This window comes from Legionella nigrisilvae (assembly GCF_977063395.2).
Genome location: NZ_CDRUGZ020000020.1, coordinates 288,358 through 346,028, shown reverse-complemented (window position 1 = coordinate 346,028; position 57,671 = coordinate 288,358). Strand labels below are relative to the sequence as shown.

Here is a 57,671-nt window from a genome sequence, read left to right as displayed (position 1 = left end):
TGTTGCCCCTTTTTCTAAAATTTTAATGTGTTTTTTTATAACTTTTACGGCATCGTCAAATGCAGTTTGGATAATTTTGCGGACTGCTGTATCAATATCACATGCGGTTTCTTCACTAAATTCTCGTTCGTGATAGGTCATAGGGGACTCTAGAAAGGGTGAGTTTTCTTTCTGGTAAGTTACAGGTCCAAGTTGTTTGTCCATACCGTAACGCATGACCATATTTCGTGCAATATCTGTTGCCTTGGCAAGATCATCTGCTGCACCTGTTGAAAATCGACCAAATACAACAAACTCTGCAGCCCTTCCTCCGAGCAAGACCATCATTTTACATTTCAATTCTTCTTCGGTCATCAGATAACGATCTTCTGTAGGACGTTGAATGGTATAACCTAAACTTCCTATACCCCGTGGAATAATGGAAACTTTATGGACTGGATCTACATTTGGTAAAGAGAGGGCTATCAATGTGTGTCCCATTTCGTGATATGCGACTGCTTTACGCTCTTCGGGGTTGAGCAAGCGATTCTTTTTCTCCAAACCAGCCACAATTCGTTCAACAGCGTTGGTAAAATCATCCATATTTACAGAGTCTGCATTGTGGCGCGTGGCAAGCAGTGCTGCCTCGTTGACTAGATTTGCTAAATCAGCACCAGAAAATCCTGGGGTTAAGGCTGCAATTTTTTCGGGATCAACATCCGGGGCCCGTATTATTTTTTTCAGATGAACATTCAGAATTTCTATTCGCCCTTTTTTATCGGGTCGGTCGACAAGTACATGGCGATCGAAACGTCCCGCACGTAATAATGCCGGATCCAGAATTTCGGGCCGATTCGTTGCGGCGATTAAAATTAATCCTTCACTCGGATCGAAGCCATCCATTTCTGAAAGTAACTGATTTAAGGTCTGTTCCTTCTCGTCATGTCCTCCGCCGATAGGATATGCACCTCGTGCCCTCCCTAGGGCATCAAGTTCATCAATAAAAATAATCGCAGGGGCCGTTTCACGAGCATGGATAAAAAGATCGCGTACTCGAGCCGCTCCAACCCCAACAAACATTTCTACAAACTCTGAGCCATTAATTGAAAAAAATGGAACTCCTGCTTCACCGGCCACCGCTCGTGCAAGTAAGGTTTTTCCTGTTCCAGGAGGTCCAACTAAAAGAACTCCTTTAGGTATATGAGCACCAATACGCGTATAATGCTCCGGATTCTTAAGAAATTCGACTACTTCCATAAGCTCGGTTTTTGCTTCATCTACTCCGGCAACATCTTGAAATGATACATGGGTTTCTTTTTCCATGTAGATTTTGGCTTTACTTTTTCCAACATCCAAAACTCCTCCAGCTGCTGAACCCATCCGTCTTAATAAAAAACTCCACAAAGCAAAGAAAAGTAATGCGGGAATAGTCCACGAGAGCAGCAGGGTTAGCCATTTGTTCTCAGCCTCTCCCTTAAATTTTACTTTGGCTGCCTCAAGAGTGGATACAAGAGACGGATCATTAATGCGAACTGTAGTAACTTGCGGGTCTTTACCCCCGTATTCTTTTATTTCATTAAGCTTATCTTCTGGAAGTAGATTTGTTAAACCTTCAGGTTTTAGGTTTGCGGTAATGTAGCCTTCGGTAAGTACAACATTGTCTAACTTTTCTGCTTTTAAAAGTTTGATAAAATCACTATAACCTATATCTACAGGATGTGATGCAAAAAAAAAGTTCTGGAATAAGAGGATAATCCAGAAAATTATCAGAACATACCAGAGCGAAAACTGCCATTGTTTATTTTCCACCACTCCCCCTCAATTAAGATGATTATTTTATTAGTAGAAAAAACGAGCTGGTTTTATACAGTATATACCAAAGGGATAAATGATGTGGCTTAAAGTAAATCTATATGTTGAATTTATGTATAGTTGGATTAAAATTAAACTATTAGTGGTCATTAAGTATTTTTTTATGTTTAAAGATTCAGTGGATAAAAATATTAATTCTATTCCTAGAAAAGAGAACTATGTTCTTGATTATCCTAATGAAAATGATTTATCCGACTTCTTACATTATGTTAAGCATGACGATGCCATGGCAGAAATTTATTTTAAGAATAATGAAGTGTTAGAGGATGAAACAATTCAGTTATTTAAGAATCAAGGAAAATTTATACATAAAAGTGATAATAAAATTAACCAGCGATGTGATTTAATGCTGGTTTTACGAGACCATGGGAAAGTCATCGGTTTTATTGAATTAAGGTTAACTAAAAACTCTAAAATGATGCCTCAATTATTTAGTTTATTTATAGATGAGCCTTATCGCCGTAAAGGACTAGCCAATTTAATGATGGTCCATGCCTTGGATTTTTTCGTACATAGCGGCCAGAAAGATATGACCGTAAGTCCTACTGCAGAATCACTTACTGTTTATAATAAATTTGCATTTTATCCGCCAGAATTTGATGATAATGGATTAAAAAATTGGTTCGAAAAGAAGGAGGACGAACGACTGGATATTTTGCAAAATGAGCCTTCAGAGTTTCTTATGATGGATCTAAGGAATCCATCCTGTCGTGAAACTTTTGAATTTCATCGTAAAAAAGCAGTTCAGAATTTTGTAAAATTTGATATCTCTCCACTTTTAAAAGCCGATTTACAAACTGATGTTTTTGAGTGGAGAAAAAAAACAACTACGCCTCCCTCACTAGCAAATAATGACTTAGGCGTTTTACGCATTTTAGACGATAAGAAAAAAAGAAAAGCAGATAAAATTGAGCAAGAATCTTTTCCAGATCAGGACAACAATCCCCTTAATAATTCTTGAACTCCGCAAAACCAAATTATTTATTTTTGTCATTGAGTGCAAGTCCTTTATAAAATCCTTTACACTGATCGCTATACCAAACTCCCTGGGTTATTCCTGATTCACTGCGTTTATATAAAAAATAATCAATTCGATCATGCCAAGATGTTGTTGCTGTTGTTCTCGATGCAATCAAACTACCGTGGAGAAGATAAATACCGTCTACTTTATCGATGTTAAAGGAAATTTGTTTTAGTTTAATGCCTTTATCAGTAACAATAGGATGAACAATTCCATCCTTTATGGTGTGAATGAAGGTACCTGGACAGTGCTCCCGACAGTATTTTTTTGTAATCCCTTTTTGATTCGGGACGGCTTTGTAATAAATTCCTTTCCAAGTAATTAAATCAAGATTGGCCAATGAAACATTGGAAAAAAATAAGGTATATAAAAAAACTAATATATATTTCAACATGATTATCCTTTTCTAGGGATGACGTGGCGCAACTCTTAATTTAAATTCAGGATTTTGGGGTCGACTTGGCCTCGCAGCAACTACTTAAGCTCATAGTAGTGATTGATAAAAAGTGGTTCAAAACCAAGACGTTTATAAAGATTAAGTCCTGAACTCGATGCTTCTAAAAAGCAGGTTTGAACTTTTAAATCCAATGCTTTTTTTAAGGCATAAGTCATCATTGCAGTAGCAAAGCCGCGTTTTTGAAAGTGGGGCATTGTGGCTAAATCATCAATGCGGGCAAAGTGTTCTTTTACTGTTAAGGTCATAGATACGACAACTTCTCCTGCAAAAAAACCAGAAAGGTGATACAGATCTGGACATTTTTGCAACGCTAAATCATGTCTTTGTGTATAAACCTGGTTAATTTCTGGAGTTGATTGAAAGCCATGGATGAGTGGAATACCCCAGGTATTTAGATCGTCATTGAGTACTCTAAATTCAAGTTGATGATTCAAAGGGAGTAACAAACTCGATAACAGATTGAATTCCATGGCAACACCACAGTCAGTTAATTCATAATCGTGTAGAAATTGACTCTTTTGCTGCGTGTCGATGGGGGTATGCTCTGAAATAACAATAGCCCAAGGTAAATTTTTTTGAGCGAAGTGGGATCTGCAGTGTGCAAGATCGTTTAAAAATTCCTTATCTGTTTGGGTTACGAACGCAGGATTAAGTCCTGCTGCGAGAACTCCGGTTTCAAAAGCAGTGATGGTTGGATGATTCAGGCAATTTAAGCTAATCAGTGAGAAAAAATGCCGCTCTAACTCATGATACTCATTATTCGGTCTTTGCATTAAATAAATCCAATAAGTGATCTTGGGCTGCATTATAACAAACGCAAGAGAGGATACTATGCATAATTAAAAATCGGCTATGAATACACGAGGTAGTATCCTCACTTCTTTTGTAGTATTTATCGAGTTATTGGGGTGATTATAAGGTCATTGCCAACGGTGTGGGAATGACCTTAATCGAACGCATTTCTATTCTGGGAATACCAATGAAGAATAACCTTCCGCTAACCAATTAGGATTGCTTGCCTCGGATTAGAAGAATCGGGATGGGAGCATTGCGAATAACACCTTCTGCGACGCTACCAAGCAGTAGATGCTGATAGCCACGACGACCATGCGTACCTATGACAATCAAATCAGCAGACCAATCTTTTGCTGCTTCAATGATTTTTTCTGGAACTTTTTCTTCGGATGGATTCATTTCAATCAGTTGCGCTTCACATTCGGCATGCTTTTTGCGTGCGATGGTTTTCATCTTATCTAAAAATTGTTGACCATATTCTTTGAATGAGGCTTCTAACTTCTCATAATCCACCCCAGTTCCAACATAAGGAGCATAAAATTCATTTGCAATGTGTACAATTCTTAATTTTGCTTGATGCACTTTACTCAGTTTAATTGCTTCCTCGAAGGCTTGCATTGACGTATCACTATCATCAATCGCAACTATTATATTTTTATACATTTCTATATCCTTATAAAAGGTAATGAGATCATCTATGGGGATATCTTACCTATAATCTAGAATGAAACATAGATAGAATGGTTAATAAGCGAAAACAAATAAATGAATTATTTTGATGAATAACTGCACGAGGCAAAAAAATCATGAACCATGAAATTTTATTTAGTCCGTTCAATCTAAGAGGTCTGACTCTTAAAAATCGGATTGTTATGGCTCCATTGACGAGAAATCGTTCGATCCATGGAATCGATACTCCTTCAGAACTTAACGCAGAGTACTATGCGCAACGTGCAGATGCAGGCTTAATCATCGCAGAGGCCACACAAATTTCCCCGACTGGAAAAGGGTATGCATGGACCCCCGGAATCTATTCCTCAGAACAAATTGCGGGATGGAAATTAGTAACGGATGCTGTTCATGCAAAAGGGGGGGCTATTTATTTGCAACTCTGGCATGTCGGACGAATCTCGCATCCTTCTCTGCAGCCAGGTGGTATTGCTCCTGTTGCACCCTCTGCTATTGCGGCAACAGGGCAGCGCACTTTTATTGAAAACGGTACCTTTGTCGAAGTAGGAGCGCCGCGTGCATTAAAGCTTAGTGAAATTCCCCGTATAATTGAAGATTATCGAACTGCTGCGAGGAATGCTATTTTAGCGGGATTTGATGGGGTAGAAATTCATGCAGCTAATGGATATCTAATCCATCAATTTTTGTGTGATGGGACAAATCAGCGAACAGATCAATATGGGGGGTCAATTGCCAATCGATTGCGTTTTGCGCTTGAAGTGACCGATGCTATTGTCGCTGAAATTGGCGCAAATCGAACAGGAATCCGTCTTGCTCCAGTCAGTCATGCTAATGGAGTCAACGATACATCGCCTTCAACGGTATTTTTTCCGCTTGTACAAGAACTGAGCCGACTTGAATTAGCTTATGTGCACATTATTGAAGGAGAAACCCAAGGGGCTCGCGATTATTATGGTTTTGATTTCCAAGCATTACGCAAAGAGTTTAACGGTCCTTGGATGGTAAATAATGGTTATACATTAGAGATGGCCCATGAAGTCCTCACTAGTGGATATGCTGATCTCGTTGCGTTTGGAAGATATTTTATTGCAAATCCCGACCTGGTTATGCGATTTAGGACAAATGCGCCATTGAATGAATTGGATCGTTCAACTTTATACGGAGGTAGTACAAAAGGTTATACAGATTATCCTTTTTTACAATCAACTCAATGAATAGGGATGGAATCCAATAATGCTAAAGCAATGGTTGGTAGGACTGATTCTTTTTATTTTAATTGCTACCGTCGCGTATTTCTGGCAACGTTATTTCATTTATTTCCCATCTTCTGAGAAACCAAATCTTGAAGATTTTCAGGCAGAAGATATGCAAATCATTGAAATCCGAGTTGCGGATGGATTGACTTTAAGTTCTTGGTATAAACCCCCATTGGATAAGAAACCTATTATTCTCTATTTACATGGGAATGCAGGACATATCGGTTATCGGATGCCTCTTGCTCGTCAGTTCCTCTCCCAAGGTTTTGGCGTGTTATTACTTGAGTATCGAGGGTACGGTGGAAATCCGGGTAAACCCACCGAATCAGGATTATATAAAGATGCACGAGCTGCAATGCAATTTTTGCAACATCAAGGATTTAAGAAAAAAAATATCGTTCTCTACGGAGAATCCTTAGGAACTGGGGTGGCGACACAAATGGCGACAGAGTTTCCCGTTTGCGCCTTAATCCTGCAATCCCCATATACCTCTTTAACTGCTCTGGCTCGCTACCATTATTCCTGGTTACCGATGCCTATGATTGATAAGTATGATTCTTTATCACGAATTCAAAACATTCATGTCCCCATTTTAATGTTGCATGGGAAACTGGATAGAGTGGTACCTTACAATCAAGGATTAACTTTGTTTAATCAAGCCAATCAACCCAAGGAGTGGGTTGAGCTTTCTGATAAAGGACATCTGAATTTATGGAATGATCATTTTGCACAGACGGTTATTCATTTTATTTATGCTTATTGTAGCGCAGATTCCAAGCAAGTATTCGAGAGATACCCCGTGTGGCTTGGGTGAGGGCAAAGCCATAATCCGGTATCTTCACTTTGACAACGGATATAAAAACTCAAAACGGATAAAATATTTACAAATATCCACTCATCAAGTACTATAGGTATAGGCTTCATGGGGCGCCTATACCCACAAAAGAGGATCTCACCCTGGTTAGTAATTGATTATTAATTATTCATTAACCTTTTTGTTGCTAGAGTAGTGGGTGTCTGGCCATAGCAAAGGGGATTCACATGAATAAGCCACACCCATCATTTAGCGTTGTAGAATGTAAGATTCAAGCGTCTATTTTATTGAAATCACTACGCGCAACAGATCTCTTAACAGCTCAAAATGCCGCAAAACGCTTTCAAAATTTACCTGAATTTAGAAATTGTTCTCTCGGGGAAATAATTCAAGCTGATATTCAACGTAAACATGCACTAGCGGTTATCGCCATGGGAAAAGGTTTTAATTCTTGGACCGATTTAAAATGCCAATTGCCATTTATTCGTGGTGGTTTTCTTAATTTATGGTTTGCACAGTATACAGAAGCTAAAGCGCATCAGCGCACCCAAGGAGGCTTTTTATTGCCATTTAAAAATCAATTTTTTATTTGTGATGCAGACTATATTCATAATCTTGGCTTTAACCCAGAGGATGAGGATTGGAAATTAATAGGCTATGATTGGGTTAATCCAGAAAGAAAAGATGCTTGGAAAAGACTCTATAAAAAATGGATGGAAATTGAGAAAAAATAATAAATTCATTTATTTACTTAAAGTAGCCTGCTGAGTGGAACAAACCTCGGCAGGTGAGTTGCAAATAAATTTGGTAAATTTTGAACCAATAGTCTTGCAGTAGGAAAAAAAATTAACATAGAATGGTTTATTTCTTTATTAAGGGGTTATGGATGACCTATTTGAAGCGCATTACCGTTCTTTTTAATACTTTATTGTTAACTCAGGGGTTAAGTTTTGCGAAAACAAATACAGAAACGAGGATATGCGATGCGAGTATCCATAATCCCTGTATTGTGCAAGACAGTGAATTTTCATCTTCTTCATTAAAATGGTTACGTGATGCCTCTATGATTGCTAAGGCCTATCAAGGGAATATCTTAGGCGTTAACGAATTGACCATTTCTGGAAGTGAAGAGCCAAGTGAAAAAGGATGGAAAGATATTTCTGATTATATTGTTAGGCATGGACATCCAAGGAGTAAACCTGTATTGGTGTTGGATCTCCGGCAGGAGAGCCATGGTTATCTTAATGGCAAAGCAATTACATTAGTCAGTCAATACGATTGGATCAATCGAGGCAAAACAAATGCTCAAAGCCTCACAGATCAAGAAAATTGGTTGAAGTCGTTACAAACTCAGAAAAAGATACGGGGGATTTTATCCTCACAACAGTTTGCTTCTAAGGATTTTTCCGGTGGTAAAACTATCTCGGTAAAAAAGGTAAAAAATGAAGCGGAATTAGTTTCAAGATTAGGTTTTGAATATCATCACTTATATGTTACGGATCACAGTGCACCATCTGATGAAGAGGTTGATACATTTTTAACGATAATACAAAATGCCCCTAAAGATACATGGTTTCATATCCATTGCAGAGGAGGAAAAGGACGGACAACGAGCTTTTTTGTGATGTTCGATATGTTGAAAAATGCAGATAAAGTGAGTTTTGAAGAAATTATTGCACGACATGCATCAATACCCCCTTATTATAATTTGTTTGAAGTTAATCGAGCAGAGGCGTACCTTACTCCTTTTTATGAGCAAAGAATTTTATTTTTAGCCCATTTTTATCAGTTCGCTCAACAGCGTTTGAAGGGGTACCAAGGAACGTGGCAAGAATGGAATATGAGTAATCCTGCTGTATTTGATAAGGTTTAATTCCTCCCTCGCCTTACGAAAACGGTAAAGGGAATTTTTAGAAATTTTCCACGGGAGGGGAACTATAGATTTTCCCTTCTCGTTTTTGGGTGAAATATGCCCCAAGGACCTTAACGGAGTATTCCTAAGTCTTTTCCACCGGAGATGTATACCATTTCTCTCCGAGAATGATTTGTTCCCACCAAGAGGACATTTTTGACTCATTCATTTCTTGCCATTTTACGGGGTGTAAGACTAAGGCATCAGCCATCCGTTTTGATAAATCATACATCGCAATTCGTTTAGGAAGAGAATCTTTCTCCCATTCAACAATTGCTTGCTGAAGATCCTCACATTTCCTCAGATGCTCACTAAGGCTTAATGCATCTTGAATGGCTAAAGAAGCACCATTCCCAACATGAGGGCGTAATATAATGCTCGCATCACCTAATAACAGTGCTCCCTGGGTGACAAGACGATCAACACAGACATCAACAATTTTTTGCATAAAGGGAGATTGCGTATCAAGAATGATTTGTGCAACAGCCTGAGGTAATTTATCATGTGCTAATTGATAAAGATGTTTTTTGGCTTTACCAGAGAAGTCGATTAAGGAGGTTGAACCCAAGTCGTGTAGATCTTCAAGAGTTATTTTTTCGTAAAAAACCCAGTTTAATTTATTCGTTTGGTGATGATATACAGGATAAGTTAATAAATGTCCCTTACTAAAACAGTAATAAAGTACCTGTTCATTAAAAAGCGTTTTATTTTTAATCTGTTCAAACTCTAGGGTGCCACGCCAAGCTACATAACCGGAATATTCTGGCTTCAAATTGGAAATCATGGGTCTTCCTATCGATTGAATGCCATCTGCAAAAACAATTAAATCAAATTGCAATGTTTCGCCAGATTCTAGAGTAATTTGCCCAAACCCCTTATCCTTTAGTTGCACGTCCACGACTTTAATGCCAGCACGGTATATTGGTTCTGGTATCCTTTTTCGTAAATTGGTAAATAAAGTATCCCAGTGCAGGGTTGCCATAGAAATTCCCTGCTGCCATAAAAATTTACCATAAACTGGTTCGTTATCTGTTTGGCAATAAAAATTGCGAGCAATGAATGTATGAGATAAGGTATCTTGATCAATAAGATTTTTTTCGAACAAAACGTGCAGCAATTCGGTAGAAATCGTAATACCTGCTCCCCGTGAATGTAAATTATCTACTTGCTCAAAAACCGTAACTTGGAATCGATCTTTTAATAATAAGGCCAGGGCGCAGCCTGCTATAGAACCCCCGATAATACCAATTTTCAAGGTAATTTCTTCCTGGAAATCGAATGAATACAACGAATTATATTAAGTAATCCCACAAAATCAATAAATACCACTTAAACCAGAGTTTCAGTTAAACCAGCATTTTAATATTAGGTTGCCCTTTTTGCTGTATTCCCTGGTTCTGTTGGGCTTCACTTAAATGGCATTAGATATGAGCCACAAAACGCAAGATTCCATTGGTTCCTTGGGGACGATTTCTCGCATCTTGTTCAGAATACACATTTAAAAAGATAAAGTGGTTTTTGCTAAGGCTATACACCATCCCTGGACCAATCGCCCAAACACTTTCCTTACGTCCTGGGAATGCGGTCCCATTCACCAAGGTGTCCGTAATTTGGTTAAAAAAGTACCCATTTACGCCTACAGTAAACTTATCTATTATGGCGTATCCTACAGCAATGTCTGCAAAAATTGCCTGTCCAGCTTGAATGGAATTCACATTGGGTCCAAAGGCAACATTAGGACTATGATTGACATCATTCCAAAGATAATGAAACCGAGCTGAAGTAGATAATTTAGGAGTCATCCAAAAGGTAAAAGCCCAGTAGGGATTTATAGACCAAAAGCGGCTACTGGCATTAATTGCATTAATGCTGCTGTATCGTCCAATCGGGGCGACAATATCCAGTTCGAGGCGCGAAACAAATAAAGGTCCTTTGCCATCTTTTCGCATAATGGGATCAAATTGCAGTGCAGGTCCAATCCACAAATCCCCAGGGCCATTTTCTGCTTTTAGTACGGTATTTCCCAATCCATCATCCACACGGTCATAAACTACCCAAGGTAAGAGTGTAGAAAAACCTAAATTAGCTCCGAAAATTTTTTTTGTGGTTACATAAATAAACTGGGTTATATTTGCAACAACATCAAGATCGGTACGGGGCAGGGGAAGTCGGTTGCCTTTGTTGTCGTTAAAGCGATTGGAGGTGTAGTATTGAAAATAATCTTGGAAGTAGAAACCAGGGCCAGAAGGAGGACTTCCATCATAAAAACTTGTATAACCCAAATTTACAACCGGTTCATCGTAGGCCAGGGCTGACGATGCGATTAATAAAATTACTAAACTAAAGAAAAAATGCAGAATCCTCTTCCATTGCATAAAAAATGTCCTTTCTAAATCAGTCTCTTTTTAGAATTGCTAGGTTGCTATGTTCTATTATGTGGGCAGTGTGCTGCAATTGCAGAACCATCAGCTTACTCGCTTTTTGACTTTGGCTAGAGAAGATCCTGATGATTTTTTTTGTATATTTAATTGGCATAATAAATCATTATTCTTTGATAATTCATGAAATTATGTCTGATTTATGCAAGAAGAACAATATGAAAAAAATTGATTTTTTATATGAATCAATGAGTAAATGTCAATATGAGGAATTTAATAAGATGCGCCCATAGTTTTTATGGACAATTCAAGCGAAGAAGGACTCGCCGTCATATACAAGGGTATTTAAAGGAGGTAATACGATGCGTACCGCATTTATAGGTCTGGACTATATTATGGATATTATGCATCCGCAAGGCAAGATTGCACGTTCAGCTGCGCACGCTAAGGAGCGTGATGTAATTAAAAAAGTAAATAAAGCTCTTGAAATTGCAGAATTAAAAAAATGGATATCCATCATGGTGAAAGTGGGTTTTAGTGCACATTATGCGGAACAACCAAAGAATTCACCAATTTTTGGTAAGGTTCACGAATTGGATGCGCTAAAGCTTGGTTCTAAAGGAACAGAATTTCATCCTGAATTACAGATTGGCACTAGTTTAGTACTGATAAAACCTAGGGTGAGCGCATTTTATGGAACGGCCCTCGAAGCAGTGCTACGAGCAAATCAAATTGAACGCGTGATACTAGGGGGGGTAAGTACTTCCTGGGCAGTGCAAAGTACCGCTCGCGATGCCCATGACCGGGATTACAATGTGTGTATCGTAGAAGATATTTGTGCTGCTGCAAATCAGGAGGAACATCTATTTTCCATTCAATTATTGGAAAAAATAGCGCAAATTGTCACAGTAGATGAATTAAAAGGTCTCTAATGCATGTTATTTCTAAGACGATACAGGTGCTCAAAGATGAAATTCAGATTGGAGCTTTGCTGAGAGGGATCCTCGTATTGGTGCCCTTTGCCGTTATTTATCTGCATAACCATAACCCAATTTGGCTTCAAACCTCAGTATTAACTATGTCAACCCTTATTGTAGAAGAGCGTCTTGAATTGACTGCATTAGGAGTGTTACTTCATGGGTTTATCATCATTGTAATGTTTTATTTCCTTTTTTTAACCCAACCTATCCCTGTACTGTATATCGTCTCATGTACCCTCGCAGCTACGACAGTGATCTTGGTTACAATAAAGGGGGAGAAATTGCGTCCTTTAGGGAACTGGACTTTTATTCCTGCCATAATTCTTGCTACAGAGTTTGCTGCAGAAACTAATCCTACAGAAATGTTACATCGGGCTCCTCAATTTTTACCTTATCTATTGTTCGCATTAGTACCTACCGTATTGCTTGCTCAATTTGATGAAATGAGAACATACTACAAAAAGCGTGAGATTCATTACCATCCATTGCGATTAGGAAGGTTGAATGATTTCGGGGAGCAAAATCCTTATATTGAAAATATGATCGCTATGGCAATTGCTGTTTGTATTTCGACCTTTTTGGTTGAATATTTTCAAATGGACAATGGGCAGTGGATGATTTGGGGCACTGCCAGTGTCGTTACTGGTAATGTAACGACCTCTCCAAAAAAATTGAGTCAACGTATCATAGGGGTATCACTGGGTGTTCCATTAGGCATCTTATTCGGATTGATTCTCCCCAGCACCCCATTAGCCTTAACCCTTGCCATATGTGGCATTTTCTTAACTTTGGTTGCCTTTCGTCGTTATGTCATCGCTTATTCTTTTCGTTGTTTCTTTGTTGCAACCACAGTCATGTTGGTCACTCATTCGGCGAGTGTCGCATCGGAACGGTTGACGCATGTTATTCTGGGTGGACTCGTAGGATTCGGATCAGTTATATTCTGTCATCTGGCACAATCGCATTGGGTCAAGAAATAAAACGCAAATTTGGTTGAGTTTTGCGATCACTGCCTCTGCCGCTGTATTTTAGCAAATTTTTCTGTATTATTTTAAAAAATCTGCAATAGACCCTACAGGAGGTAACCATGCGTCGTATTGTTTCTTCACATTCTTTTAGCCGTGTTTTCTGGATCGTATTTATGATTCCGACGTTCTCACTGGCAGCTCAAAAATCTCATCTACGTGGGGAACGTTATTGTGAAATTATTGTTGCTAAAAGCATAAGTGATTATGCGGTATACAATACTATTGGTCTTAATGATTGCCCACAAAAAATTTGGGACAAAATAACTCCTGAAAGTGTAAAAAAAGAAACGGGATCTACCCATGTGCATTTAAATGGTCCTCGTTACTGGATGATAGATGGCATGCAAAACTCCAATTTAGTGAACACTCATGTAAAAACATTTAACGGATTAACGATGCGAGAAGCCGGTATACTCCATATTCCTTTAAAAGATTTATTATTAGAAGCCCCTTATCGGCCTCTAAAGGTTGCGCGCAAAACCACCTGGATCTACGAAGCTGGAAAACCTGTTTATGAACTTATCGATCCTAAGGGTCATGTGTTTGTTATGCAGTCTTATAGTGTTCAAAAAATGCCCCAAACAGAACAATCTCTTTCGCAATTGAGCACAAAATTGAAGTTACCTGCTAAATGGCAATTTAAAACCGGAACTCTTAAAAAAACAGAAACGGTCCAAGCGATTAAGGATATGGCTGTAGTCGTTCAGGATAATTTTTTAAACACGTACCAACAGGCCACTCATGATCTGTTGGTAGATAAAATAAATTCATGATTTATGGAGTTATTTTATAATCTAACTACATGTTCTAGAAGGATCTTGTTTTCTGGCCATCGTTTGCGGTGAGCCAGGAATTTTTTATTTAAACTCTAAACAGAAAACCGAGTTAGATAGTTACATAAGTCCCACCTTGAACTATTGCTCGGTAAATAATTCAGTAGTAGCGCGCTCTTGGTAATTGATCTACTTTATTTCCATACTAGAATTTCTGGTGACTTACGCGCCACTTCAGGCGTTTCAGCAGCCGGAATACCTACAATAATTGGCGCAATGGCTGTAATATCAGCGGGGAGATTCAGTTTTGTTTTCCACTCTGGAGTATTGAGTGTTGAAACAGCAAGACCAATAACACACGTACCCAACCCTTGAGCACACGCTGTCAGCATCAAGTTTTCAGCTGCTAACCAACAATCTGCCGCTACAAAAGGACCATGGTATTTACTGTAAATAACAATGAGTGTATTTGCATTATAAAATGCATGGAAATCAGGATTATTAACCAAATCTTGCAGATATTTCATCTGCATTTTAGAATAATTATGGGCTTCCGTATAAAGTAGGGATTTCACGATGTCTGATAAATGATTTAATATATCTTGATCTTGGATTATCACAAAGGACCAAGGCTCCTCATGCATAGCGGTAGGTGCTTGCACAGCAGCATCAAGCAATGAGTGAATGAGCGCTGGATCTAGTTTTTGCGGTTTATAATTACGTACAGCGCGACGCCTATAAATTGCATCAATTTCACTCATTAGGGCCTTTTCTTCCTTAAATTTTTTTGAAGTAGCCATAATCTTCTCCATATAAACCATAATATTAAATAATCCCTTTATGGTTCTTAAATTCTGGTTCATCTTCCTGCTTTGTCAAGTTCATAAGCTCACTCGATTAATATAAGTAGCCCGTTTAAGAGATTAACGGTATTTAAAATTTCGCTTATCATATAAATCATTCGATTGTATAATAAATGAATATTTTGTTTGTTTATAAGATTAAGCATGACCTTTGAAAAGTTAATTAAAATTGAACAGTTAAAACTGGATAAAATTAAAGAACCAAAACAACGCGATGAGATTTTAAAAACAATTCAAGAAAAATATATAAAAGAAATTAATCGTCTTATAGAACTATTAAACAAAAGCCAAGATGCTCAATCTAGTGAGCTATTAAAACAAATTAAAGAAACAGACAAACTCTTCTTTGAAATAAAAGGAATTCAAGTTACAAGTCACATCTTATTCAGTCGTCATGGAAAATGCACAAGTTGGGGGCAAAAGAAATTTGGTTTAAATCCCAATGCAGCGCTTTCTGAAGAAGCAATGAGAAATATGGAACGAACGAGTCAATCCACGGGCAATTTATTATTTTATTTTCCAAACGAGCTGCCCCTTTCAATTGGTGTTTCTCCACTCAATCGAGCACTACAAACCGCTGGATTGGTTATTCCTAAAGAAATTAAAAATGCAAAGATTGCTGTTCTTCCTTTTTTAGCGGAAAACAGTGATGCACCCTCTGGTTATGATGTTCGTTCTATAGCAGATATGCAGAAGTTATATAATCAGCTGTCTTTTTGGACAACTCCTATCAGAAAAATTCTTTTAAAACTTTCACTGTGGATTTTTAGTGATCAAGACTTTGACTTACTCAAGAAAAGGAGAAAAACTGCTGTTGAAAAAATCCAGGAGCATGGCAATAAGATTCTTCTCGAGGAGCGTGATGATGTGTATCAAGATTTGGATTATGCTGGGGACAAAATAGAAGATACTAAAATTTTTATTGAACGTGCAGCACATCAAGATTGTTGGTTGTTTGGACATGGAAAAAATTTCAAAGCCTTTTTTCAAACAGTTTTAGGTATTAGGTCCGATTTTGATTATGGTGAAACACGCCGGGTTTATAAGATAGAAGATAAGAATAATAAATCGTCACTCTTTGTTCCTCCCTATGTGATGTTCATTGATCAAGAAACAGGAAAAATAAAAGGAAAATATACAGGTATAATCGGTACTTCTTTGCAAAAGCAATCGGAAGCTCTGTCCGATGGAGAGATATATCCAGATGTATCTACGGCTATTGCCGGTCTAGGGATGCCGGTTTCAACACCCGAGTACTGGGAAGAACAATCTTGCCCTTCACCCAGTACGGAGGTATGTACTGATTTAAAAACACAACATCCGGAGAGTAAACCTTTAATAGTAAAAAACTTCTAATATGGACCACTTATGTTTTATACCAATTTTCTTATCAGATTTATGTACTGATAAAATGATGCTACAGTTCTCTAAGGCTTAGCTGAATGAAGGTGAATTTTGGATACCATGTATGATGCAATTATCTTTGATTTTGACGGGGTTATTTTAGACAGTGAACCTCTTCATTATGAAACATGTTGTGAGGTTCTTAAGCCACTAGGAATAAGCATAAGTTATTCTGAGTACGTTGAAAATTATTTGGGCCTAGCAGATAAAGAATTGTTCCCTAAGCTATTGCACAATGTGGGTATTCATAGGTCAAATGAAGAAATCAAACGTTTGATTCAGAAAAAAACTGAGCTTTACATCCATATTATTAATACCCGCGACTCTTTACCCCTAATTGTAGACTTTGAGCAATTTATTTTTAAAGTTGCTTCTAAAGTAAATAAAATTGCCATTTGTAGTGGATCCAGCCGTAGTGAAATAGCGGCAGTACTTTCTAGAGTAAGACAGGGTAAATTGCAGACTTATTTTGATTCAATTGTCACAACGGAGGATGTACAGAGCGGGAAGCCATCTCCTGAAGGCTATTTATTAGCAGCAACACGTCTCAATGTTCTCCCAGGACGTTGTTTAGTCATCGAAGACACCTTGCATGGAATAAAAGCAGCTAAAGCCGCTGGGATGCAGGTAATTGGTTTGACTACAACTTATGACCGAAATCATTTTTTAATTGCCGATCAAGTCGTTACAGGTTATCGACAGTTATTAGGAAGAGTCTGGTAACCGCTATTGATTGGCTAGCCAATCTTCATAGGTGAGAGCAAAACGAAAATGATCACACCATACGCCATTAATTTTTAAGTATCTTGGCGAGAACCCTTCTTTCAGAAAACCATTTTGAGTAGCTAAGTGGATGGATGCAGTATTTGTTGGTTGAATGTTCGCTTCAATCCGGTGTAGTTTTAGTTCGAGGAAAATTTCTTTTAAAACCAGTTTTAATGCCTGACTCATTAACCCTTGGCCTGCATAAGTTACGGATGCAAAATATCCCATATAGGCACTTTGAAATACCCCTTGAATTATTTCATTAATGTTGAAGACACCGATAATGTGTTCCTGTTGGTTTAATGCCAAAAAACATCGGTGCTCCTCATTCTGAAATTTGTGTAGGTAGGCTTGGAATTCCTCATGAGTTTGGGGGGCGATCACAAAAGGGTGGTGGAAATCCCGACTTTTTTTCATGGTCAATAGGAAATTTGTCTCATCATATTGAGTTAATTGACGCAAATGTATCGAATTTGTAGTGAGCATAAAGTAGAAGGCTTGAAAAAGAGGAAATTTTAGCACAGCTCCTATGCTGGGTAATACGCTGAATATTTACAAAAATTAAAGAACTCCTAATTTGAATCACTCTCTTTTTTGGGATAAGATTGCGCTAAAAAACAACAGCTAATAATTATTTTGTGATTAACGAAAGAAAATGAATTAAATTAAATTATGATGTACAGAGTATGCTTAGGCATTATGCTATTTTTTTTCTTAATTGGGAATTCAACGAGTATGACTATGGATATAGTAACTGTGGAGCAACCTGAATACCGTCAGGTGCTAAAGAATAAGGCCCATGAGGTTTTGTTTCCATTAAGTCAAGCAGACAAAGAGTTAATTGCTGCTATGAAAAGTAAATTATATGAACTAGGTGGGGTGGGTTTAGCAGCTCCCCAAGTTAACTTTCCGAGAAGAATCATTGCGGTATACATTCCAGAAGAGGCAACTTTATTAAGAGATAATGTTAATAAATTTTATCCTATGCATATAATGATTAATCCAAGCTATGAGCCCGCGTCAGATTCTGTAATGCATCACGATTTTGAAGGATGTTATTCTGTTTCTAGTAAATCCGGAAAGGTCCCGCGCTATGAGAAAATTATACTGAGCTATTATGATGAATCAGGCCAGTTTCATCAGAGTATAGAAGAAGGATTTTATGCTCGAGTTTTGCAGCATGAGATTGATCATTTAAATGGCTTTTTGATTCTCGATCGTCTTACTCCAGATTGTATCCAAGGTTCTCTTGAAGAAATGATGGCTTTAAGGAGAGAGTCTTTGTCTCCAGAAAAAAGAACTATCTTTGATCAGGTTATGGCACGTAAGACAAAAAAATAGCCCGCATTCACAGATTAAACTATCGCATTACTAGCAGGAGATTGAAAGTTGCTGTTTAATAGCTCTGCAAGATTTTGAGCCGTAAGCTGGGCTTTTGCTTGTTCATATCCTTCTTCAGTAATTTCGTTGTATTTTTTAAAATCCAAAATACCGTATTGGTCTAGTTTTAAAGTAATCCCATAATCTGCCATGGCCATCATTTTAGCAGTATTTTGATGGGAGCTGATGGTTAATAATCGCAACACCAACTCACCTAAATTAATAGGCAATATGGACTCTTTTCCCATAAATTTATTGTAAAGCAACTTCCAGCCTGAAAGTGAGTACGGTATAGGAGTTAATTTGAAGAAGTTATTATTATTTACATTGGAGGCAATAATCTTACTACTATGTGAATACTGTCTCATGATATCGATGGGTATATTATTTAATACACCGCCATCAATAAGCAACTTGTCATCAAATGATACGGGCGGATAAATAAAGGGTAGAGATATACTCGAACGAATCGATTCCCACAATCGCCCTCTATCATGAATATATAAATTTTTGCTGATTAAGTCTGTTGAGACACAAAAGTAGTTAAGCCATAAATCTTCGATTTGACTGTCCTCGCCATAGAGTTCTCTTAAGCTGTCTGTGGCTCTTCTGCCTGTGGCAATGGCAATATACGGGAAGGTAAAATCGATCTTGGCTCCTTTGATTAAATATTCTTCAACAAATTTTAAAAGCTCGCTAGAAGAATATCCCTTTGCTAAAACAGCGGCGAGCATGGCTCCCATGCTTGTTCCCGCGATGTAGTCCACCGGTATTCCTCGCTCTTCTAATAAGCGATAAACACCTATGTGCGCAAGTCCTCGCGCTCCACCTCCACTGAGGACTAAGGAAATGGTATTGTCAGTAAAAATTCGCATTAGGCGGGAAATTCCTTCATCTGTATTGCTTCGGACATGAAAATGACCATTAACGACGCGTTTTTCTAACCAGCTTTTTGTATTTTTGGGGGCATTTGCAGTTTGATGCAGAAGCACTAATACATTCCGTTTAATAAAATTATGTTGCATATTTAATACATAATCTTCTACTTCGGATAAGTCAGCATTATGTTCTTCTGCAAGGGCTAAATAAGCGAGCGAATCAGCTTGACGGACACAAAATTTAGTCCAATTGGTTATCGATTCGTCAGCTAGATAAAAAATAAAAGAATACTCCTTTTCAAGTTGGTTAATTAATAAAATTCCTTCATTACTCATATTCCCATTGTCATCCAAGAGACCTTGTCTTTTCTCTAAGCAACTACTGGTTAATAAAAGTATTTTTTCGCCGTAAGAAAAACGAAAAATCATTTCTTGCAATAGAAATTCTAGATCTTTTATTGGTCTTATAGGGATTAAAGCTATGGATTTATTACGTGAGGTGGCAGCGTGAATTCCCTGTAGCGAATTGGTTAATCGTTTTATGGTAAATTGGGTTATCTTATTGAGCAGCTCAGGATATCGTCTACATAGTTTTAAAAAATTTTCCTTCGATAATTTTAAAATGATGCTGTCGCGTAATGTATAAACATTGGCCGAGCGGGGCAAATCAGATAAAAGAGCCATTTCCCCGATGATGGCTCCTTCCTGTAACTCGCCTTGGAACGTCACATTACCTTCTGTATCCGTGATCTGATAGTAGAGACGGCCTTTTATTAAAATGTAAAGATCATTCGTGTTTTCCCCTTTTTGAATTAAAAGGGAATCAGCAGTTCGAGATTCTATTTCCAAAACTCGGGAAAGTTTTGAAAGACATGCTTCGCTCAGGAAACTAAAAGGTTCATATTGCTTAATAAATTCAAAAATTTCTTTGGGTGTGAACAGAGGTTGATTCATATTTTATTATTAATAGTCCTTTAATTATTCTTATTATAGACATGTTTTTAATTGCAAGGATGGAGGCTTTAAATAATAATCTTTAATTCAAGTTTAGAATTCTTTTATCAGGGAAAACAGGAGAAAGGAATCGTGTCTCATAATTACAGTGAGTTTGATGCCGATGCGAGATCTGGAACGGATTTGCGTATCGCAGTTCTGGGCATCTGTGTGCTCGCTTGTGCCTTATTTGCACTGACCATTTTTCTTGATGTTCAATCTCATAAAGGGTATATCAAATACCCAAGCTGGTTATCAATAGGTGATGTTGATGATGCCAGAGTGATGCTTGTTGCTATTATTGGTGCAGTGAGTACTGTTCTAGGACTTGTTTTTTCTGTCGTACTTCTGGTTTTATCCATGGCTTCAACTCAGTTTGGTCCACGTCTTCTACGTCGATTTATTATTGAGCAAAATGGACAAGGAACAATAGGCTTATTCTCCTCTACTTTTCTTTTTAGTTTATTTACCTTGGTTGTAGTGCGATATCAGGATGGGCACGAATTTGTACCTCACTTGACTACATTAACTGCCGTGTTAATGATGATCCTCTCATTTGCAGCATTAATTACCTTTAGCCAAAATATCCGTAAAGAGATCCAAACGGGAAATTTAATTGCTAAAGTTGATGAAGATTTGACTCGAGTAATTACTAATTATGTCGCATTGCGGAAGGAGCGAACCAAAGAAAGTGCGAATATCGCGCCAGAGGAGCACCCTGAGGTATTACGTAAACGCTCTTTGAATGAGAGTTATTCGGTTCTTGCGAGTAACCCAGGCTATTTGCAGTCAATTAATTACAGCAAGTTAATCAAAGCGGCAACCCGGGAAGATGCGGTAATTATTTTAAAAGTTCGTCCAGGTCATTTTATTATTACGGAGACAACTTTAGCTGATATTATTCCAAATGAAAAAGGTCCTATTTTAATAAAAACCATCCATGAGACTTTGCGCATCGGTCCGAATCGTACATTATCACAAGATCCTGAATTTGCTATGGCACAAATTGTTGAAATTGGTATTCGTGCATTGGGCGATGCAATTAATGATACTTTTACCGGGATTGCGTGTGTGGATTGGCTTACTAATAATATTAGTGTTTTAGTTGATCTGCCTGAAACTGGAGAATCCTGGCAAGATGGAGCAGGCCGTACTCGACTCATTGAAATGCCTGTAACATTTTCTCGTCTAGTGGGTGCAGCTTTTGATATGATTCGAGAGTCAGGTGGAAAAAATCCAGCAATTCTAATCCGAATGCTGCAAAATTTTACCCGCATTGCTCCTCACTTGCGCAGCGATAAGCAACGTGCTGCGATCATGCGTCAGGTAACAGCAATCAGGGAGTTTGTTGATTTACATCCTTTTACGCGCACTGATATGAAGGACATGATTGAAATTTATGATAAAGCCTGTGCTGCATTGAACTTTGCAATTTAATGAAAACCATTATTTTTCAATGCTGAACTTGACAAAAATTAATGTAAGTTCTTAAAATGCAAGTGGCTAAATTATATTTTGCCTATAGCTTATTTAACTAATCTAAAAGGAATTAAGTAAATGAACAAATTACAATTAACAGGCGTTGCTTTAGCAATTGGGGCTGCTTCAATGTTCGCTATTGCTCCTGCTTTTGCTGCTGATGATGCTTCTGCTGGTATGGTAAAATGCCAAGGTGGAAACACTTGCAAAGGACAAGGCGCTTGCAAAACTGCAGACAATGCTTGTAAAGGCCAAAATGCTTGCAAAGGCAAGGGAATGGCTGAAATGACTAAAGAAGACTGCCAAAAAGCTGGTGGTACTGTTGTTCAATAATTTCAATTGAGTTTCGCATTACTCAGGCGTGCAATGCATGCCTGGTTTCCTCTTCCCTCGGATTTTACCTATGGATAGCCTTAAATATACAGTGCCTAAGAAAATGCCTTTCTTAGGGTTTGGACTTGGATTACGACCCGACTATTATGAAGTAATCTTGGAGCAAAAACCTAATTTAGATTGGTTTGAGATACTCACTGAAAATTACATGGTTCCTGGTGGAAAACCACTTTATTATCTTGACCAAATTCGCGCCCACTATCCTGTTGTAATGCATGGTGTTTCTCTTTCCATAGGAAGTGCGGATCCGTTAGATAAATGCTATTTAAAACAATTAAAGGAACTTGCAACCCGAATCGAACCGGAATGGATTTCCGATCATCTATGCTGGACAGGAGTTAATGGAATTAATGCCCATGATTTGTTGCCTATTCCCTATACACGTGAAGCGGTAAACCATATTGTATCGCGAATTCAACAAGTACAAGATTTTCTAGGACGGTCCATTTTAATTGAAAACGTTTCCAGCTATCTTACCTACAAACAATCTGAGATGTACGAGTGGGAGTTTATTCTGGAAATTGTAAAACAAGCAGATTGTTATATATTATTAGACGTAAATAATATTTATGTTAGTTCTGTGAATCATCAGTTTAACCCCATGGATTACATTTGTGCGATGCCTCCCGAACGAGTTGCTCAAATACATTTAGCTGGTCATTCAAATCATGGTAATTACATTATTGATACGCATGATGCACCAGTAATTCAACCCGTATGGGATCTTTATGCTGCTACATTACAGCGCTTGGGGCCAATATCGTCGATGATTGAACGAGATGATAACATGCCTCCTTTTGGAGAATTGCTTGCGGAAATCAATCATGCAAGGCGAATCGCTGAATCAATCGTGCCCGAAGAGGTGCCAGCATGAGTGGACTTTTACAATTAGAAGAACAATTTCAAAAATTTCTCTTGTCAGGTCAGGCAGACATTCATGATTCTATTGTGGAAACTGAATCTGTTTCGGTAAATACTCGGTTAGACATTTATCGTGATGCGTACAGACTTCGACTTATTGAATGTTTAAGTATTAATTTCCCTGCTTTGTATGCTTATTTAGGAACTGAAGAATTTAATACGCTAGCCACTTATTATATAGATGCCCATCCTTCACCTTATCGATCTATTCGTTGGTATGGTGATGGATTATCTGAATTCATTAAACACAATTACTCACAATATCCCTATTTAGCAGAGCTTGCTGATTTTGAATGGAAAATGAACTGGGCATTTGATGCGGCTGATGAAGAAATTGTACGGGTTGAGGATATGGCTGTTATCCCTCCTGAAGCCTGGGCAAATCTACAATTTATACTTCATCCATCCCTACAAAAAACCAATTACTTATGGAATATAATTCCTCTTTGGCAGTCTCTAGTTCATGATAGGGATCTTCCTGAATTACAGCACAGTTCAGAATGCACAGCATGGGTCATCTGGCGTGCACCAGAATATAAGATTCAATTCTATAGTTTATCTCAAGAAGAGACTTGGGCTTTGGATGGTTTATCAAAAGGACTTTCTTTCGGTGCTCTTTGTGAAGGGTTATGTCAATGGATCCCACCTGAAGAAGTGGGTATGAAAGCCGCTTCTTATTTAAAGGGTTGGATTCAAAAGGGCATGCTTTCGCAATTGCTGATTGTAGAGTAGCCTACTTATTTCCAAAACAGAATACTTCCTATTGCGAGTTGATCGCTCTCGTAGCATAATATGTGAACATCTTGTATTCCTAGATGTGAAATCGGGGGGAGCAAAAATCAATGTCTATGAGTAAAACTGTAATTAGCAAGGAACAACCCAAGGCTAATCCCAGTCCCGAGGAGAACCTTACTATAGAGTTGCAAGAACGGATAATCGATAACCCTGCTAAAGGTAATTGTGGGTATTATGCTTTCGCAATTGGCTTAATTAACATTATTCAACAAGAAGGTAATGGAATAACATTTGAAAAATGGGTTAAATTAGATCCTTCTATAAGGGATTATTATAATGCCATATTTAAATTCGATTTGGACAAGCCCGATAATAAATTACTCGATGTATTGCAAAGAGCGTTAAGATTACTTACCTATAATTTACAGATCAAGGAATTACGTTGGGCATGCATACATGCAGAAAAAAATGATGAATATAGGGCATTGGTAGCAATAAGTACTTATAGGAAATTTGCTGAAATGTATCATGGGACTCATTTAGACCCACGTTTCAACCAATTTCTTTCATCCACCCCTATTAAAAAAGCGTTAGCAAAAATTAATGAATCCACCATTTTGGCGGAACATGAAGCTTTAGTATTGGTACCATTATTTATCTCATTGATTTATGGTGAAGAGGTCGCTCCAGAGACGATAACATCAGAAACCGAACCAAAATTGAATTCTCCTATAATTCAAGCATTACAAAACATCACTGAGGATTTTGTGTGGGCAACTCATTTGGAGCTGGATTATTTAGCGAATGCATTTGAAGTGAATCTACATACTCTGGAAAATGGGAGGCAGCGATATGACTACCAAGACATGCCCAATCGACATACACTTACGCTAAATAATCAGAATAATACTCATTGGACTACAAAAGTAACAATGATTAAATCATCAAAGCCCTCAACTCAAGCTAAGGATTCTTTAGGAAGCACTTCGTTCGGTTTAAGTAGCAAAAAAATAAACGCTCTGGATTTGGGAGCTCATCCCAAAAAACAAACTGAGAGAGAAACTGATTTCATAACATTAGAGGGTCTAGAAGAGGATTGGCAGAAAAAGAAAGCGGATGATCAAGAGAAAACTCCGCCGCTGCGCATGAATGTTGTAAAAAAACATAACAAAAAACCGAATAAATACCAGCAGTTTTCCGCTCAACATAATCTGTTTAGTCAACCCGAAGCAATACCTTTAGAATTGAAAACCTCAAAAGCGGAACAAAAAGAATTGGTTCAGTTAGTCCGTATAGTAAATAGATCGGTGCTGGACTATTGTTCTTACAGTGATGGGATTGTGTTTTCATTGTTTCATAGACATGGAAGTTCCGGGAGGAGAAGAGCTCGGAAATTTAATGGTGAATTTTGTAAGTTTGATTATGAGTTTTCTAAGGCTGGGGGTGAGTTTTTTTCTGAGATGTCCCTTGCTCAAGCAAAAACAATGCTCATTCATTATCTGAGTGATAGTAAAAACGGTAGAACTCATCCTCACTCATTTAGGACTATGCTCTTACATGAATTATTAACTAATCTGTTAAACTACAAGATCACTCTAAAAGAGGTTTCTAAAAATTATTCTAATCTGTTGGCGGCATTCCAAGAGTTTTTGATCCCTGATGTAGGTTACCAATATAATTGATTATGGTAACCTGAATGCGGATCCAGGTTACTTTTTATTTGCCCTAAGTTCGCTTTCGATTCAATAAAGTGAGAATAGGTGGTAATAAAGAAATAAAAATAATACTGTAAATTACTATCGAGAAATTTTCTTTTATGATGGGAATTGATCCTAGGAAATAACCTAAGCTTAATAGGCTCAGGATCCATGTAAAACCACTCACTAAATTGTAAAGGGTGAAATGAAGAACCCTCATCGAACCTATGCCCGCTACAAAAGGTGCAAAAGTACGTATGATGGGGAGGAAACGGGCAAAAATGATAGTTTTACCTCCATGTTTTTCATAAAACTCATGAGTTTCTTGTAAGTGTTTTTTATTAAGTAACCAGGATTTATCCGCAGCAAAAATTCGTGGTCCTAGTAAACGTCCAATCATAAAATTGAGTTGGTTTCCTAAAACTGAAGCAAGGAAAAGTAGGAAAAATAATATCGCTATATTCAATGGATTTCCGGCTTGGGCTGCAATACTTCCCGCCGCAAAAAGCAAGGAATCTCCAGGTAGAAAAGGTGTTACTATAAGTCCAGTCTCACAGAAAATCACTGCAAATAAAAGCAAATAGGTCCAAAATCCATAAGTTGATACTATGGTATTTAAATATACATCAACGTGAATTATGTAATCAAAAATAGAGTTCAAATGCATTTTATGTTGAAATTGGATTAAATAGGGTAAATATTTTTACACACTTATCTGTTAATTAATATAAATTTTATCTCTTAAGCATAAATTAGCTTTGTTATTCTTTTTTGAATACCCATTATAAGGAGTATGATGAACACTTTATTTCATCTTGCGTTTCCAGTGCATGACCTCGACTTGGCGAAACAGTTTTATCATCACCAATTAGGGTTTTCATTAGGGCGTGAATCGGAGCATGCATTGATTTTTGAGTTTGGCAACCACCAAATTGTAGCCCATAAAATTGACACTATTCTTCCTCCACAAGATAGCATCTATCCAAGACATTTTGGTTTAATTTTTCTGGAGCGATATGAATTTGATGACTTTGTGGAACACCTTAAAAAAAAGCAGATTTCTTTTGAGATTCCATTGAAAACACGTTTTAAAGGTACACGAATTGAACATCAATCTTTTTTCTTGAAAGATCCCAGCAATAATTTGTTGGAATTTAAATATTATCAATTTGGATCAGCAATTTTTGGTGAAAAGGATTTTACACGTATTGGCGAATCATCTCTCAGGAAATGAATAAACCGTAATTAAAAATCGCGGCTTAAGTGAAACGAAGTAGGGCTCGGTTTTTCCAGACCAGGAAATGTCCCCTGATTTTCGGCAAGGAAATGATTTATTACCCAAAATCTGTTTCCTTCCCGCTTTTAAGGGTAACAATATCTAAAACAGGATAAGTTGAATAACAATTTATGTAACCTTACAATGTTCTTTATGAGAGTTCTTCAGTCAAGGATGCTTGGTGCGTTTTTTATTCTCCATTAGCTTATTCTTAAGTGCCATTCTGTTATTTAGTATTCAACCCATGGTCGCTAAATCTTTGTTGCCTGTTTATGGAGGAACACCGGCTGTCTGGACTATTTGTATGCTTTTTTTTCAGATGTTGTTGCTGTTCGCCTATGGATATGCTGTTGTTCTGGGGCTATTTAATAAACCTATAATATGGCGTGCGATCCATAGTTTTCTTATTCTTTTGAGTTTTATAGCTTTGCCTCTTGTATTCCGGCCTTTGATTATTGATAAGGCTCCTGAATGGAGTATTTTATCGAATTTGTTAACCCAACTGGGGTTACCTTTACTCATTATTGGTGCTTCAGCTCCATTATTACAATTTGCCTACAGTCAAACCCAAGAAAGGAATGCGGCCGATCCCTATTTTCTATATGCTGCGTCTAACCTCGGAAGTCTCCTATCTTTAATTCTTTATCCCTGGGCTATAGAGCGTTTTATTGGATTAAAAAATCAATTTTATTTATGGAGTATTGGTTATGGAATTTATGTGGTTCTATTGTTCTTTATTCTTTATGCTAATCGTTATCAATCACTAAAAAAACAAAATAATTTCTTTACCTTATGGCCTTGGAAAAGCTTGTTGAATTGGATTTTTTTAAGTTTTGTTCCGTGCAGTTTAATGCTTGGCGTCACTCTATATATTACTACGGATATTGCCGCAACTCCTTTGTTTTGGGTGCTCCCCTTGGCCCTATATCTACTTACTTTTGTCCTTGCATTTACGAATAAACCTTTGATTTCGTTCCCGTGGATTGTACGAAATAGTATTTTTTTCCTTATTTTTCCCATTATTGGATTTATTTTAAATGCGGGGCAAATAAATATTTGGCAAAGTATTTTCTTTCATTTATTGAATTTTTTCATTTTGTCCCTACTTTGTCATCGCCAGTTATTTTTAGATAGGCCTAAGCCTCAATTGCTAACATTATTTTATTTTTGTTTGGCCCTGGGGGGTGTTTTAGCCGGAGTATTTAATGGAATTTTGGCGCCACATTGGTTCAATGGAATTTATGAATACCCTTTAGCAATCTTATTAAGCTTATTTGCTTTACCACAATTGCCCAAGAAAAATGGTTGGTGGGTTCCTATAGCCGTTCTGATTATTTTGTTGCTTCATTACTGCCTCTCTGGTATCCATTGGCCTGGAGGTTTTTCATCTTTTCAAATATGTGCTCTTTTGGCATTAATTATTATCGTTGTCTGGCAAAAAAGTAAAAGCAGTTTGATTGTATCGTTATTGATTTTATTTGGATTTATTTTCTTACCCTTTTCCCAAACTGAAACAATGTTAATACAGGCTCGTAATTTTTATGGGATAAAAAAAGTGATTGATAAACAAGGTACACATGTCTTAGTGAGTCAGTCTACTGTGCATGGACTGCAAGTTTTAGGAGAAAAACCGAAGGGGATGAGTACTTATTATGGAGCAATTAACCCCGTCGTGGTTGCCATGCAACAACAAAACAGCTCGTTAACAGTTACAATTATTGGTTTAGGCATTGGTACAATGCTCTGTCAATTTCGAAAAGAGGATAGGATCAAAGTGATTGAAATTGATGAGCAAGTCATTAATGTTGCAAAAAATCCTAAATTATTTACATACTTACGCGATTGTTCAGGTGTAACCATTATAAAAAACGACGGACGATTAGCATTGGAGCAATTACCTGCACATTCCCAAAATTTAGTGATTGTCGATGCTTTTAATTCAGATGCAATCCCGATACATTTATTGACTCTTGAAGCCTTTAAGTTATACCAACAGAAAATTACAAAAGACGGTGGCATATTGATTCATTTAAGTAATCGACATTTGCAATTATTACCGGTAATTAATGCTGCAGGAAAGCTTTTACAGCTGAGGGTGCTTTATGTCCATAATAAAGGTACTTTGGCATTGAATCAATTTGATTCGGAGTGGGCTTTGCTGACGGCGAATGACCATTTGGCTTTCCAAATGGTGAAAGAAACGAATTGGCAGTTTTTTACCTCTGATGAACAATTTTTATGGACTGATGATTATTCTAATATTATCCCATTGTTAAAATGGTAGCGGAACCAGGAATTAAAAATTAGGCAGGTTCAGAAATCCCAGTTCCATAGGTGGAAATGAAGCTAAAATTCAACAAACATTAAACTTCAGCTAAGTTTCCTTTAGTTTCTAACCAGACCTTTCTATCGCCTGCCCTTTTTTTATTTAACATCATATCCATAATGGCTTCAGCCCCTTCCTCATCGTCCATAGTGAGTTGAACCAGGCGTCGGGTATTGGGATCCATCGTCGTTTCACGTAGTTGGATGGGATTCATTTCACCCAAACCTTTAAACCGTTGGACATTCGGTTTGGCGCGAGATGTTTGTGTCAGGTGGTTGAGAATCCGAGTTTTTTCTTCATCATCCAGTGCATAATAAACATCTTTACCTGCATCGATTCGATAAAGTGGGGGCATCGCAACGAACACATGCCCAGCTTGAACTAAGGGTTTAAAGTGGCGTAAAAATAAAGCGCAAATTAAAGTAGCAATATGGGCTCCATCTGAATCTGCATCTGCGAGAATACATAATTTACCGTAACGAAGCCCGCTTAGATCAGAAGAGCCAGGATCCACTCCTATAGCAACAGAAATATCATGAATTTCCTGAGATGCTAAAACTTGGGATGAATCAACCTCCCATGAATTAAGAATTTTTCCGCGTAACGGTAAAATTGCTTGGAAATCTTTATTTCGGGCTTGTTTTGCTGAACCGCCCGCGGAATCACCTTCCACTAAAAATAATTCAGCTTGGCTGAGATCAGTAAGCAAACAATCCGCTAACTTACCTGGGAGGGCGGGACCCTGACTCACTCGTTTACGTGCTACTTGTTTTGCTTGTCTTAAACGTTTTTGTGCGCGATCGATGGCCAAAGAGGCGATTGCTTCACCTTGGTTCCGATGTTGATTGAGCCATAGTGCAAAAGCGTCTTTAACGACATTACTAACAAAAGCAGAAATTTGACGGGAACTTAGGCGTTCTTTGGTTTGACCTGCAAATTGTGGCTCTTTCATTTTAACCGATAATACATACTGGCAGGGCTCCCACAGGTCATCTGCTGTAAGCTTTATTCCTCTTGGAAGTAAATTTCTTAGCTCACAAAATTCTGCCATAGCATCAAATAATCCGGAGCGTAGACCATTAACGTGGGTTCCACCTTGAATGGTTGGAATTAAATTTACATAACTTTCACTAAAACCACTAATTGAGCCATTCGACCAAACCAAGGCCCAGTCCACCGTTGCTTCATCACTTTTGAATTCACCTATGAAGGGTTCTTCAGGTAAATAATCTCCATCAGGCAATGACTGATTTAAATAATCAATAAGACCTTGTTCAAAGCACCAATGCATTTCTTCATTAGTTGCCTTATTAATAAAAGTCATAGACAAACCCGTACAGAGTACGGCTTTAGCACGCAACACATGGGTTAAGTGTTTTACGGAGATACGAGTTGTATCAAAATACTTTGGGTTTGGCCAAAAACGGATAATTGTACCGGTGTCTCTTTTTTTAGTGAGACCTGTTTCATTTAACTCGCATAGTTTATCGCCATTGGCAAAAGACATTTGGTACACAATTCCATTACGTTTTATGGTCACATCAAGACGGTCAGAAAGAGCATTTACCACGGAAACACCCACTCCATGTAATCCACCTGAAAAACTGTAATTTTTATCAGAAAATTTACCGCCGGCATGTAATCGAGTCATAATGACTTCGACACCACTTAACCCTAACTGTGGATGTAAATCCACAGGCATGCCGCGCCCATCATCTTCCACTTCAATAGAACCATCTTCATGAAGTGTTACTCGGATATGAGTTGCAAAACCAGCCAGTACTTCATCCACACTGTTATCAATCACTTCTTGAGCTAAGTGGTTTGGACGCGTCGTATCGGTATACATGCCGGGGCGTCGTTGAACAGGTTCCAGTCCACTTAGGACTTCAATTGCTTGGGCAGTATAGTTTTCTGACATGGGTATTTCTCAAATAAAAGTTAGGTTTATTTTACCATATATTATGATACAGTAGGCGAAAGACGAATAGTTCCTTTGTAAATCTATTATAAAGATCCCCTGTTCTGCAAGCGGGAGAAACCAAGAGTTGTTATGGAGGCCTGGATTTGGCGAGTCTTAATCTGGGAGAGTAAAGAGGATTGCCTGGGCGTATCTTTGATTAACTACCACTAAGTTGAGGAAAAACTGTCTTTCCCGCTAAAGCGGAATCCATTTCTAAACAAGACATCATGCCAATCGAAGAATTAATTCTGCCTTCGAATGACAAAGAATCCTCAAACTAATGCGGTGATGCTATGACCAGGCCAGGCTAAATAGAAGACCTATGCAAAAAAACAGTGCTGCAATTCATCAACTATCTGTAGCTTTTCAACAACACCATCAAACGGTGCCTGCTTTGGATGAAGTCAGCTTTAATTTATATCCTGGTGAAACCCTAGTTTTATTGGGTGAATCCGGGTGTGGCAAATCCCTCACTTCTTTAGCGTTAATGCGCTTGTTGCCTAAATCCGGTGTTTATGGCGTTGATAGTGTAATCCATGTGGATGGGCAAGACATTTTGGATTTACCAGAACACATGATGCGTCAATTAAGAGGTCGCAAAATGGCTATGATTTTCCAAGAGCCAATGACTGCACTTAATCCAGTAATGACCATAGGAGAACAGTTAACCGAGGCCTTAGTAAAATGCAACTCATTTAAGAACCAAGAATTGCAAGATGCATTATTATCTTTGCTTTATGAAGTGGAAATGCCTCAACCAGAAATTAAAATTCACCAATACCCCCATCAATTATCCGGTGGACAGAAACAGCGTGTTGTTATTGCCATGGCATTGGCTTGTAAACCCGATATTTTAATTGCTGATGAACCAACCACCGCTTTGGACGTTACAATTCAAGCGCAAATTCTTGCTTTATTAAAAAAAATCCAAAAAAATCATGAAATGAGTTTATTGTTGATTACTCATGATCTAGGAGTAGTGAAAGCCATGGCATCACGCGTCTGTGTGATGTATGCAGGACAAGTGGTAGCGCAATCCTCGGTAGAAGATTTTTTTTCGCGAGTGAAACAACATCCTTATGTACAACAGTTACTGGCTTCTATACCTTCTTTAGCAAAACGCGAGGAACGTTTGTCAGTAATTCGTGGCTTGGTGCCTGCTTTAGATGAAATGCCTACAGGTTGTCGTTTTCATCCTCGTTGTATTTATGCTTTCGAACGCTGTCCGGGAGAGGAGCCGCAATTACAAGAACAACAGGGCCGATTGGTACGATGTCATCTCTATCCTGACCTCGAAGAGTTACCGCCATTACAAAAAAACAAAATTATTTGGGATGCAGGAACTACAGAGACAAAATCTATACTAACAGTCAATGATTTATGCGTAAGTTTTATTCAGAAAAAAGGCCTATTCAGTCGTCATAGAGTTTTATTTAAAGCAGTTGATGGTCTCTCATTTCGTTTATTGCAAGGAAAAACATTAGCTTTAGTGGGGGAGTCAGGATGTGGAAAAACCACTGCAAGTCGTGCATTGTTACGATTACTCCCCATTTGTGGCGGCGAAATACACTTTAAACAACAGGATGTGCGGGCATTAAAAGGGCGCTCATTAAGAGAATATCGAAAAAAAGTACAGATTATTTTTCAGGATCCTTTTTCTTCCATGAACCCGCGCATGACAGTAGGTGAAATAATCGCCGAAGGCATGCATGCCCAAGGGATGAAGCGGTCAGTAATCAGTGCAAGACAAAAAGAACTACTGAATCAGGTGAATTTGCCAAGCAGCAGCTTACATCGTTATCCCCATCAATTTTCCGGAGGGCAACGACAAAGAATCTGTATCGCTCGCGCTCTAGCTACTGGACCAGAACTCTTAATTTGTGACGAACCAACCAGCGCTTTGGATGTTTCTGTGCAGGCCCAAATCCTTAATTTATTAAAAGAGTTACAGCAAGAAACAGGCATATCCTATCTATTTATCACGCATAATATGGGAGTGGTTTCCTATATCGCCGATGAAGTGTTGGTTATGAAGAATGGAGTGGGCGTCGAGTTTGGGAGTTGTGAATCACTTTTTAAATCCCCTAAAGAAGCTTATACCAAGCAGCTTTTGAATGCTGTTTTGGATGTTTTTTAATCATCCATCTAAGTAAGTACTCTCTTTTTCCGTATTTTATTCATTAAAAATGTGATATATTTGCGCACTATTTGGATAATAAAGTCTTTGTATTTATTATTTGGGGGACATGGTTTCATGAGAATCACTGTAGGCGAATATAGCTTTAATAATATCGAGAATTTTACTGCCTATTTAGAAAAGACCTACGAGCAAGATAAGTTGGTTTCTGGCGAGGTCACTTTATCTGTTACGTGTGATGCATTTAACCAAGAAGAATTCAATAAATGGGTTGATTTCGTTTCAAAACCAGAACGTACGAGACTTTACAAATTTGAAATTAAACCTCCAGAGACCCGATATCAACTTGCTTTTGATAATGCTTATTTGTTTAGTAAACGACAAAGATTTTCTCTCGAGTTCCAACAACAAGTAGCGGAGCTCTCTAACGCAGCAAATTTTTTTGATCCGCATACCAATAAAATACGAAAAGCGAAAAAAAATTGGATCGAGGGTATAAAAAGTCCCAGTATGGGTTTACAGCTCCAATATCAAATTCCCGTTCAACATGAAGCCCATCAATACCAAAAAGCGACGCTACGTAAGCGTAAAAATAATGATGAACCTTATCAACACCCAGAACAAGGTCCTTTGGCGCAAGTTCCTGACTTTGCGCAAGAAAATCCACGGACTGTTGTTGGTTCTTACCGCCAATTCAGTTTCTTGAAAAAAGATTTGGAAGCTAAGGCTCATTATAGGAAAGAGTTCAATAATTTATTGAATGAGAGTAGTTCGCCCGAACAACTCCAAGAAGCTTTTCTTATCTTCTTGTCTGAGGTGACAGGAACTAATGCACCCCAATTGAAGAAAATAGAAAGATTACTCCAGACAATACCTTTATCTGACCTTAATTATAAAGGTCTAGCTCAAGTGTTTATTCATACTGGAACGGATGGTGTTTTCCTGTTATTGCACCATCTTAAGGAATTACACGATAAGGAATTGTTGGAAGACTTTAATAAGCTATTTCTTGATAAACCCGAAGACTATCTTGCCCTAATGTCACGCCAAGGCTTGGCAAATCTTAAAAAGTTGAGTGAATTAAGCCCTGAACAGCACATATGGTGGACTACTTTAGTTTCTAAACATAAAGCAACAGGTGCTCGTACTGAATTTAACGATTTATTTGAAGCCTATGATTATTTTCTGAAAGAGCTGGAGAAGAATGAACTGACCTTACCTTTCTCCTCTACATTAGAAAACATTGATCTTATGAAGCCTGCCTTAAATCATCTACTGTTCATAATAAATAACAGTAGTGATCCAGAAGAGCAATTGACTTGTTTAGATCGGTTAGATCTGAAGGGTGCCTATCATGCCAGTCGTTATAACCATTATAAACTAGTATCAAGGCAGATGAATTTAATAGCCGATATCGGTGAAGAAGACCTTGATTATTCAACCCCAACATCGCCTAAAGATCTGAGCGTTTGGTTTAGTCAAAAAGATCTTCCCTATGAAGAGGCTGTAACTCAATTCTATCGTTTCATTGGCACGCAGGAGTGGGCATTTAGTCTGGATGTATATCAAAAGATTGAGCGTGAAATTAGTAACGATCGAAAGTGGAGTGCCCAGAATAAAGTATTATTACTCAATATCGCTGCGTTAATGACAACGGGGCAGAAGGCATGTACTCAAACAGAAAACCCTTATCCCCACTTTAAAAGTTTGCTTAACAAATTTTCGTCAATAGCCAATCACTTTGAGAAGCAAAGAGACCAGGTATCAATGGTCCTTTCTGTTTTTTTAACTGCTCTAGGGAATATCAGTTGGGAGTTAATGCCTACTGCTGAGGAATTGGTAAGGCTTATTGATTTCCTGATACTCACCCAAAAATCGAACGTCCCACAATCAGAACAAGCACAGCGTGATTTTAATACAGCATGTATTCTTGCTTTGAATCTCGGGATGAAATATGGTAAAGCAGCTTCATCCATCTTCAGCAATTACGAACGGCGTTTGGGTATAGAAGAAACTCAAACAGTACCCATTCAGAAATTTCCTTTTTCTTCGTTGCTTCAACATTTAGTTCCTCCTTCTAAATTAGATACTTTTTTATCTGAGCTTTTTCATGACCAACCTGAGTCATTATCTCCGTTTGTGACACTCCTCTCTTTTTTGAGCGATGAAGTATCTAATGCGTCACAACATGACGAAGACGATAGTGAGTTTGAAGTAAAAATAAAGACCTTAGCAGAAGCTATGCACTTCTTGCCTGCCAAGCTTAGAGGACAACTATTAGAGATTCTCATCGATATCAACATCGAAGCATCTTATCGCTTGCCTTCTGTTGCCCAATTGATAGAAATTGTAAATTCAGTGATTAAGGAAGAAGAGAAATTAGAGGGTTTACCTCAAATTGAAGCGCAAAATAAGGTACTTCGAACAATGGTTTGTTCTAAATTGCCTGAGGTAAAAATAGGAAAGGATAATGTTAGCGAACCAGTAATTAATCTTTTTAACATACTCGAACAAACTTATGATGATTGGCAACTCCAAGAGAGGTTTGAAAATTTTCCCGAAAAATTAGACGGATATTTGGAATCCTGGATAGGTTCTCATCAAGTTGTACGGTGGTATTTGAGACAACGTCCTGTTAATGCTCAAAGAGTTTTCGAGGTTTTGGCTGAGGAAGAACAAGACGCAAAGAATTTATTAAGCAGTAAGTGGTTTTTATGGACTTTATCTGGATTTCCAGAAGAAAAAAAACAAATGGATGAGGTTTTGGGTACTGCATTTTTTATACAGAAATCCTTCATGTCAGTTTTGAAACCCAAAATAGAGGCCGGTTGCCAAGCCAGTTTAAGAACCGCTATAAATACATTACAAACATCAAATAAAGAGTTTGACAGTTTTCTATTGAAGCAAATTGACGATTTAGACCCTGAACTACCTACTGACGAAGCACTGTTGAAATTGGAAGAACAATTAAAGGCAGTGAATGGATTAATTAATTCCTTAATTCGTATTAAAAACCGAAGCAACATTGAATTTCACCGTTCTATTTCCTTACTAACCGATCTAATTAAGTCCACAGTATTTGAAAAAAATTCGCAAACAGTGGCTCAGATCACTAATTTACTGGATGCTTTAAATCAAGAAAAAACGGGTGCAGTGTCATCTCCCTTAGCAATTTTATGCAAAATATTAAAAGAAACACCGGAATACTCAACACGCCAGCTACAAAATGCCTTAAGCGAGGTTGCTTATCTAACAAAACACCGCGAAATTCTTGGGGAAGAGGCATTCGAACTTCTATTGCGTGGTTCATTCAGCCATAATTTAACTCAGAAATCCTTATTCCCATTAATAAACTTGATGGGATTGAAATGTTTAGCAGGTGTAGATAAACAGCAGTCTGAAGATTTGTTTAATGCGTTAATCAATGGAATAAAGAAAGCAGGTCCGAGTCTTAATGAAGGTTTACTAAAAAAAGTTATTAATAAAACAGTATCGGTTATTCAGTCGAAAGCCGAGGTGGGCTCACTGGTCCCTTTACTTACTTTATTAATGAAATCATGTAATACGTGCGCTAAAGATGAGTTAACACGTTATTATAATTTACTCTGTACGTTAGAACGTACAGATGATTCTGATTTAAGTAATTGGGCCAAAATATTAATTATATTGGGTGAGCAGACACCGGATGCAAATCTTCATCGCTTGTTGGAAGTTCAATCAGGACTTGAGTTAAATTCACTAAATCTTTCGGAACTATCGCAATTATTCGATTATCCTCCTTATCCAGAGCTGGAATCATTTATCGATGTATTACATGGATATGTTAAAGATCTTTGTGCTTATGTTGAGGCATTTGATAAGGATCCTAAATCTGCCCGGGTACCGCAAAAAAATGCATTTAATATTATTTTAAAAGACACCAACCAAGTTCTTAATGAACAATTTGATACTTCGCGCGTTGCCAAAGTGATTACCAATATTAAAAATATTGTTGAAGGAACTGAGTTAAGTGATCAGGAGCAATATGATTTAGCACAACAAGTAATTTATATTAATTCAATAGGAAGAGAAAAACCTTTAACTTTAGCTGTAGGAAATGATCCATCAACTTATCAAATAACAGTCTACGAGGATTTGACCCTAGTAAGTCGCTCAGACTTACGTGAATTGTCCGATACTCTGATTTCTGTACTTAGAACATCCCCTTTGGATGCTCAGGAGAAATTAAAAGCTCAATTGAGATTGCTTGCTGTATTACGTGAACAGTACTCTCGAGCTACAGGAGTTTTTGTTGATACCACCCAGCTTATTGCTATTTTAATGGCAATAAAAAATCGGAACAGCAATATGCTGATGGAACTCAATACCGATGAAAGCAGGATAGCCACTGCATTGTTTTCTGTAATGCAATGGGTTGAGGCCGATGGTGGGTCTGTTGATGTCTGTGCCCCAAACCGTGATTTGATGATTCAGAGTTATCAACAGGATGAAGATTTTTTTGTTTCCCTAGGGATCCCTTCTAGATGTGTGGAAGTGAGTTCCCCCAAAGGAACTTATCAGGTGGGTGGAATAAATTATTCTACTATAGGGGATCTGGCTTCATATCGCTCTCGTGCCAAAACCGAAAATGAAGACATGACACGTAATAAGGATGGTCATCCTGTATCGAGTAATTTAATCCTTTTTGGTTCTGATTTCTCAGAATTAGACGAAAAGACTTTGTTTCATCTCGCTCTTAAGTACGAAGGTGAGGATGAGAGCAGCTCTTATACCTGGGTTTATCCTTTAATTAATGAATTCATTAATCAAAAACGATTTAAAACTCTCGAAAAAGGCTGGAGCGAAGATCGAGATATAATCCAGTTAAAAGAGTTCCTAGACAGGCATGCGCCTACAGGTTTGCATAAAAAACAGTTAAACTCGTTACCGGATAAGAAATTTAGCCTATGGATTAATGCCGCTATAGAGGCACAACGTTTCATTGAAGGGGAAGATTTTATTATTCCTCCTTCTAAAACAGCACGGCATGTTGCTATTCCCTTAAATCAAAAAGCCTCTCAAAATGATTTAACTTTTGTGACACATCAATTTCTGCATGCACGTTTGCAAAAGAAATATCCGGACTGGGAGTTCGTTATTGAACCTGAGCTCCATTGTGTAGATTATGTATCAACCAGGGAATGCATTGAGCACTATAAAAAACAAGGACGCATTTTAAGTCTCTCGAACACTTTAAATCGAAAAGAGAGATTAGCGGAACAATGTAATAAATTCGATATAGATATCGCATGCACCATTCCATCACATGTAAGAAACAAACGTGAGGAACTGACTACAAAATCTATTGCAAATAAAACAGCTCACCTAAGTGCTGTAAAAACCGCGATTAAGCAAGCACAAGCAGGGCAACCTATCGTCCTATTCGCGAACGATGTTAATGAAGTAAAATTTCTTGAAGAAAAACTAAAAAACCAATTTCGTAAAAGCCATATTGCAGCATTTACTGGTACTGAATCAGTGGCAGAACGAAAAAAATGGATGAATGAGCAGTCAGGAAAACCAAATACAATAACGATTACTATGGCTACACTGGCACAAAGCGCTGATTTTATAACTCCGCATCCAAAGGGATTTTTAGCGATTCATACCTCTTTAGATTTACGAGCAGCGAAACGAATCACTCGCTGTGTTGGTGGCGAGGGTAAGCCAGCTACCTATGTGGTACTTACTGAAAAACAAGACGCCTTCGTTCTTGAATCTGGGTTCTATAGGACCCAAAGTGAACGGAAAGAACTACTTCTTTCTTTGGCAGAACTGCAACGCCAACAAAATGAAGAAATTGCAGTGACCAATCATTACAAGCAAAAAGTAACCGACATACAACAAGTTGTTCTGCAACAATTCCAAGACTGGAAAGAGTTTTTACATCTTGTTTATCCAAAGTCCGAATGGCGAACACTAGATGCCGAGTTAGTACTCCAACGAGAAGATTTGATTCGTTCTTTGAGTGAGCATTGGGATCAATGCTTAGAAAACTCTGATCCAGGAAAAAAATACCCTAATCCATATATACGTCGTACCGAAAATAAGAAGTTACATACGAACGCATTAGAGCACTCAATAGCCACCTACGAAATTGCGGCACGTTCTATTTGGGAGCAGCATCGTGTGCTTCTCAAAGAAAAAGCGCAGGGCTTTTTAACAGAAGGTTCAGTGAATGCATTGCGCTGTCAGTATCTGGATCAGGTATCTTTAACTGAGCAATTAAAATTTAATCGATTGGCTGCGCGCATAGGCAAGAAAGAAATGTTTGCCAAGAAGAAAAAATCGTGCCGTTATGTGGAGTCCGGATTAGATATAAACGGAGCGATGTTACGATTTACCGACGGTGATGTAGAAAGCTACCGGGAAGCGTTCGCTAAAAACCAAGTGAAATTATTAGCGAAAGATATTAGCGGTATTATAGAAAATAATCCTCATTTAAAGAACATTGTACGATCCATATTGGTTCAGCAAGTGATGAATGTAAAAAATTTAGATAATCTCGTTGTTTTTTTATTGGATTATGCCACTAAAGACTTGCCTGAAGAACGATTTAGTGAAAAGTACGCCATGCAACCTGTAATTCAAGAGTTGTTGCGTGTATATCAAGAAACGGGCCTTGAGGAACCAAGCGAGCTGAAAGAATTAAAAGCAGTGTATATTGATGGAGTACTCGCAGAACTTGTTGATGAATTGCAAACAAGTCTTTCCTGGGCTAATGAAAAATACCGGGGCTTAGGATACTGGCTCGAACGTACCGCTGTTACTGACGCAGCTAAAGATATATTGAGTGCGGTACATAGGTTAGCAGACACCGACTTATTAAAGGGAGCTGAAAAACTTAGTGCCCAACAAAGTGCAATCAGAAATTTGTACCAAGTATTGGCAGAACATGAATCGCAACTTGAAAATTTATGGATATTTCCTTTAGGGCACAAGAATACACGTACCCTAATTAAAGAAACTTTGAAAACTCTTGATGGACTAACAGTTATTGGTTCAAAACGAAATAAATTAGATGCTGATTTCATACAGGATTGTAAAGAAGAATCGATTTGCGCAGTAACGAAAAGAAAATTGAATTCTGCGGTCCAAGCCCTGGAAGAGACGGAAAAAGGTTTACAGAAAAATAGGGATTGGGTTGCAATTAAGGATTCATTAAATGCAGTCCGAGCAGAAAGCAATTCGATATTTGCTTTTCATGAAATGTATCATGTTCTCTCGAATAAAATGAACGAACTCACAAGGAAAAATTCTAAATTACAGGGACCTGTAGCTCGATTACGCGCAGAGGTGCGACATCTTTGTGAATCGTTAAGTCAGGAACATAAAGAACTACTGAATACAAGTAAGTATCTAAGATGTAAGGCTGAAAACCTTCATGAAAAACTTAATGGACTAAATGGCTTTAAGGTTGACAATGTTAAACTCAAGGAAGGGGATAATGGCTCTACTCATTATTTTGATTTAGTGATTGAAGGCACCGGTTCACATCCATTACTGCGACATTTTACTCATTATAATTCACCAACTCAGCATTTAAAGGAGCAACGAGATTCTTTGGAAGAACGTTTAATTGAAACAAATGATAGACTGAGCGCTTTAAACCAATTGATAAAAGAACAAGTACCTCTACTTAAATGGGAATCAAGAAATAAGGCAAGTTTGGCTAAGTTTCCCGAGCAATTTCAGCATCAGGTCAATGAAATTTTTAGTTTAAAAGAATTGGTAACAGAGCAGATACCTGAAAATTTAGATTCCTTCCCTGAACCCGTTCGTAAACATTTTCATGACAGAGAATTGATTAAAAAATTTAATTTTCCTGATTTAGAAGAAGAAGAAATAGAACAAATTCAAGATATAATGTTAAAGATCGGATTCCGGGACTTGCATGAACGGATTATGGAAGGAAGAGAGCCTAAAAGTTTATGGGGCAATATTTCTGCCTACATGTGGAGCTATGTATTTACACCCGAAACTATGGATGATTTGCGGCGAGAGTTTAAGGAATTAAGAAAAAGACCGATGAGAAATTTAAAGGATGCATTCCGTCCGGATATTGAAAAAAAACAGAATGCCTTAGCGGGGCAACTTGACCAATTACGACAACAATTAGAAGAGCAAGCTGAATCGTTGCAACAACAAGTTGCATTTTTGAATGAGAAAATTGTCGAGGAAGGGAGCAAAGAAAGGGTTTATGCGCTGCGAATTACAGATATGGCACAGCTGGTGGAATTTGAAAAAGAATTAATGGCGGTTAAATCAAAACAAGCAGTGAAAGGGACTCTCCAAGTGCCTTCCAAATCTAAGGTGCCTCTATCACCTTTATCTCTTGATAATCATGAAACAGTACTCGAATCAGTAACTCTAGTTATTTAATAAGTTGTAGCGCGGGTAACCGCGCTTCCCAATTAAAGCTTATTTAAATATAAGTACTTCTCCAAATGCCCTATTTGTTTAAATATTGAACTATACTCAAATTTAGGTGCTGTTGAAATTTTGGAATAGCAATGTTATCTCAAGATGTAGTAAAAGTTATTGATAGTATAAGCGAAAAAATTGAAACAAGTGATTTTGAATCATTAACTTTTGAAGATATAAAAAATGCATGTTTTATGGTGATGGGTCAAATTGAGCATATAAAAACCAGCAACCCATTTCCTACAGAACAGCATGCGAAAGAAAAGGACCTAATTGCCTATAAGCGTATTGTGATGCATTTAGTGGAATGGCAAGCCAGATTTATAGAAATGAAGAAAAGTAATGTGTTAGGAAATTACATTGCAGATTTAAATTTCTTACGAGATATGGTTCATTCCATTCCTGACGTACTAGGCGATGTTTACAAAGAAAAGATAGAAAAAATAAATTTCTACATTTCTCAGATACTTGCGCATATAAATAAGCTAAAAGTTAAATTACTTGAAGCGAATTGTTTTGATATTGCGTTAATGGCACATGCACAATGTGCTTATGAAGTCACTTTTTTGTATTCTAAATTACTTGAAATGCATTACACCGAGAAAATGCGTTATTCAGTAGTTATCAAAGGTTATTTTGAAGCGATTCAGGAGACGTTTGATTTTTATTTAAAAGAAATAACCTATTTTCGGGATCTTGAGATTACCAATGCAAAATTTTTAAGCTACTGCGTAATGAATTACCTCCCTAAAAACGTACGCCACTGACACTTACTCGCTTACTATTACACGATTAAATCCTGTTATTCAATTGAAAAATCCTTACTTAGTTGGTCATAATTAGATCGCACAGAATAAAAAATACTATACTTTAGTGAAATATGAGCAATTAACGGGTAATGAGTGATGGGAATTCTTCATATATCACCAGACGAGCATTTAAAACGGGTTATGGGCAATCCCAGTGATGCCATCTTAAAACAACGTGAATTATCTGAAGCAACCTATCCTCTTTTGATTTCTTATTTAGAATGGCTGCGTAGGGTCAATTCGATCCAGAATAAAAACGATGTAATTCGTCAAAATGAACAAGTTTTAAGTGAATTTATTCATTTGTGTGAGCACAATTTACTATTTTTTCTTACGGTAACTGGGCGATTCGATATCATCCGCTCGCTTTTTGAAGATAAAGATTTAGTGGCGAAGGAAATTGCATTACTTGAGGAAATCGAAAAAGAACAAGCTCAGGCTGCAGCACATCAACAGGATTTTGTCTTTGTTCCTCGAAAAAAAGAGGCATCAATGTCACAATCTGAGGTGTCTAAATCATTTCCTCCTCCCACTTCTGAATGGGAAAAATCACTTTATGGTTTAACTAATATGGAGTTATATCGATATTATGAAGATGAAATGAGACGGATTACTCATAACTACCACACAAAACAAATAAAACGAATCGATGCGGTTTATGATCAACATTTAAATTTAATGCGTGAGGCATTAGATGTAATTGATCAAGATGAAAGTATTAGCGAAGAAACAAAACAAAAAGCGGTATCTCTTTATAAAAAATTAGTTGTACTAAGAGAGGCAATGGATGCGCAATGTCATGAGGCAACTTCAATGGATGGAGAACCCCTCATAGAAATACAAATCCTTGAAAAACAACATCAGATCAAAGAAGAAAAATTTAAGGAAGCGCAAAATGCTTTGAACTCATTTTTTGAAGAAGTTCGCGATGAATCACCTCAATTACAAAAGATTTATGAGCAACATCAAACCATTACCCTGAATTTTCAAAAAGAAAGTGAAGCGATTCAAAGGGAATGGAAACAGGCGATGGAGGAGTTATCTGTCCATTACGAGACTTCCCGGGAGCATGCTTTAGAGGATGTAAACGTTAGCTTGAGTTTAATCATAGATGAATTAAAAAAGTGTCCTGTTGATGAATTGAATGAGGAGCAAATCAACAAACTGGATATGAGCTTAATGCAATTAGAAAAATATAAAGAAGAATTAAAAACAGTTAAGAATTATGATTCCACTCAGGCTTTATTAAACCAATGTAATAAAGAACTAGAAAATTTAGTGAGTATTGTTGAACCAATATTGGCAGAAGATGCAAAACAACGTGTTGATATTAATGTAAAATTAATAAAAAAAATGTTTACCTTAGCTCCAATAAATTCTTCTCTAGTTCAAGAAACCCTTGATGTGGATTCTAAAACTTCTCTCCCTATACCTACTGAGCCAGCATTTGAAGAAAATGTGAGTTTAAAATCAAGCCCACCGGTAATCGAACCTCCGAGCAAAGAGCAAGACCTTGGTCTTAAATCAAGTTCGTTTACGGATGAGCTTAAGACCGAAAAACATCAGGATTCTAAAGTATTTAATAAAGAAACCTCCATTCCTTTTATGGCTACAAAGCGAGATGTGGACTTAAAATCGAGTAGTTCTTCGGTCGAGGTTATGAATGGGCAGTCGAAAGATATTCTTGATGAAAAAACTCATAGTGTTCCTTTGTCCGAAAAGCAAAATATCGATGCGAAACCCAGTACATCAGTTATTGAACTTGCGAGTCTTAAAAAAGATGAGTCTGAAGTTGCTCCCAGTGAAGAGCCTCGAAATTCATTACACGTTCAACGCTATCGATTTTTTATGAATACTATAAGGGATGGCACTGAACTCATTGAGTTTGATACAGAAAAACAGCGTAATTATGAATCAATGATTGAAGAATTATCCACAGTTTTAAATGAATTAAACGAAGAAGTTGAGCCAGAAATCGCAGAAAAAATAAAAAGAATCGAACAGCTCATTGAAGATGTAAAATCCATTGGCTTTGAAAAAGCATATCCATCTCAAATTCAAAAAATTTGTGAGGCATGTAACGTTTTAGGCATTGATTATGAACCTTTAAATCAAGTAAAAGATAATCTCGCCTCTATGTTTCAGTTTCAAAATAGCCCCCAAAGTGGTTTGGGGATGTAATGATTTTTGTATCATAATTGAAATTTTATACCACATCATGCCTCTTTTTTGCTATAATATGTGCAATTTTTTATAAAAGGGAGAGGAAAATGTCACCACATGAAGAAGCATTATGGCAAGCTGTAACTAAAAAAGAATATGACAAAGTTAAAACATTGATTCATGATCATCCTGATTTAGTCAATGCAGTAAATACGAATGGAAGAACTCTTCTGATGCGAGTCGTCCTCCTCTTAACACCGCCGTTAGATCTGATTGAGTTTATTGCCCAACACCCTGATTTCAGCTTTGAAAACTCTAAGGCCACTAAAACGACTATGAGCGTTATTTTATCCACAGGTCGTCCAGAAATTTTAGAACTTTTTGCAAAAGATCGACACATTATTTTTGATGGTGAGAATTTAGCTTATGTAACAGCCAAGAAGCTCGTGGAAAGTGCAGCTAAAGAGAAAATTGAAAAATACACTAAAATGCTGACAATCATTCGTGACGAAACGATACGCCATGCAATTGCAAGCGATGATTCTTCTTTACTGGAACGATTACAAAAAGCAGGAGATAACTTGGCTCAACCATTAAGTGATGGCAAACTTCCTGTGCGTCTTATCACTAAAGAATGTCCGGCCCCTCAGGTTAAATCATGGTTCCAATCTCAAATTGGAAAAAACGAAACAAGCATTGCAAATAGTGTCGATTCGTTCTTTGCTAATACTCGCAAAATGCAAGAAGCTCAAAAGGACATGGAGGAAGTTAATCGACGTAGATTAGAGAGTGAGAACCTATTGCTTGGAAATACTTATCACAGTGTAGAACAAATAGCTTCTGCTATTAGCCTTACAAACTAAAATTGATTGGATCCTCTCTGGGTGAATGCATCGCTGTAGCCCAGGATCTGATCTTCTTTAAGCCCATTTATCTTGTAACCCATGAATAAATCCTTTAATTTTGAGTTATTAAAAACTTCAAGGGTAAAGGAATAAGTGTGGTATCAACGCGATGATGAATGTTTAACTCTTCGTTTATATATTCAACCCGGTGCAAAAAAGACAGAGATTGTTGGTCTTTATGAGGGGGCGCTTAAAATACGCTTAAATAGTCCACCTATTGAGGGGCGCGCTAATAAAACCCTTTTAAAGTATATGGCCGAATTATTTAAAGTACCAATAAAGCAGGTTACGTTGCTACGAGGAGATAAATCCAGACACAAAGTACTGTCTATTATTGGTTCCATGGTCGATCCTGATAATTTGCTTTGAATCGTAACGTAAATTTTGCGATAGTAAAAAGAACCTATAACTAATCATCATTAATCTTATGAAAATCGAACAATTCGCGATCACATTTCATACTTCAGGAAGAGGAACGCAGGATATTACTGCTGATATAGCCACTTTGCTGTCAAAAACCCCAATCCAACAAGGCTTATGTCATTTGTTTCTTAAACATACAAGTGCCTCTTTAATGCTTTGTGAGAATTATGATCCTCAAGTTCGCAAAGATTTGGAACAGTTCCTGGTCCGTTTAATTCCTGACGGGGATCCACTTTTTAAACATGTAATTGAAGGTCAGGATGATATGCCTGCACATATTCGTACTGTATTAACTCAAACCAGTTTAACTCTACCTATACAAAATGGGAAATTAGCTTTAGGTACATGGCAAGGGATCTATCTGTATGAGCATCGTTATCAAGCGCAAGAACGTCACCTGCTTAGTACTGTTGTGGGAGACTGATCGAGTTTTTGCTATACTATTATTCTCTTTGTGAATGGAAAAAAATATGTCTTCTCTACCTCAATGCCCTAAATGTAATTCAGAATATACGTATGAAGATGGAAATCAATTAATTTGTCCGGAATGTTCCTATGAATGGGCAAAGGATGGATCCGAAGAACAAAGCCAGGACGATCAACGAGTAATTAAAGATGCAAATGGTCAGGTTCTGCAAGATGGTGATACGGTTACAGTGATTAAAGATCTAAAAATTAAAGGCTCGTCCCAAGTAGTAAAAGTTGGCACTAAGGTAAAAAATATTCGCTTGGTTGAGGGGGATCATGATATTGATTGTAAAATTGATGGAATTGGTGCCATGAAATTAAAATCTCAATTTGTTAAAAAAGGATAAAGTATGTCTAAACCACTGCACATTACTTTTTTATTTTATGAAGGAATGACCGCTCTGGACGCCATTGGTCCCTATGAGGTACTTAGTCGTTTGCCAGAAGTGATTGTGCAGCGGGTTGCTCTAAATACTGGGCCGGTGCGTACTTGTTCTGGACTTACATTAATTGCTGAGCATGCATTAAAGGATATCTCAGAGACTGATATTGTGTTGATTCCTGGTGCTGGTAATGCCACTGCATTACGTGATTGTCCTGAGATTCTTAAATGGATCAAAATGATACATGAGCATACTTTATGGACTACCTCGGTATGTACTGGAAGTTTGATCCTAGGTGCAGCAGGAATTTTATCTGGAGTTAAAGCAACAACACATTGGGCAGTAATGAATCGATTAGAAAATTGGGGGGCTATACCCACGCATAAACGATTCGTAATAGATGGGAAAATCATTACTGCAGCTGGGGTTTCAGCGGGTATCGATATGGCTTTATTTCTTGCTGCAAAACTTACGGATGAACACGTAGCGCAAAGTTTACAGCTCGGTTTGGAATATGATCCCGAACCACCTTTTGATTCGGGATCACCCAATAAAGCGTCAAAAATTGTACTTCAATCGGTTCGTGAGCGTTTAAAATATAAATTCGAACCGGAATGATTAAGGCAATACATAGAATATCAAACAAATAAATCCGGCAAGACCCATTATTGGATGCACCAGCACTCCCAATTTTGGAATCTGTTTTCCTTTCTTCGCAAGAGCAACCAAGCTTAACCCACCTAATGCAGCAAGAATTAAAAGAATTAAGCTCGCGACAAGAAGCGTGGCTTTGCCAGTCATAAATGCAAACGTGTGAACGATGATAATAAGTAATCCTAAGGTTGCAAAAACTGCATGCAAATTCCTCACCGTTCTATTTATAGGTCTGTCTTGAAGTATTGCTGTAAACAGAAAAAAACCACACACTATTGCAAGAAGAAAAAGAACAATAGCAATTATTAACATATAATCTCCTGACTAATTTACATATTCACATTGTTGTTTTGCCTGGGTGCAGCGAAAAGGAACCCGGGATCTGCATTAGAAATACCTGGACTCCATTTCGCCGCACCCAGGTGAGAAATCTACTAAGGCGTCACATAATTTTCTTTTGATTTTGGAAGATTCAGTAGTTCAATTTCCAGTTGCTCTCCCAAAGTATCTTTTTTCATAGAAGGAGAAAAATTAATGATGGGTGCTGGATTTTTCAGAGCTTCAGCTAAACTAATAAACTTATATCCATTTTTTTGATACATTTCCAAAATATCTCCTAATAAATAACTATTAAGGAGGTTTGCATGAATTAATAATATTTGTTTGGCATTCTCACCCTTAGCATTTTTTTCCGCTCTTAATGTTTGTTTCCAGATATACGCTAGATATCGTGGCTTTATTTTTTGAATGTATTTTTCTCGAGAACGATAGGGGACTTTATAGAGCATTTCATTAAAGTCAAAATCTTTACTATCAATGGTTACAGGAGCAATGGTGTAATTATGTTCTTTTAGGTAATCTAATACTTTTTGTTTTTTATCATTTTTTCCTTCTGCGAGATAAGGATAGCGAAAATATTTAGGTTCAGTCATTATAGGCGTAAGAATCTTATCGGCACGAGACACATCAGCTATATATTTATCAGCGCTCAGCTGATTTAGATTATAATGTGAGTAAGTATGATTACCCAACATAAAGCCTGCTTTACGAAATTGTTCTAAGAAATCCCATTGTCCTTTTTCGATTGCTCCTGCAATCACAAAACCTGTGACTGGAACTTTGTATTTTTGGAATGTTTGCACAATTTGGGTAAACCGTTCGGTGGATCGTTGACGATTCCCTGGGGTATCCATTCTTGAGGCTACCAGGGGTAAATCATCCATGGTGATGGCAATTTCTTTATTATCTGCAAAACAAACTGAAGAAACCAATGTAATTAAAAATAAGAATAATTTAAGCATCGATAGTCCTTATCAGAATTCTAATAACCGGGGATGGTATCATAATTCGATGAATACGTTAAAAAAAGATTAACCCACTATAAATCCATACTTCCATAGTGCATTTTTAAAAATTTCGGCATCTATATACATTAAGCGCATATTCCTTATGCCTGAAAGGAAGTTTATGAGTTGGTACTTTTTGACATTGATCAAAATGTTGAGCTAAGCAAATCTTCCTATCATACTGATCAATATATATTATTTCTTTCAGTGTTTTATTTGCAATTTTTTTATTGATGTCTGCATTCCATAAAGCATATTGATTTTGAGGACTGTCACAACCCAAAGTATAAATAATGGGTTTGTTTTGCAGAAAAAAGAGCATGCGTGCTGCAAACCAACCTGAAGTAAAAATCGTATCCGGTAATTGGGGCTGTGTCGCATTAAATTTTTGGATTAAATTATAAAAAATAAGTTTTTTTGATTTGATAATATTAAATTTGGAGGTGTTATCTATAATCACGAACAAACTAATTATTGCGTAAAGTGCAGGTAATAGAATAGCAAATTTACGATAAGGGAATGTTGTAAGCCAATATCCCAATAAAATCGCACTACTGATTAAATAAGGAGTGAGCCAGAATTCCCGAATCCCAGCCTGGCTTGCGGTGTATAAGTAAAAACACAGAAAAGTAATACAAATAATACGGCATAATTTCACAATTAATGCATTTTTTTCATCTAGCTTTTGAGTTCTTACTAAAAATGGAGGAAGCAACATTATATTTAATGAAGGGACGAATAGGGTAAAAAAAGTTTCTATTGTATGAAAAAGAGGATTTACTTCTGGTTTAAGTGTATGGGTCGTTAACTGATAGATAAATGATTGCCAATGATTTTGATAGTTCCAGACAATCACAGGATTAAAAATAATAATGCTGAGAAGCGTAGCAAAATAAAAATGCTTCGATTTAAAGATGGAGCGATAAGTACTAAAAATTAAAAAAATAAGCAGAGAAAGGATTAAAACGATGCCACTATATTTGGATAACATCATCAGCCCTGCATTAATTCCAATTAAGTAGAGCTCTTTTATTCTATTGGTTTGAATAAATTTTATAGTATAGTAGACGGTTAATGACCAAAATAAAACAAGGGGCGTATCATAGGTCGTTTGTTTTAAAATATCCAAAGTGACCAGAGGGGAAAATAGCCACGATAACATTGCAACACAGCTTGCTTCGCAGGATAAAAAAAAGCGAGCACTTTTATAAATAATCCAACTCGTTAATGCAATGCATAGGATGCCTATAAAGCTCAGGGCAAATAGGTTATCTCCGAATAATGAAGTGGCAAACCTAATAAAATATGCAATCATGGGAGAGCCATCGTAATAGGATAATGCCAGGTGACGACTCCAATCCCAATAATAATACGTATCAAGCGATAATATATTAATAGGTGCCAACAGGAGTAAAATGATAAAATACAGAGTTACAAACAGATAAACGCGTCGCGAGCTAAAAAATTCCCACGAAATAATCCTATTATTTGCTCTTTTCCCTGATGGATATCCTTTTCCCAATGGCATTGATACTGTTTCTTGTCGATTCATTCTGATGACAATAATTATCTTTAATTACTAGGAACATATTGTTCTGCCCAGATATGACGAGAATAAGTATAGTAATTTAAAAGAGAAATTAAACCGATGCCGATACCCATTATTATATTTTCACGTAAGGGTCCAGCGCCAAAACAAAGCACTCCTAAGCGTAACCAATAACTTTGTAAGTTTATTATAAATATGGAATAAATAGCAAAAAGTAATAAACGCTTTATTTTTAATGGCCATGCTGATTTTTTTTTGACGCTAAAGGTGATTTTGCTATTTAAAACGAAATTATTGATGATTGCGGCGCATACTGCAATTTGTGAGGCGTCAAAAGGTGAGAATTGAAAATATTCGCGCAACACATTGTAGCTAATAAACTGTACTAAAATACCTAAAGAGCCTACGAGACACATTTTTAAATAACGTTTAATTTCATGATAACGTAAAGAAAAAACGACTCGCAGGGAATCGGCAATGCTGTTTTTAGGCAGCTTGCTGTATCCTTTATTTCTATCAATAAAATCAATAGGATATTCACGAATTTTTGCTTTGTTTTTATGTAAAAGCCACAATAATTGCATTTTATATGCATAGTGATTTGTAAGAAATTGATCAGGCAGAACTTTTAAAAGTTGCTGTCGGCGAGTGGCACGAAAACCACTAGTAAAATCCTTATATTTTGGTGTGAGTACAGATCGAGCAACATAATTACCTAAAACGGAAAAAAGTTTGCGATGTAATTCCCAATTACTCGGAATACTCCCGCCTTCAACATAACGACTTCCTAGCACACAATCACATGTTTGCAACATCTCTAACATAGGGTGAATATACTTGGGTTGATGGGAAAGATCCGCATCAAACTCAAAAACAATATCCGCATTCAAAACAGTTAATGCATAGTTCATGGCTTGCAAATAAGCAGAGCCCAGTCCAGATTTAGTTGGTTCATTTTGTAAATGTAATTTGGGGTAATTATTCTGTAGCAAAGTAACGACTTTTTTGGTGTTATCTGTAGAGGCGCTATCGAAAATTAAAACATGTATATCATACTGCTCAATTTGTTCTACTGATGCAAATACTTGTTCTATTGTTGATTGAATGACCAACGCTTCGTTATGCGTTGGAATAATAATAACCACTTTCTCTTTTTCTAAAGAATGCTTTTCAATGGAATCAGAGGAATTACTTGCATCAGTCAACTTTATCTCGGGATTATGGTTATTTGGGGTGTGAGTTTATCAATTAGTTTTTATAAAAAAAAGAGGGGGAGGCTTTGTACTTAAATTATCCTTAAATTTTGAATTTGGATCATTTTTTTATTTTAACTATTTTTTTGCAGAAACTTAACAGTATTGATTTAATCGGTTTTCAATAACCCATAGTACAATTGAGCAATTCTTCACACTTTATTTCAAAGAGTTCTTTTATGGGAAAATCAAAAATTGGTCTCATAAAGCATACTTTTTTTAATAATTCATTAAAACCAAGTGATTTTTCCTTTAAAGAAGACGGGTTTCACTTGGCTCAATTAAAGGAGGAGTTTTTAACGTTAAATCAAGTAATTATATCGAATAGGTCCTCCTGGTCAGAAGAGAGTGCCACCGTCCATTATCTGTATTTTTTATGTGATTTGCTGATTTCCTATTATCAGGTTGATTTTGTAGATTCTGATTTAAGAACGTTAAAACAACTTCGTCAGAGAATAGAGGCTTTTTACAATATAGACCGCGTACCAAAAAAGAAAAAAATAATTGATAGTTTCCCTAAATTTCTAACAGAAGGCATACAAACAAGCATTTTAGATTATCTTTCTTCTTTTATTCGTATTTCCAAGCTACGTCAAAATGTCGGTACCTTAAATACCCGGCGTTCTCAATTTTCTTACAGCCGTGGTCTTGCAAATTATGTAATTATTTATCTTCAAAAGAGTTCTGTATCCGAATTGATTCAAGAGATTAATAAAATTCTAGGTAATCAATACAGCTTTATCGAAGGTCTTAATTTCTTAAATAACTCACGCAAAGCCATTACGGATCTGGGTATTTTACTCTATACGTTGCGTTTCCTGATTAATTTACTCTTACTACTTAAGCATATCATTCAAGCTGCAACCAAGGAGGAATTATCGACAAAGAAAGTACTCGAACACGAAATGGAAAAGCGTGGTTTTATTATGGCGAGCGACTTGGTATGGGCTGTAGTAGGTTTGTTAACAACGTATAATAACTTTTTTCATATTGCGGATGCTGCTGTTCCACTAATCACAGTTGCCTTCCTGACGTTCGATACGCTATTGTTTTTAGCTCAGTGGCTTTTTGAAGCCAGTAAATATCACGATCACGTGCGAGAATTGCAGGCCCAATTAAAGGATGCAACCCTGTTTGAACGAAAAGTCATCCAGCGCCAAATTGATGTGGTCAATGATGAATGGGAAACCCAGTGCGCCTATTTTGCAATTAATATACTAGGAGCAAATCTACTCGCCACCTGTTTCGCAATCAGTATGCTATGTACCGGTCCACTTGCTTTAGCCGGGCTAGCATTATTCAGTATGCTAGGTAATGCTTTGTATAACACCTCCGAAGAATATAAAAAATATCAAAAAACCTCTATTGCAATACGACGTGAATTAGCAAATGGAGCTCGAGTAGACGATGAGCAACACCGCCAAATCCTCAATAATCTCAATGATGAATGCAGCAAAAATTACTATGAATTTTGGAAAAGCTTAGCATTCAATGTGGGGGGAATTACATTTCTTATTACTGCGGCCGTGGCTTCCTGGCCAATTGCTTTGGGAGTAACGCTTATTTATGTAGGGTATCGATTAAAGGATGCTTATCAAAAACAACTCCATCCCCAGGAGGAGACCTCTCAGGATGTTTATCGTATTTTAGATCTCGACTCCCAGCAATCAGAAGGAATTTCAGAGTTTGCCTATAATTAATCATGACAATACCTAGGTTCTGATCGTTATTGATAAGTATTGACGCATAGCGGAGTAAAACCAATTAATAAAGGCAAATTATTTTATTCCTTTGGAGCTAAGGATGTTTGTACTACTTCAATTCCTTATTACCCATTTCAAGCTACACCTTTTGCTTAGCCGATATTTAAATTAATCCAGAATTTATAAAAAATATACAAATTGTTAATAATTACTTAATGTGGATAAATTATAATCACTTGCTGTGGGGTACAATTAATAAAGAGTTCTCATTATGAAAAATGACGAAAAGAATCTTAGCCGAATGCCAAAAAGGCACCGAAAAAGACACCGAAAAGTTCAAATCGAAGAGTACGCACCTGATGTGGAGTATGAACGAGAAAAATTATTGATAGAGGAAGGAAAGGCATTGGCCGAACTGGCTAAACCGCAGGAAAAAATCTATCGCTGTGTAGAAATAAATGAAAAAGCCAAATCTTTATTTAATAAACTTAATGCCATTACTGCTCATTTACAGGAACAAATGGAAGCTCTAGAACATCGTCTAGAAGAGTCAATGCCCAGGAGCGCGCGTATTCTCTTACTTGAGAAATATAACAAACTGATGAAAGCAGGTATTGAAAACATAGGCCAGGTTGAAACGGATCTTTCAGCTATTGAAAAGGATTTGTTTCCTAAACTAGACTACAAAATACATGGTGGACTTTTTGCAAGAAATAAAAGCGCCGTTGCCGAGCTCTATGCCAGATTAAAACAACGTAGCTTTCAAATCCAATATAAATTAGAGGGTTTGGATCCTCAGCTAAAAAATATGATCATTTTGGATTTGGAGCGGTTGAATAAACTTCTCTCTGAAATTGAATTAATCAGTGAAAAAACAAGCCAAATCTATGCAAATTTACAAAGTGGACGAATTGATGCTGATTTATATTCGGCGATGGCTAACCAATTATATGAGATTAATGAGAAAAAATTTGAATTTGAACAGGTTTGTAAGCTAATTGAAGACAAAGTAGAACTGTCAAAACTGGATAAGGAGATTGCCCAACAGGTGGAGGAGCTTAAGGCGCTCAATAATGGATGGTCCTCTATAAAAAATATTATTGATGCAGCTTATTTTAATCCGCAAAGGGGAAAAGCTGATTTAGCGACCCAATTAAAATTGGTTAATTTTAGTTTCAACGCCGCTGATTATGAGCCAAAACTATGCACTTCCTCTATGGAATGGGACGATGATCTGACCACCAGAGAGGCAATGATAATAGAGAGACAAAATATAATTGCTCAATTAAGCGAAAAACGGAAGGATTTTGAGCAAGTCAAATGCATAATCGCAACTCATCAGCAAACTATCAAAGATTTAGTTGCAAAAGATTTAGAGTTTTGTGTAAAAAGAGTTAATCTCTATGAAGCATTAACAAAGGCCCCACATGATTTTTACCGACGATTTGATAATTATCAAAAAGTGCTTGAATATGACTTCAATAAAGGATTAGATAATCCATTGGCACAATGGCATCTATATAGATTGTTAAGTTATACTTTAGGTTATTTAGCCCTTTTCCCGGATAACTGCACTATTGTCCGCAATGTGAAGAATGCAAGTACCGATCTTAAAAAATTAAAAGAACAATTTGAAACCGATTTTCCCCAATTAACGGTTAAAGGCGCCTTTTTTAATTATAAAAAAAAATCATATCTTCTCTCTGATTCTCTTAGAGAAAAAATAGATAATTATATCTTGGCACATGCAAAAATTACTGATGCTTTTGAAACGGGTGAGAAATGGGCCAGTTACGCGGAGGCTGTTGATTTTCAACGTGAATTAGAGCTTCTTAAGACCAGCAAAACTGCAATCGAGCAATATATTGTTGCGTATGAATCAGATCAAGTAAAGAATAGGAGCGAGCTTTTAGATATAAAAATCCAACTTTCAAAATTATTTCCTAAACTTAGCGTACAAAATTCGGCATTAGAATATCAAGGTGAACTTTATACTTTGGATGTTACAACTGCAAAATTGGTTGAAGAATATAATCGTGTTCTTAAAGAATTAAAAAGTGCCCTGAATGATAAAGACTTTTCATTAGATCCCATTTCAGTTAACGATAAAAAAGAACAATTTGCTGTTTTAAAAAATACTCAAAAACTTATTATTTCTTTCTTGAAAGAGCAAAAACAAAACAGGCTCGAACTTTTAGAGATAAAAAAACAGTTTGCTAACCACACACAGTTTTCTGTAGAGAAGAGAACTCTTTTACATCAAGAAAATACTTATACTCTGGATCTCTTTACTGAACAGAAAGTGGAACACTATAATATTCTTCATACTAGATTAACCTCAAAGTTTAGGAATCCATTTTCTACAGAATCAATCTCTTCAAAAGTAATATCTCTGGAATCTTTAGAGCATATAAAAAGGGATTTTGATCAGTTAAAAGAAGATAAAACAGCTATTTATCAATTTATTAAAAAGCAAATAGACTTTAGTGTTTTAATACGTGATTTCTCAAAGTATTCTCTTCTTACTCTCAATGAAAAAGGAGAATTGGTCCATAAAGGGAAAACTTATCTTCTCAATGCAGAGATCCAAAAACAAGTCCAAGATTATAATAAGACCTATACTCAACTCACGATGGCTTGTCAGAGCAGCGAAAATATAGAGAATGCAACCGAATTATTTAAAGAGTTGCAGCAAAAAGAAAGTCCTTTTAAGAAAATTGATGAGTTTGGCAAATTAATGGATTTGTTGCAAAAACAAAGGGAACTCGTACAGAAAAAAAAGAGTTTTGTTAATCAAATTCAAGACAGTATAGATAAAGAAATAAAACGAGAAAATTGTACCGAAGGTTCGGAACAGAGTAAAATAAATGATATATTGTCAAGCTTACTTACTCCATTCAGAGAGTACTCTGCACAAATTGAGCAATTAGAAAGAAAAATTAAAACAAATCAAGAAGATCTGCGTTTAGACAATCTGGATAATTCAAAAGAACAAATACAAACAATTGCCGTCGATAACCAAAAAAACACTGATGCTTTAATTGAGAGGCTCAAAGGGAAATTCATTGAAGATCTTCCCACGCTTTCTTCTGGAAAATATCTCAATCAATTCATGGAGTGGATAGATAAAAAAATTATTGCGCCGCTTTATGAGGTCTATTATAAAAAAGAAAAACCTTATCGACCTGGATTGTTTGCTACCTCTGCGGAGGTGAATCTTTTTGCATTCCGCCAACAAATCCTTCCTAATTTAGAAGTTACCCAGAAGGAGACACATGAGGCAGCAAAAGCGGCGACAGCAGCTTGAGACAGGTTTTTATTTAGCTCATATTTTTTAACATCTTTTGCAATTATGAGCCATTATTCATGCACCTCAAATAAAATAAGGAAATCATTATGTCACAAAATTCTATGGGTCAATTTTGTTGGAATGAATTAGCTACTGCGGATGTAAACAAAGCGAAAGAGTTTTATAGCAAAGTACTGGGCTGGCAATTCAAAGAAATACATTCTGGTGAAATGACATATACCCTAATTCAAGCCAACGATAAAGAATTTGCAGGTATATGGCAAATTCCTGCAAATCAACAAAATGAAATTCCTCCTCACTGGATGGCGTATATTTTAGTAAATAATGTTGCTGATACTTTAGCAAAAGCAAAACAGAATGGAGCTCAAGAAATTAAAGGGGTGACCCATGTTGGAGATATGGGACTCTTTGCGATTATTAAAGATCCGACAGGGGCTCATATTGCATTCTGGGAAACAAAGTAACATGGCTTATGTAGCCTGACTGCAGCGAAGAGGACAGGAAGTTTATCCTCCCCGCTTCGCTATGCCTGGCCACAGATCTACGAGTTTTTTATATTACTTTCACTCTTTTGATTGAGCTTCTGCCAAAGCTCATATACTTTGATTGCATCAGGATGAGCATGGTAGGACATGGGTAAATTTCTTTCTTGCCAAGGCTTGGCAAATTCATCATAAAAATTCTCTAATGTAAAATATTTGCGATCATCAATATAATATTTTTTATAATCATCTCTTAATGTAATAAAGGTTACTTTTAAAGGGCTGCAATAATACATTGCGGCCAAACACATAGGACAAGGATGGGCTAAAATATAAAACTCACAGTTAAAAAGGTGTTCCGTATGCAGTTTCGCGGTAGCTTTTCTTATTGCGACAATTTCTGCATGGGCAGTAGGGTCGTTCGTTTGGGCTACCAGATTTGTTCCTTCCGCAATGATTTTACCGTTTTCTGCAATTAAACAAGCAAAGGGTCTCCCACCTTGTTTTACATTCTCATTAGCCAGTTCGATGGTCTTTTTAATAAAATCCATTTTAGGTCCTTTGAATTCAAGATTATTAAAAGTATAGAATAAGT

46 protein-coding genes (1 of these 46 running past the window's edge) are annotated in these 57,671 nt (G+C 37.1%); 30 read left to right on the top strand and 16 right to left on the bottom strand.

The genetic code is table 11. From position 1 onward, the window contains the following. A protein-coding gene (gene ftsH, locus ACWTE2_RS10250) for an ATP-dependent zinc metalloprotease FtsH (RefSeq protein WP_454785278.1) crosses the window boundary here: on the bottom strand, positions 1-1,788 show its 5' portion. 60 nt of this gene lie to the left of the window's left edge; 1,788 of the gene's 1,848 nt are visible here — the first part of the coding sequence; its start codon is at positions 1,786-1,788; its stop codon lies off the left edge, out of view. A 166-nt stretch (positions 1,789-1,954) separates the two neighbouring features. Here ftsH and ACWTE2_RS10245 point away from each other — a divergent pair, with 166 nt between their 5' ends. Further along, on the top strand, positions 1,955-2,812 hold the full coding sequence (locus ACWTE2_RS10245; protein ID WP_454785277.1) for a GNAT family N-acetyltransferase: 858 nt from the start codon (positions 1,955-1,957) through the stop codon (positions 2,810-2,812). A 16-nt stretch (positions 2,813-2,828) separates the two neighbouring features. Here the strand turns inward: ACWTE2_RS10245 and ACWTE2_RS10240 are convergent, their stop codons facing one another. From ACWTE2_RS10240 to ACWTE2_RS10230, 3 genes are all read right to left on the bottom strand, one after another. Then, positions 2,829-3,266 carry a hypothetical protein gene (locus tag ACWTE2_RS10240; RefSeq protein WP_454785276.1) on the bottom strand — a complete coding sequence of 146 codons (438 nt, stop codon included), beginning with the start codon at positions 3,264-3,266 and terminating at the stop codon, positions 2,829-2,831. An 80-nt stretch (positions 3,267-3,346) separates the two neighbouring features. After that, the gene (locus ACWTE2_RS10235; protein WP_454785275.1) at positions 3,347-4,102 is read right to left on the bottom strand and encodes a GNAT family N-acetyltransferase; all 756 of its coding nucleotides are present in this window, start codon (positions 4,100-4,102) and stop codon (positions 3,347-3,349) included. A gap of 232 nt (positions 4,103-4,334) precedes the next feature. After that, the gene (locus tag ACWTE2_RS10230; protein WP_182392837.1) at positions 4,335-4,787 is read right to left on the bottom strand and encodes a universal stress protein; all 453 of its coding nucleotides are present in this window, start codon (positions 4,785-4,787) and stop codon (positions 4,335-4,337) included. Positions 4,788-4,930: 143 nt separating this feature from the next. Between ACWTE2_RS10230 and ACWTE2_RS10225 the strand changes: the two genes are divergently transcribed. The 4 genes from ACWTE2_RS10225 (at position 4,931) to ACWTE2_RS10210 (ending at position 8,757) form a co-directional block, all read left to right on the top strand. After that, entirely contained in the window at positions 4,931-6,028 is a 1,098-nt protein-coding gene (locus tag ACWTE2_RS10225; RefSeq protein WP_454785274.1) for an alkene reductase, read from the top strand. A 19-nt stretch (positions 6,029-6,047) separates the two neighbouring features. Continuing rightward, positions 6,048-6,884, top strand: a complete 837-nt coding sequence (locus ACWTE2_RS10220) for an alpha/beta hydrolase (protein WP_454785273.1) — start codon at positions 6,048-6,050, stop codon at positions 6,882-6,884. A gap of 227 nt (positions 6,885-7,111) precedes the next feature. Further along, positions 7,112-7,618 carry a hypothetical protein gene (locus ACWTE2_RS10215; protein ID WP_454785272.1) on the top strand — a complete coding sequence of 169 codons (507 nt, stop codon included), beginning with the start codon at positions 7,112-7,114 and terminating at the stop codon, positions 7,616-7,618. A 152-nt stretch (positions 7,619-7,770) separates the two neighbouring features. Further along, positions 7,771-8,757, top strand: a complete 987-nt coding sequence (locus tag ACWTE2_RS10210; RefSeq protein WP_454785271.1) for a phosphatase domain-containing putative toxin — start codon at positions 7,771-7,773, stop codon at positions 8,755-8,757. 124 nt (positions 8,758-8,881) lie between these two features. On the opposite strand, the gene ACWTE2_RS10205 is transcribed toward ACWTE2_RS10210, so the two are convergent. Both ACWTE2_RS10205 and ACWTE2_RS10200 read right to left on the bottom strand, forming a co-directional pair. Beyond that, on the bottom strand, positions 8,882-10,051 hold the full coding sequence (locus tag ACWTE2_RS10205) for an FAD binding domain-containing protein (RefSeq protein ID WP_454785270.1): 1,170 nt from the start codon (positions 10,049-10,051) through the stop codon (positions 8,882-8,884). Between the two features lie 166 nt (positions 10,052-10,217). Further along, complete coding sequence (locus tag ACWTE2_RS10200; RefSeq protein ID WP_454785269.1) at positions 10,218-11,171, bottom strand: SphA family protein; 954 nt, start codon at positions 11,169-11,171, stop codon at positions 10,218-10,220. A gap of 365 nt (positions 11,172-11,536) precedes the next feature. Here ACWTE2_RS10200 and ACWTE2_RS10195 point away from each other — a divergent pair, with 365 nt between their 5' ends. The 3 genes from ACWTE2_RS10195 (at position 11,537) to ACWTE2_RS10185 (ending at position 13,955) form a co-directional block, all read left to right on the top strand. After that, the gene (locus ACWTE2_RS10195) at positions 11,537-12,106 is read left to right on the top strand and encodes a cysteine hydrolase family protein (protein WP_454785268.1); all 570 of its coding nucleotides are present in this window, start codon (positions 11,537-11,539) and stop codon (positions 12,104-12,106) included. Continuing rightward, the gene (locus ACWTE2_RS10190; protein WP_454785267.1) at positions 12,106-13,134 is read left to right on the top strand and encodes an FUSC family protein; all 1,029 of its coding nucleotides are present in this window, start codon (positions 12,106-12,108) and stop codon (positions 13,132-13,134) included. The genes ACWTE2_RS10195 and ACWTE2_RS10190 overlap by 1 nt, the downstream gene beginning before the upstream one ends. A 107-nt stretch (positions 13,135-13,241) precedes the next feature. Beyond that, positions 13,242-13,955 (top strand): hypothetical protein, encoded by a 714-nt coding sequence (locus ACWTE2_RS10185; RefSeq protein ID WP_454785266.1) that lies wholly within the window; start codon positions 13,242-13,244, stop codon positions 13,953-13,955. Between the two features lie 194 nt (positions 13,956-14,149). On the opposite strand, the gene ACWTE2_RS10180 is transcribed toward ACWTE2_RS10185, so the two are convergent. Further along, the gene (locus ACWTE2_RS10180; protein WP_454785265.1) at positions 14,150-14,755 is read right to left on the bottom strand and encodes a nitroreductase family protein; all 606 of its coding nucleotides are present in this window, start codon (positions 14,753-14,755) and stop codon (positions 14,150-14,152) included. A 207-nt stretch (positions 14,756-14,962) separates the two neighbouring features. Here ACWTE2_RS10180 and ACWTE2_RS10175 point away from each other — a divergent pair, with 207 nt between their 5' ends. Both ACWTE2_RS10175 and ACWTE2_RS10170 read left to right on the top strand, forming a co-directional pair. Next, positions 14,963-16,174: a histidine phosphatase family protein gene (locus ACWTE2_RS10175; RefSeq protein ID WP_454785264.1), complete on the top strand. Its 1,212-nt coding sequence runs from the start codon at positions 14,963-14,965 to the stop codon at positions 16,172-16,174. Positions 16,175-16,282: 108 nt separating this feature from the next. Beyond that, positions 16,283-16,945 carry an HAD family hydrolase gene (locus tag ACWTE2_RS10170; RefSeq protein WP_454785397.1) on the top strand — a complete coding sequence of 221 codons (663 nt, stop codon included), beginning with the start codon at positions 16,283-16,285 and terminating at the stop codon, positions 16,943-16,945. 3 nt (positions 16,946-16,948) lie between these two features. On the opposite strand, the gene ACWTE2_RS10165 is transcribed toward ACWTE2_RS10170, so the two are convergent. Then, entirely contained in the window at positions 16,949-17,509 is a 561-nt protein-coding gene (locus ACWTE2_RS10165; RefSeq protein ID WP_454785263.1) for a GNAT family N-acetyltransferase, read from the bottom strand. A gap of 213 nt (positions 17,510-17,722) precedes the next feature. Between ACWTE2_RS10165 and ACWTE2_RS10160 the strand changes: the two genes are divergently transcribed. Continuing rightward, positions 17,723-18,328, top strand: coding sequence for a peptide deformylase (locus ACWTE2_RS10160; RefSeq protein ID WP_454785262.1), 606 nt, complete (start codon positions 17,723-17,725; stop codon positions 18,326-18,328). Between the two features lie 14 nt (positions 18,329-18,342). Here the strand turns inward: ACWTE2_RS10160 and ACWTE2_RS10155 are convergent, their stop codons facing one another. Continuing rightward, a complete protein-coding gene (locus tag ACWTE2_RS10155) occupies positions 18,343-20,199 on the bottom strand; it encodes a cyclic nucleotide-binding and patatin-like phospholipase domain-containing protein (RefSeq protein ID WP_454785261.1) in 1,857 nt (618 codons plus the stop codon). Between the two features lie 132 nt (positions 20,200-20,331). Here ACWTE2_RS10155 and ACWTE2_RS10150 point away from each other — a divergent pair, with 132 nt between their 5' ends. From ACWTE2_RS10150 to ACWTE2_RS10130, 5 genes are all read left to right on the top strand, one after another. Then, complete coding sequence (locus ACWTE2_RS10150) at positions 20,332-21,675, top strand: DUF2254 domain-containing protein (RefSeq protein ID WP_454785260.1); 1,344 nt, start codon at positions 20,332-20,334, stop codon at positions 21,673-21,675. A gap of 120 nt (positions 21,676-21,795) precedes the next feature. Next, on the top strand, positions 21,796-22,050 hold the full coding sequence (gene bufA2, locus ACWTE2_RS10145) for a BufA2 family periplasmic bufferin-type metallophore (protein WP_182392852.1): 255 nt from the start codon (positions 21,796-21,798) through the stop codon (positions 22,048-22,050). A gap of 70 nt (positions 22,051-22,120) precedes the next feature. Then, complete coding sequence (gene bufB, locus ACWTE2_RS10140) at positions 22,121-22,984, top strand: MNIO family bufferin maturase (protein WP_454785259.1); 864 nt, start codon at positions 22,121-22,123, stop codon at positions 22,982-22,984. Beyond that, a complete protein-coding gene (locus ACWTE2_RS10135) occupies positions 22,981-23,763 on the top strand; it encodes an HvfC/BufC N-terminal domain-containing protein (protein WP_454785258.1) in 783 nt (260 codons plus the stop codon). Before bufB ends, ACWTE2_RS10135 begins: the two co-directional genes overlap by 4 nt. Before the next feature lie 110 nt (positions 23,764-23,873). After that, the gene (locus ACWTE2_RS10130; RefSeq protein ID WP_454785257.1) at positions 23,874-25,448 is read left to right on the top strand and encodes a hypothetical protein; all 1,575 of its coding nucleotides are present in this window, start codon (positions 23,874-23,876) and stop codon (positions 25,446-25,448) included. Positions 25,449-25,491: 43 nt separating this feature from the next. On the opposite strand, the gene ACWTE2_RS10125 is transcribed toward ACWTE2_RS10130, so the two are convergent. Beyond that, positions 25,492-26,130 carry a DedA family protein gene (locus ACWTE2_RS10125; protein WP_454785256.1) on the bottom strand — a complete coding sequence of 213 codons (639 nt, stop codon included), beginning with the start codon at positions 26,128-26,130 and terminating at the stop codon, positions 25,492-25,494. Positions 26,131-26,256: 126 nt separating this feature from the next. Here ACWTE2_RS10125 and ACWTE2_RS10120 point away from each other — a divergent pair, with 126 nt between their 5' ends. Beyond that, positions 26,257-26,697, top strand: coding sequence for a VOC family protein (locus ACWTE2_RS10120; RefSeq protein ID WP_483099547.1), 441 nt, complete (start codon positions 26,257-26,259; stop codon positions 26,695-26,697). A 220-nt stretch (positions 26,698-26,917) separates the two neighbouring features. Continuing rightward, positions 26,918-29,023, top strand: a complete 2,106-nt coding sequence (locus ACWTE2_RS10115; protein WP_454785254.1) for a spermidine synthase — start codon at positions 26,918-26,920, stop codon at positions 29,021-29,023. 79 nt (positions 29,024-29,102) lie between these two features. On the opposite strand, the gene parE is transcribed toward ACWTE2_RS10115, so the two are convergent. Further along, a complete protein-coding gene (parE, locus tag ACWTE2_RS10110; protein WP_454785253.1) occupies positions 29,103-30,986 on the bottom strand; it encodes a DNA topoisomerase IV subunit B in 1,884 nt (627 codons plus the stop codon). A 364-nt stretch (positions 30,987-31,350) separates the two neighbouring features. Here parE and ACWTE2_RS10105 point away from each other — a divergent pair, with 364 nt between their 5' ends. From ACWTE2_RS10105 to ACWTE2_RS10065, 9 genes are all read left to right on the top strand, one after another. Beyond that, positions 31,351-33,165, top strand: coding sequence for an ABC transporter ATP-binding protein (locus ACWTE2_RS10105; protein ID WP_454785252.1), 1,815 nt, complete (start codon positions 31,351-31,353; stop codon positions 33,163-33,165). A gap of 117 nt (positions 33,166-33,282) precedes the next feature. After that, positions 33,283-41,586, top strand: coding sequence for a hypothetical protein (locus tag ACWTE2_RS10100; protein WP_454785251.1), 8,304 nt, complete (start codon positions 33,283-33,285; stop codon positions 41,584-41,586). A gap of 131 nt (positions 41,587-41,717) precedes the next feature. Then, the gene (locus ACWTE2_RS10095) at positions 41,718-42,395 is read left to right on the top strand and encodes a hypothetical protein (protein WP_454785250.1); all 678 of its coding nucleotides are present in this window, start codon (positions 41,718-41,720) and stop codon (positions 42,393-42,395) included. Between the two features lie 138 nt (positions 42,396-42,533). Beyond that, the gene (locus ACWTE2_RS10090; protein WP_454785396.1) at positions 42,534-44,618 is read left to right on the top strand and encodes a hypothetical protein; all 2,085 of its coding nucleotides are present in this window, start codon (positions 42,534-42,536) and stop codon (positions 44,616-44,618) included. Positions 44,619-44,707: 89 nt separating this feature from the next. Continuing rightward, positions 44,708-45,463 (top strand): hypothetical protein, encoded by a 756-nt coding sequence (locus ACWTE2_RS10085; protein ID WP_454785249.1) that lies wholly within the window; start codon positions 44,708-44,710, stop codon positions 45,461-45,463. 135 nt (positions 45,464-45,598) lie between these two features. After that, positions 45,599-45,874, top strand: coding sequence for a DUF167 domain-containing protein (locus ACWTE2_RS10080; RefSeq protein WP_182392863.1), 276 nt, complete (start codon positions 45,599-45,601; stop codon positions 45,872-45,874). Between the two features lie 58 nt (positions 45,875-45,932). Next, on the top strand, positions 45,933-46,352 hold the full coding sequence (locus ACWTE2_RS10075) for a secondary thiamine-phosphate synthase enzyme YjbQ (protein ID WP_454785248.1): 420 nt from the start codon (positions 45,933-45,935) through the stop codon (positions 46,350-46,352). A gap of 46 nt (positions 46,353-46,398) precedes the next feature. Further along, on the top strand, positions 46,399-46,743 hold the full coding sequence (locus ACWTE2_RS10070) for a zinc ribbon domain-containing protein YjdM (protein WP_182392865.1): 345 nt from the start codon (positions 46,399-46,401) through the stop codon (positions 46,741-46,743). Between the two features lie 3 nt (positions 46,744-46,746). Then, positions 46,747-47,397, top strand: coding sequence for a DJ-1/PfpI family protein (locus ACWTE2_RS10065; RefSeq protein ID WP_454785247.1), 651 nt, complete (start codon positions 46,747-46,749; stop codon positions 47,395-47,397). Here ACWTE2_RS10065 and ACWTE2_RS10060 read toward each other — a convergent pair whose 3' ends face one another. The 4 genes from ACWTE2_RS10060 to ACWTE2_RS10045 form a co-directional block, all read right to left on the bottom strand. Continuing rightward, positions 47,398-47,745 (bottom strand): hypothetical protein, encoded by a 348-nt coding sequence (locus ACWTE2_RS10060; RefSeq protein WP_454785246.1) that lies wholly within the window; start codon positions 47,743-47,745, stop codon positions 47,398-47,400. A gap of 122 nt (positions 47,746-47,867) precedes the next feature. Continuing rightward, entirely contained in the window at positions 47,868-48,734 is an 867-nt protein-coding gene (locus ACWTE2_RS10055) for a polysaccharide deacetylase family protein (RefSeq protein WP_454785245.1), read from the bottom strand. A 106-nt stretch (positions 48,735-48,840) separates the two neighbouring features. Continuing rightward, positions 48,841-50,331 carry a glycosyltransferase family 39 protein gene (locus ACWTE2_RS10050; RefSeq protein ID WP_454785244.1) on the bottom strand — a complete coding sequence of 497 codons (1,491 nt, stop codon included), beginning with the start codon at positions 50,329-50,331 and terminating at the stop codon, positions 48,841-48,843. 20 nt (positions 50,332-50,351) lie between these two features. Continuing rightward, a complete protein-coding gene (locus tag ACWTE2_RS10045) occupies positions 50,352-51,533 on the bottom strand; it encodes a glycosyltransferase family 2 protein (RefSeq protein ID WP_454785243.1) in 1,182 nt (393 codons plus the stop codon). A 227-nt stretch (positions 51,534-51,760) separates the two neighbouring features. On the opposite strand from ACWTE2_RS10045, the gene ACWTE2_RS10040 reads away from it, so the two are divergent. The 3 genes from ACWTE2_RS10040 to ACWTE2_RS10030 all read left to right on the top strand — a co-directional run bounded on the left by ACWTE2_RS10040 (position 51,761) and on the right by ACWTE2_RS10030 (position 57,058). Beyond that, positions 51,761-53,281, top strand: a complete 1,521-nt coding sequence (locus ACWTE2_RS10040; protein WP_454785242.1) for a hypothetical protein — start codon at positions 51,761-51,763, stop codon at positions 53,279-53,281. Positions 53,282-53,555: 274 nt separating this feature from the next. Then, positions 53,556-56,591 (top strand): coiled-coil domain-containing protein, encoded by a 3,036-nt coding sequence (locus ACWTE2_RS10035; protein ID WP_454785241.1) that lies wholly within the window; start codon positions 53,556-53,558, stop codon positions 56,589-56,591. A gap of 89 nt (positions 56,592-56,680) precedes the next feature. Then, positions 56,681-57,058: a VOC family protein gene (locus ACWTE2_RS10030; protein WP_454785240.1), complete on the top strand. Its 378-nt coding sequence runs from the start codon at positions 56,681-56,683 to the stop codon at positions 57,056-57,058. Between the two features lie 77 nt (positions 57,059-57,135). Here ACWTE2_RS10030 and ACWTE2_RS10025 read toward each other — a convergent pair whose 3' ends face one another. Continuing rightward, entirely contained in the window at positions 57,136-57,627 is a 492-nt protein-coding gene (locus ACWTE2_RS10025; RefSeq protein ID WP_454785239.1) for a nucleoside deaminase, read from the bottom strand. Positions 57,628-57,671 lie beyond the last annotated feature (44 nt).

What these genes read in the sequence shown, in the direction of transcription:
- ACWTE2_RS10100 (WP_454785251.1), top strand. Translation starts at nt 33,283, where the DNA reads ATGAGAATCACTGTAGGCGAATATAGCTTTAATAATATCGAGAATTTT.
- ACWTE2_RS10075 (WP_454785248.1), top strand. Translation starts at nt 45,933, where the DNA reads ATGAAAATCGAACAATTCGCGATCACATTTCATACTTCAGGAAGAGGA.
- bufB (WP_454785259.1), top strand. Translation starts at nt 22,121, where the DNA reads ATGGATAGCCTTAAATATACAGTGCCTAAGAAAATGCCTTTCTTAGGG.
- ACWTE2_RS10190 (WP_454785267.1), top strand. Translation starts at nt 12,106, where the DNA reads ATGCATGTTATTTCTAAGACGATACAGGTGCTCAAAGATGAAATTCAG.
- ACWTE2_RS10210 (WP_454785271.1), top strand. Translation starts at nt 7,771, where the DNA reads ATGACCTATTTGAAGCGCATTACCGTTCTTTTTAATACTTTATTGTTA.
- ACWTE2_RS10025 (WP_454785239.1), bottom strand. Translation starts at nt 57,627, where the DNA reads ATGGATTTTATTAAAAAGACCATCGAACTGGCTAATGAGAATGTAAAA.
- ACWTE2_RS10060 (WP_454785246.1), bottom strand. Translation starts at nt 47,745, where the DNA reads ATGTTAATAATTGCTATTGTTCTTTTTCTTCTTGCAATAGTGTGTGGT.
- ACWTE2_RS10055 (WP_454785245.1), bottom strand. Translation starts at nt 48,734, where the DNA reads ATGCTTAAATTATTCTTATTTTTAATTACATTGGTTTCTTCAGTTTGT.
- ACWTE2_RS10120 (WP_483099547.1), top strand. Translation starts at nt 26,257, where the DNA reads ATGATGAACACTTTATTTCATCTTGCGTTTCCAGTGCATGACCTCGAC.
- ACWTE2_RS10230 (WP_182392837.1), bottom strand. Translation starts at nt 4,787, where the DNA reads ATGTATAAAAATATAATAGTTGCGATTGATGATAGTGATACGTCAATG.
- ACWTE2_RS10090 (WP_454785396.1), top strand. Translation starts at nt 42,534, where the DNA reads ATGGGAATTCTTCATATATCACCAGACGAGCATTTAAAACGGGTTATG.
- ACWTE2_RS10215 (WP_454785272.1), top strand. Translation starts at nt 7,112, where the DNA reads ATGAATAAGCCACACCCATCATTTAGCGTTGTAGAATGTAAGATTCAA.
- ACWTE2_RS10030 (WP_454785240.1), top strand. Translation starts at nt 56,681, where the DNA reads ATGTCACAAAATTCTATGGGTCAATTTTGTTGGAATGAATTAGCTACT.
- ACWTE2_RS10130 (WP_454785257.1), top strand. Translation starts at nt 23,874, where the DNA reads ATGTCTATGAGTAAAACTGTAATTAGCAAGGAACAACCCAAGGCTAAT.
- ACWTE2_RS10125 (WP_454785256.1), bottom strand. Translation starts at nt 26,130, where the DNA reads ATGCATTTGAACTCTATTTTTGATTACATAATTCACGTTGATGTATAT.
- ACWTE2_RS10105 (WP_454785252.1), top strand. Translation starts at nt 31,351, where the DNA reads ATGCAAAAAAACAGTGCTGCAATTCATCAACTATCTGTAGCTTTTCAA.
- parE (WP_454785253.1), bottom strand. Translation starts at nt 30,986, where the DNA reads ATGTCAGAAAACTATACTGCCCAAGCAATTGAAGTCCTAAGTGGACTG.
- ACWTE2_RS10200 (WP_454785269.1), bottom strand. Translation starts at nt 11,171, where the DNA reads ATGCAATGGAAGAGGATTCTGCATTTTTTCTTTAGTTTAGTAATTTTA.
- ACWTE2_RS10155 (WP_454785261.1), bottom strand. Translation starts at nt 20,199, where the DNA reads ATGAATCAACCTCTGTTCACACCCAAAGAAATTTTTGAATTTATTAAG.
- bufA2 (WP_182392852.1), top strand. Translation starts at nt 21,796, where the DNA reads ATGAACAAATTACAATTAACAGGCGTTGCTTTAGCAATTGGGGCTGCT.
- ACWTE2_RS10065 (WP_454785247.1), top strand. Translation starts at nt 46,747, where the DNA reads ATGTCTAAACCACTGCACATTACTTTTTTATTTTATGAAGGAATGACC.
- ACWTE2_RS10180 (WP_454785265.1), bottom strand. Translation starts at nt 14,755, where the DNA reads ATGGCTACTTCAAAAAAATTTAAGGAAGAAAAGGCCCTAATGAGTGAA.
- ACWTE2_RS10220 (WP_454785273.1), top strand. Translation starts at nt 6,048, where the DNA reads ATGCTAAAGCAATGGTTGGTAGGACTGATTCTTTTTATTTTAATTGCT.
- ACWTE2_RS10095 (WP_454785250.1), top strand. Translation starts at nt 41,718, where the DNA reads ATGTTATCTCAAGATGTAGTAAAAGTTATTGATAGTATAAGCGAAAAA.
- ACWTE2_RS10040 (WP_454785242.1), top strand. Translation starts at nt 51,761, where the DNA reads ATGGGAAAATCAAAAATTGGTCTCATAAAGCATACTTTTTTTAATAAT.
- ACWTE2_RS10085 (WP_454785249.1), top strand. Translation starts at nt 44,708, where the DNA reads ATGTCACCACATGAAGAAGCATTATGGCAAGCTGTAACTAAAAAAGAA.
- ACWTE2_RS10185 (WP_454785266.1), top strand. Translation starts at nt 13,242, where the DNA reads ATGCGTCGTATTGTTTCTTCACATTCTTTTAGCCGTGTTTTCTGGATC.
- ACWTE2_RS10195 (WP_454785268.1), top strand. Translation starts at nt 11,537, where the DNA reads ATGCGTACCGCATTTATAGGTCTGGACTATATTATGGATATTATGCAT.
- ACWTE2_RS10160 (WP_454785262.1), top strand. Translation starts at nt 17,723, where the DNA reads ATGACTATGGATATAGTAACTGTGGAGCAACCTGAATACCGTCAGGTG.
- ACWTE2_RS10170 (WP_454785397.1), top strand. Translation starts at nt 16,283, where the DNA reads ATGTATGATGCAATTATCTTTGATTTTGACGGGGTTATTTTAGACAGT.
- ACWTE2_RS10135 (WP_454785258.1), top strand. Translation starts at nt 22,981, where the DNA reads ATGAGTGGACTTTTACAATTAGAAGAACAATTTCAAAAATTTCTCTTG.
- ACWTE2_RS10035 (WP_454785241.1), top strand. Translation starts at nt 53,556, where the DNA reads ATGAAAAATGACGAAAAGAATCTTAGCCGAATGCCAAAAAGGCACCGA.
- ACWTE2_RS10070 (WP_182392865.1), top strand. Translation starts at nt 46,399, where the DNA reads ATGTCTTCTCTACCTCAATGCCCTAAATGTAATTCAGAATATACGTAT.
- ACWTE2_RS10225 (WP_454785274.1), top strand. Translation starts at nt 4,931, where the DNA reads ATGAACCATGAAATTTTATTTAGTCCGTTCAATCTAAGAGGTCTGACT.
- ACWTE2_RS10175 (WP_454785264.1), top strand. Translation starts at nt 14,963, where the DNA reads ATGACCTTTGAAAAGTTAATTAAAATTGAACAGTTAAAACTGGATAAA.
- ACWTE2_RS10050 (WP_454785244.1), bottom strand. Translation starts at nt 50,331, where the DNA reads ATGAATCGACAAGAAACAGTATCAATGCCATTGGGAAAAGGATATCCA.
- ACWTE2_RS10235 (WP_454785275.1), bottom strand. Translation starts at nt 4,102, where the DNA reads ATGCAAAGACCGAATAATGAGTATCATGAGTTAGAGCGGCATTTTTTC.
- ACWTE2_RS10240 (WP_454785276.1), bottom strand. Translation starts at nt 3,266, where the DNA reads ATGTTGAAATATATATTAGTTTTTTTATATACCTTATTTTTTTCCAAT.
- ACWTE2_RS10245 (WP_454785277.1), top strand. Translation starts at nt 1,955, where the DNA reads ATGTTTAAAGATTCAGTGGATAAAAATATTAATTCTATTCCTAGAAAA.